42 protein-coding genes and 1 pseudogene (1 of these 43 only partly in view) are annotated in these 43,534 nt (G+C 36.7%); 24 read left to right on the plus strand and 19 right to left on the minus strand.

Going from position 1 to position 43,534, the window contains the following annotated elements; genetic code table 11:
• Positions 1–33, plus strand: the 3' portion of a protein-coding gene (locus QFZ72_RS28900) for a hypothetical protein (RefSeq protein WP_307440578.1). It extends 261 nt beyond the left edge of the window; 33 of the gene's 294 nt are visible here — the last part of the coding sequence; the start codon falls outside the window, past its left edge; the stop codon is at positions 31–33.
• 22 nt (positions 34–55) lie between these two features.
• On the opposite strand, the gene QFZ72_RS28905 is transcribed toward QFZ72_RS28900, so the two are convergent.
• The 7 genes from QFZ72_RS28905 to QFZ72_RS28935 all read right to left on the minus strand — a co-directional run bounded on the left by QFZ72_RS28905 (position 56) and on the right by QFZ72_RS28935 (position 5,028).
• Positions 56–211, minus strand: a complete 156-nt coding sequence (locus QFZ72_RS28905) for a hypothetical protein (protein ID WP_307440580.1) — start codon at positions 209–211, stop codon at positions 56–58.
• Between the two features lie 713 nt (positions 212–924).
• Positions 925–1,188, minus strand: coding sequence for a hypothetical protein (locus tag QFZ72_RS28910; protein WP_307440582.1), 264 nt, complete (start codon positions 1,186–1,188; stop codon positions 925–927).
• Positions 1,189–1,348: 160 nt separating this feature from the next.
• Positions 1,349–2,761, minus strand: coding sequence for a PepSY-associated TM helix domain-containing protein (locus tag QFZ72_RS28915; RefSeq protein ID WP_373464740.1), 1,413 nt, complete (start codon positions 2,759–2,761; stop codon positions 1,349–1,351).
• 14 nt (positions 2,762–2,775) lie between these two features.
• Positions 2,776–3,351 (minus strand): DeoR family transcriptional regulator, encoded by a 576-nt coding sequence (locus tag QFZ72_RS28920; RefSeq protein WP_307440584.1) that lies wholly within the window; start codon positions 3,349–3,351, stop codon positions 2,776–2,778.
• Positions 3,352–3,765: 414 nt separating this feature from the next.
• The gene (locus tag QFZ72_RS28925; RefSeq protein WP_307440586.1) at positions 3,766–4,080 is read right to left on the minus strand and encodes an IclR family transcriptional regulator domain-containing protein; all 315 of its coding nucleotides are present in this window, start codon (positions 4,078–4,080) and stop codon (positions 3,766–3,768) included.
• Positions 4,081–4,124: 44 nt separating this feature from the next.
• The gene (locus QFZ72_RS28930; RefSeq protein WP_307440588.1) at positions 4,125–4,304 is read right to left on the minus strand and encodes a helix-turn-helix domain-containing protein; all 180 of its coding nucleotides are present in this window, start codon (positions 4,302–4,304) and stop codon (positions 4,125–4,127) included.
• Between the two features lie 355 nt (positions 4,305–4,659).
• Positions 4,660–5,028 carry a winged helix-turn-helix transcriptional regulator gene (locus tag QFZ72_RS28935; RefSeq protein WP_307440590.1) on the minus strand — a complete coding sequence of 123 codons (369 nt, stop codon included), beginning with the start codon at positions 5,026–5,028 and terminating at the stop codon, positions 4,660–4,662.
• Between the two features lie 200 nt (positions 5,029–5,228).
• Here QFZ72_RS28935 and zwf point away from each other — a divergent pair, with 200 nt between their 5' ends.
• The 3 genes from zwf to gndA all read left to right on the plus strand — a co-directional run bounded on the left by zwf (position 5,229) and on the right by gndA (position 9,718).
• Complete coding sequence (zwf, locus tag QFZ72_RS28940; RefSeq protein WP_307440675.1) at positions 5,229–6,692, plus strand: glucose-6-phosphate dehydrogenase; 1,464 nt, start codon at positions 5,229–5,231, stop codon at positions 6,690–6,692.
• Positions 6,693–6,847: 155 nt separating this feature from the next.
• On the plus strand, positions 6,848–8,185 hold the full coding sequence (locus tag QFZ72_RS28945) for a glucose-6-phosphate isomerase (protein WP_307440592.1): 1,338 nt from the start codon (positions 6,848–6,850) through the stop codon (positions 8,183–8,185).
• Between the two features lie 117 nt (positions 8,186–8,302).
• Positions 8,303–9,718, plus strand: a complete 1,416-nt coding sequence (gene gndA / locus QFZ72_RS28950) for an NADP-dependent phosphogluconate dehydrogenase (protein WP_307440594.1) — start codon at positions 8,303–8,305, stop codon at positions 9,716–9,718.
• A 330-nt stretch (positions 9,719–10,048) separates the two neighbouring features.
• On the opposite strand, the gene QFZ72_RS28955 is transcribed toward gndA, so the two are convergent.
• The 4 genes from QFZ72_RS28955 to hxlR (QFZ72_RS28970) all read right to left on the minus strand — a co-directional run bounded on the left by QFZ72_RS28955 (position 10,049) and on the right by hxlR (QFZ72_RS28970) (position 13,186).
• Positions 10,049–10,291 carry an IDEAL domain-containing protein gene (locus QFZ72_RS28955; RefSeq protein ID WP_307440595.1) on the minus strand — a complete coding sequence of 81 codons (243 nt, stop codon included), beginning with the start codon at positions 10,289–10,291 and terminating at the stop codon, positions 10,049–10,051.
• Between the two features lie 828 nt (positions 10,292–11,119).
• Positions 11,120–11,677: a 6-phospho-3-hexuloisomerase gene (gene hxlB / locus QFZ72_RS28960; RefSeq protein WP_307440677.1), complete on the minus strand. Its 558-nt coding sequence runs from the start codon at positions 11,675–11,677 to the stop codon at positions 11,120–11,122.
• A gap of 17 nt (positions 11,678–11,694) precedes the next feature.
• A complete protein-coding gene (gene hxlA, locus QFZ72_RS28965) occupies positions 11,695–12,336 on the minus strand; it encodes a 3-hexulose-6-phosphate synthase (RefSeq protein ID WP_307440597.1) in 642 nt (213 codons plus the stop codon).
• Between the two features lie 484 nt (positions 12,337–12,820).
• Complete coding sequence (gene hxlR, locus QFZ72_RS28970; protein ID WP_191567196.1) at positions 12,821–13,186, minus strand: transcriptional activator HxlR; 366 nt, start codon at positions 13,184–13,186, stop codon at positions 12,821–12,823.
• Positions 13,187–13,593: 407 nt separating this feature from the next.
• On the opposite strand from hxlR (QFZ72_RS28970), the gene gnd reads away from it, so the two are divergent.
• Positions 13,594–14,505, plus strand: coding sequence for a phosphogluconate dehydrogenase (NAD(+)-dependent, decarboxylating) (gene gnd, locus QFZ72_RS28975; RefSeq protein WP_307440603.1), 912 nt, complete (start codon positions 13,594–13,596; stop codon positions 14,503–14,505).
• A 134-nt stretch (positions 14,506–14,639) separates the two neighbouring features.
• Complete coding sequence (locus QFZ72_RS28980; RefSeq protein WP_307440605.1) at positions 14,640–14,798, plus strand: hypothetical protein; 159 nt, start codon at positions 14,640–14,642, stop codon at positions 14,796–14,798.
• Positions 14,799–15,178: 380 nt separating this feature from the next.
• Here QFZ72_RS28980 and QFZ72_RS28985 read toward each other — a convergent pair whose 3' ends face one another.
• The 5 genes from QFZ72_RS28985 to hxlR (QFZ72_RS29005) form a co-directional block, all read right to left on the minus strand.
• On the minus strand, positions 15,179–15,937 hold the full coding sequence (locus tag QFZ72_RS28985) for an inositol monophosphatase family protein (RefSeq protein WP_191567199.1): 759 nt from the start codon (positions 15,935–15,937) through the stop codon (positions 15,179–15,181).
• Positions 15,938–16,343: 406 nt separating this feature from the next.
• On the minus strand, positions 16,344–17,171 hold the full coding sequence (locus tag QFZ72_RS28990) for a Cof-type HAD-IIB family hydrolase (protein WP_307440608.1): 828 nt from the start codon (positions 17,169–17,171) through the stop codon (positions 16,344–16,346).
• Between the two features lie 241 nt (positions 17,172–17,412).
• Complete coding sequence (locus tag QFZ72_RS28995; RefSeq protein ID WP_307440610.1) at positions 17,413–17,574, minus strand: GapA-binding peptide SR1P; 162 nt, start codon at positions 17,572–17,574, stop codon at positions 17,413–17,415.
• Positions 17,544–18,587, minus strand: coding sequence for a type I glyceraldehyde-3-phosphate dehydrogenase (gene gap / locus QFZ72_RS29000; protein ID WP_307440612.1), 1,044 nt, complete (start codon positions 18,585–18,587; stop codon positions 17,544–17,546). Before gap ends, QFZ72_RS28995 begins: the two co-directional genes overlap by 31 nt.
• Before the next feature lie 458 nt (positions 18,588–19,045).
• Positions 19,046–19,408, minus strand: coding sequence for a transcriptional activator HxlR (hxlR, locus tag QFZ72_RS29005; RefSeq protein WP_070874588.1), 363 nt, complete (start codon positions 19,406–19,408; stop codon positions 19,046–19,048).
• 284 nt (positions 19,409–19,692) lie between these two features.
• Here hxlR (QFZ72_RS29005) and glpX point away from each other — a divergent pair, with 284 nt between their 5' ends.
• The 14 genes and pseudogenes from glpX (at position 19,693) to QFZ72_RS29075 (ending at position 34,068) form a co-directional block, all read left to right on the plus strand.
• Positions 19,693–20,673, plus strand: a complete 981-nt coding sequence (gene glpX, locus QFZ72_RS29010) for a class II fructose-bisphosphatase (RefSeq protein ID WP_307440614.1) — start codon at positions 19,693–19,695, stop codon at positions 20,671–20,673.
• Positions 20,674–20,777: 104 nt separating this feature from the next.
• The gene (fba, locus tag QFZ72_RS29015) at positions 20,778–21,671 is read left to right on the plus strand and encodes a class II fructose-1,6-bisphosphate aldolase (RefSeq protein ID WP_307440615.1); all 894 of its coding nucleotides are present in this window, start codon (positions 20,778–20,780) and stop codon (positions 21,669–21,671) included.
• Between the two features lie 23 nt (positions 21,672–21,694).
• Positions 21,695–23,698 carry a transketolase gene (tkt, locus tag QFZ72_RS29020; protein WP_307440617.1) on the plus strand — a complete coding sequence of 668 codons (2,004 nt, stop codon included), beginning with the start codon at positions 21,695–21,697 and terminating at the stop codon, positions 23,696–23,698.
• 703 nt (positions 23,699–24,401) lie between these two features.
• A complete protein-coding gene (locus tag QFZ72_RS29025; RefSeq protein ID WP_307440619.1) occupies positions 24,402–24,629 on the plus strand; it encodes an aspartyl-phosphate phosphatase Spo0E family protein in 228 nt (75 codons plus the stop codon).
• 223 nt (positions 24,630–24,852) lie between these two features.
• A complete protein-coding gene (gene pfkA, locus QFZ72_RS29030; protein ID WP_307440621.1) occupies positions 24,853–25,824 on the plus strand; it encodes a 6-phosphofructokinase in 972 nt (323 codons plus the stop codon).
• A gap of 14 nt (positions 25,825–25,838) precedes the next feature.
• Positions 25,839–27,263 (plus strand): annotated as a pseudogene (gene pyk / locus QFZ72_RS29035) (pyruvate kinase); the annotation flags it as partial.
• A gap of 17 nt (positions 27,264–27,280) precedes the next feature.
• Positions 27,281–27,727, plus strand: a complete 447-nt coding sequence (rpiB, locus tag QFZ72_RS29040) for a ribose 5-phosphate isomerase B (RefSeq protein ID WP_307440623.1) — start codon at positions 27,281–27,283, stop codon at positions 27,725–27,727.
• Between the two features lie 379 nt (positions 27,728–28,106).
• Complete coding sequence (locus QFZ72_RS29045) at positions 28,107–28,262, plus strand: hypothetical protein (protein ID WP_307440624.1); 156 nt, start codon at positions 28,107–28,109, stop codon at positions 28,260–28,262.
• Positions 28,263–28,371: 109 nt separating this feature from the next.
• The gene (gene rpe, locus QFZ72_RS29050; RefSeq protein ID WP_307440626.1) at positions 28,372–29,034 is read left to right on the plus strand and encodes a ribulose-phosphate 3-epimerase; all 663 of its coding nucleotides are present in this window, start codon (positions 28,372–28,374) and stop codon (positions 29,032–29,034) included.
• Positions 29,035–29,215: 181 nt separating this feature from the next.
• Positions 29,216–30,571 carry a glutamyl-tRNA reductase gene (hemA, locus tag QFZ72_RS29055; protein ID WP_307440627.1) on the plus strand — a complete coding sequence of 452 codons (1,356 nt, stop codon included), beginning with the start codon at positions 29,216–29,218 and terminating at the stop codon, positions 30,569–30,571.
• A 74-nt stretch (positions 30,572–30,645) separates the two neighbouring features.
• A complete protein-coding gene (locus QFZ72_RS29060) occupies positions 30,646–31,116 on the plus strand; it encodes an IDEAL domain-containing protein (RefSeq protein ID WP_307440629.1) in 471 nt (156 codons plus the stop codon).
• Positions 31,117–31,278: 162 nt separating this feature from the next.
• A complete protein-coding gene (katA, locus tag QFZ72_RS29065; protein ID WP_307440631.1) occupies positions 31,279–32,736 on the plus strand; it encodes a catalase KatA in 1,458 nt (485 codons plus the stop codon).
• Between the two features lie 164 nt (positions 32,737–32,900).
• The gene (locus QFZ72_RS29070) at positions 32,901–33,365 is read left to right on the plus strand and encodes a Fur family transcriptional regulator (protein ID WP_307440632.1); all 465 of its coding nucleotides are present in this window, start codon (positions 32,901–32,903) and stop codon (positions 33,363–33,365) included.
• A gap of 562 nt (positions 33,366–33,927) precedes the next feature.
• The gene (locus QFZ72_RS29075) at positions 33,928–34,068 is read left to right on the plus strand and encodes an FbpB family small basic protein (RefSeq protein WP_307440634.1); all 141 of its coding nucleotides are present in this window, start codon (positions 33,928–33,930) and stop codon (positions 34,066–34,068) included.
• A gap of 834 nt (positions 34,069–34,902) precedes the next feature.
• On the opposite strand, the gene gbsB is transcribed toward QFZ72_RS29075, so the two are convergent.
• Both gbsB and betB read right to left on the minus strand, forming a co-directional pair.
• The gene (gene gbsB / locus QFZ72_RS29080; RefSeq protein WP_373464742.1) at positions 34,903–36,141 is read right to left on the minus strand and encodes a choline dehydrogenase; all 1,239 of its coding nucleotides are present in this window, start codon (positions 36,139–36,141) and stop codon (positions 34,903–34,905) included.
• 52 nt (positions 36,142–36,193) lie between these two features.
• The gene (gene betB / locus QFZ72_RS29085; RefSeq protein ID WP_307440681.1) at positions 36,194–37,690 is read right to left on the minus strand and encodes a betaine-aldehyde dehydrogenase; all 1,497 of its coding nucleotides are present in this window, start codon (positions 37,688–37,690) and stop codon (positions 36,194–36,196) included.
• 197 nt (positions 37,691–37,887) lie between these two features.
• Between betB and cudC the strand changes: the two genes are divergently transcribed.
• From cudC to QFZ72_RS29105, 4 genes are all read left to right on the plus strand, one after another.
• Entirely contained in the window at positions 37,888–38,463 is a 576-nt protein-coding gene (gene cudC / locus QFZ72_RS29090) for a choline uptake/conversion transcriptional regulator CudC (RefSeq protein ID WP_307440636.1), read from the plus strand.
• A gap of 596 nt (positions 38,464–39,059) precedes the next feature.
• Positions 39,060–40,757 (plus strand): high affinity choline transporter 1, encoded by a 1,698-nt coding sequence (locus QFZ72_RS29095; RefSeq protein WP_373464743.1) that lies wholly within the window; start codon positions 39,060–39,062, stop codon positions 40,755–40,757.
• A gap of 62 nt (positions 40,758–40,819) precedes the next feature.
• Entirely contained in the window at positions 40,820–41,278 is a 459-nt protein-coding gene (locus QFZ72_RS29100) for a helical membrane plugin domain-containing protein (RefSeq protein WP_307440637.1), read from the plus strand.
• A 39-nt stretch (positions 41,279–41,317) separates the two neighbouring features.
• Entirely contained in the window at positions 41,318–42,496 is a 1,179-nt protein-coding gene (locus QFZ72_RS29105; protein WP_307440638.1) for an NAD(P)/FAD-dependent oxidoreductase, read from the plus strand.
• A gap of 352 nt (positions 42,497–42,848) precedes the next feature.
• Here QFZ72_RS29105 and QFZ72_RS29110 read toward each other — a convergent pair.
• The coding region (locus QFZ72_RS29110; RefSeq protein ID WP_307440640.1) for an Rpn family recombination-promoting nuclease/putative transposase at positions 42,849–43,534 on the minus strand (686 nt) is incomplete at its 5' end.

A 43,534-nucleotide genomic window follows, 5' to 3' on the forward strand; every position in this document is an offset into this window, starting at 1 on the left:
AATGTAGGAGGAAAACAGCAAGTCGTTTACTGAGCCATCAATCCAGGTGGCTTTTTTATTTTGCTTTTTTCTTAGGGGGAATGGCAAACTTCAATCCTTGCTGGATCCATTTCGTTTCTTTTTCATGGCAGCTCTTGCATAGGCCATTGCGTTTTTTGTGCTGAGCAATATCTCTCACTCGGATATATTTATCACATTTTCTGCATTCCATGATTATCATTCTCCTTGATTCCTAGTGTCTTGCTAACACTATTGACCAAATGAGATTGGTTTATACATAGAAAATGTTTTAAATGTCTAGAAGGATCTGATTTTCATTGAAAGACATTGTGAACATAAAAAAATCCTTCTTAAGAAGGACTTAGACTTGTAAACAATTTATTTAATTTAAGGGGGTATTAGCAGTATACCCATTTTAATAATTTTATATACATATAGGTTAATATCTTTCAATAGTGTATTGAATACCAAATAGGGGGAGGGGAGGAGCAAGTCGTTTACTAAGTATCAGTCCAGATGGCTTTTTTATATTTCTTTTCTCTTTGGATCTATTGTCATGGCAGTTCTTGCACAGGTCGTTGCGTTTTTTAGTACTGAGATTTATCTCTCACTCTAATATTCTTATACCATTTTCTGCATTCCATTATTATTAATCTCCTTGATTCTATATGTGTTGATCACTATTGACCAAAAGAATTTTCTTATACATATAAATCGATTTTAAGAGCCTAAAAGATCTCATTTTAATTGAAAGGTTTTATAATAAAAAAGTCCTTAATTAGAAGGACTTTAACTTACAACAATTTATTTTCTATAATAGGGGATATCAGTAGAGACACGACGATACCAAGGTAGTTGTAATTTAAGATTCTTCATATTTCATTAGCCATTCCTGTTTTTTTCTCGATTGAAGGCTAATCTCAGCTATACAATTTTAGAAGCATGTATATTGTTTGGTTCAAGCCCATTACATGCGATTTTCATTTTTGAAAGTGTACCTTTCAATGTCTGTTCTTGATTACATTGTCCATTTAAGTACATTTCTGAAAAGTCTAATACTGCTCTTGCCAACAACTCAACTACATTTTTTGGGGTATAAGAATCTGGCATGTATTTATCATGCAAAACGATACGTACGATTTCTTCTGAAAGCTGTTTAATCTTCATAACCCTTTCGATATCCTGCATTTTAGACCCCTCCATGTAGAAATTTATATAGTGTTTCTGCAAAAGTTTTCCTGAGTCCTTTGTATTTTTTAAAATAATACAAAAGATAAATGCAACTCCTATTTTTTGCTTTAATCTTCACTATTTGATGGATTAATTTTCACAATATAAATTCCCATCATCAACTTAGCCAAGTCTTTAATGGATTAATTTTCGCGATGACAAAACGATCGAATAGGAACACAATAATAATAGATATACCCACTAATGGCATGATGACCCCCATCGCGAGCATGATAATGAATACGGTTCTTGTCATTTTTTTATCTTTTGGATTGGCCGGAGATCCTAGCCTTCCTTCAGGTTTTCGTTTACGCCACATGATAAAGGAACTGACAACTAAGCCGATTAGCCCTATACAAACAATAAGTCCGATAATTTGATTAGCCAATCCGAACAATCGTCCTTCATGTAGTGCAATACCCATAGTAATAGCTTTTGCCATGATGCCATAGTCATTAAAACGAACGTCACTTAAAACGGAGCCAGTATATTGGTCTACATGTAATGTAGCATTATCCCCTGGTTTTGTAGGGGAAGTGGCAATGGTATATACACCCATTTTACCTTGTGGTATGGAAATCGTATAAGGTTTCATTATCTCCTTGTTTTGGGCAATATAGGTAACATCTTCAAGTGATATAGGTACATATCCACTTGTTGTCGAAGAACCTGGAACCGGTAAATTCTCTGTTGCCCAAGGAACATCTTCTGCCACATCTTTTGTTTTAACTGTTGACTCTGGTTTTTCACCCCCACTATTAGCAAAAGGTGGGTACCCAGTATTAGTTGAGGTTGCAAGACGATTTATTTGTTCACCCATCACCCCAGACCAAGGAAGTCCGGTTACAATTAAAATCAAAATAAACACTGATAGCCAAAACGCTGGTACAGCATGCATATCTCGCCAAAAAATTCTCCCTTTCGTTTTAAACCTTGGCAAAATGGTTCCCCATACGGACGCCTTATTTCGTGGCCACCAAATATATAACCCTGTGATGAGCAAAATGACAGCCCAACATGCAGCTAGTTCAACAATTCGATTTGCAACAGTACCGCCAACAATTAATTCACTATGAAGCTTTTTAAAGATCTCTGTAAATTTTTCCTCATTTTTCAATAAACCAGTAATTTCGCCGTTATAAGGATTAATGAAAACAGAAGACATTTGACCATTTTCTATAACACTAAATTCAGTTGTTCGCGAGGCATCGTCATAATATTTAATAGCAGTAATTGTTCCATCAGGATAGGCTTCCTTCACTTTAGATACTTGTGCAGATGAAGATAAGGTTGAGGAACCATCGTTTTGAACATAATACAGTTTTTGATAGAGAATAGACTCAATTTGAGGTTTGAATAAGTATACTGACCCACTAAATGCAAGAATAATAAGAAATGGTGAAAATAGGAGACCAGCATAAAAGTGCCATCTCCAAACGACTTGATAAAGATAGGATTGCTTTTGATTAGTTTGTTTTTCAGAATTTTTTACCTGATTATTTATCATTTGATCTATTTTCAAAGCTTTCATTTGATTTGCTCCTTCTATCCTTTAGAAATGCAACACGTTTTTCCATTCATTTCTTCATTAATTTCTTTAATTGCTTCTTCAAAATTATAGATACTGCCTCCAAATCCTAGTTGAAATTGTTTTGCTTGTTTAAAAGAGCCAAATACGATGACCTGTGGGTGACAGTAATTAAGATTAAGATCTGCATTCAACAGAAATGTCGCTATCTTAGCACTTATCGTTGTATCCTTTAAAAAGTCATAACAAATGATTTGAGAAACTTCTTTTTCCATAACTTGATATCGAAGGAGACCACAATGAGCGCAACAAGTATGTTCGACTTGTTGATTTAATTTGATGAGTTGAACGGAGAATCTCGTGTTTGAATTTTTATTGCAATAAGAACAAATGTAAGGAGAAACATCGGGTTTAGGAATAAGAGTTATTCCATTCGATGTTTTTAGCACCTTCTGCTGCCCAATTAGTGGTTTTAAGTCACGGTAGACAGTCATTTCAGACACACTGAGTCTTTGACTGATTACAGAAACTTTCAAACTCGCTTCTTCTTCTAACCATGTTAAAATTTGTTGCTGTCGTTCAACCGGTAACACATTTGACCCCTCCAATCGATATGGTTATCGATAAAAATCGTACCTTAAGATAACGTGATACATCCTTAAACTAAATGAAGCACGCATTCAGCATACCTTCAATTAAATTCATAATAACCGAATATATTATTTAAACATTGTAAAAAACGGTAAAAAATGTTGAACTTTAACACATTAATAATCAATCCATACGTTGATGAAAAAAGGTGAGGTATTGTGGGGTGAAGGAAACATTTCAGAATTTTATTGAGGTTGAAAAAGATTGATAACGTGTTTAAATACGAGGAGGAATAAAATAATATAACAATTAGAAAATGACGTAAAAAAAGACCAGCAGCTGCCAGTCTAAAGGAATCATTCTAATTGTATTCTATGTGGGCAAAATCTCACTCTAAGTAATTATTAAATAAAAACCTATCTTGGTTTCATCCATCCTAGTTCTTCCGAAATTTCTTCAGCTGCTCTTTTTGTTTCACTTACAATATATTTTGCCACATGGTCCTTAAATCTTGTTATCGGGCCACCCACGCTTATAGAAGCAACCACCTTATTTTCCCAGGAAAAAATCGGAGCTGCAACGCTAAATGTTCCTTTTGTTGTTTCCCCTTTAGAAATAGCAATCCCCAACTCCTTAATGATTTTTAACTCATCTTCTAATTTCTCTAAGTCATTAATTTCGCCTTTTGCAATAAGATCGCGAATAATTTGATACTTTGCTTCTCTATTCAAATTAGCTAAAAGCACCTTTTTAGACTTTAATGCAGTTAGAGCTCTCAATAAGGGATATTTTTCGTTTCATTGTTTTTAAATACAAAGCCATATTCCGCAAGACTTGAAAGTAATCTATGCACCGTTTGAATAGGTATGTCAAGCTCGCGGCTAACTTCAGTTGCACTCCACTCCTCCTTAGCCTCATTCGGTATAATGGCAGTGAGCAGCGTAATAGTAATCAATACTATAGCGATTTAACTTAGATTTGTTGAGACCGACCATCCCAAAAAAAGGTCCAATTAAGGTCTTTAAGTAAGATTTAAAAGATACCTTTGTAATCATAATATATAACTTTTATATGGAGTCATTAACAAGATGTAAAAAACCATGTGCAGAAACCTTTATTAAAGTATCTGCACATGGTTTTTTTATATGGATTCGTTTGTGTATATTGTTTTTCTATCATAGGTCTCCTGATGAGCAATCTCTATTTTCGATTTCACTCACCCTCAAAAATATCCTATCTTTTGATTGAAATAGCTACCTAAAGAATTAATGAAGATCTTTCTTCAAAGTCTTATACGAAAAAGGCTTTTTCTACTCGATAGACTCGTTAATTTCTCCTTCGTTTTTCATAGCTGTAGCTTTCATATAATTTTTACCCCACTCATACATAGACTCTAGTATGGGCATCAGACTTTTTCCCTGTTCTGTCAGTGAATATTCCACTTTGGGCGGAACAACGGGGTAGACTTCACGATGAACAATGAGGTCTTCTTCCAATTCTCGCAATTGATTAACTAACATTCTTTGTGTGATGCCAGGCATAAGAGACTTTAATTCGTTAAATCGCTTTGTTCCCTCTTTGCCCAGATGCCATAAAATAAGCATCTTCCATTTACCACCAATAACAGAAAGTGTTAATTCTTTTTCACAGTTAAACGGCTTATCACAAAGATGTCCCATTTATTTCACCTCCATTTCCAGCATACTGGTATACAATTTGTCACTATATGACCACGAAGTGCGTACTTACGGATAAATATTATACACGTTATACTATATTCTGTATAGGTGATACGATCATAGGAGGGGATCAAGTGAATGGTTTAACTGTTCCACGTGACATTAATTTAGGCGAGGATGCTATCGATGTCTTAAATTCGTTGGAAGTCGATTCCGTAACTTTTGTCCTATTCGGAGCAACAGGGGATTTAGCCAAGAGGAAAATTTTCCCTGCTTTATATAATTTATTTTTAGATAAAAAAATGCCTAACTCGTTTTCAGTTATTGGTTTAGGCAGAACAAAATGGTCTGATGAAACATTTCAAAAACACGTGAAAGAATCATTGCCAATTTTTTCTAGACGTTTGACAAATGACGCTTCCCAATTGGAAGAGTTTCTTCATGCATTTCGCTATAGTCCTTTGGATGTTACGAATAGTGAGGGGTATAAAAAGTTATTAAACATGATTCAAAAAAGAGAAGAAGAGCTAAGTATTCCTGAAAACCGCCTGTTTTATTTATCTGTATCACCAGAATTTGTTGATGTCATTACAACAGGCATCCAAGAAAGTGGATTAGGTTCAACAAAAGGATGGAAACGTCTCATTATCGAAAAGCCATTTGGGCACGATCTGAAGTCAGCCCAAAAACTAAATGAATTGCTAAGCAAAGATTTTAAAGAAGAAGAAATTTACCGTATTGATCATTACCTCGGAAAGCCGATGGTACAAAACCTTGAAGCTTTAGAATTTGCGAATCCTATGTTACGAGCTCTATGGAACAACCAGTTTATTGCAAATGTACAAATTACGGCAAGTGAAACGGTCGGGGTTGAAGACAGAGCGAGTTATTATGACCAAGCAGGGGCAATTCGTGATATGGTCCAAAATCATATGCTGCAAATGCTTATGATGACCGCTATGCATCTTCCAACACAAATAAGTGCTAAAGAAGTCCGTCAAGAGAAGAGAAATGTTATGGAATTTCTAAGACCATTAAAGAAAGAAGATGTAGCTTCACACGTGGTTCGCGGTCAATATGGGCCGGGGGAAATTAATGGTGAACCTGTTATTGGATATAAAGAGGAACCTGGAATTAATGCTTCTTCAGTAAATGATACATTTGTTGCTGCCCGTTTATGGATTGATGATACATTTTGGAATGGGGTACCTTTCTATATCCGTACTGGAAAAAGAATGCGGGAAAAATCCACACGGATTGTAATTGAGTTCAAAGATCCTTTAAAAAATTTGCACATAAACCAAAATGATAAACCTGCCCCAAATCTTTTAATCATTGAAGTCAGTCCGAACGAAGGGGTTTCATTACAATTAAATAGAAAAAATCCATTAAACAATGGTAAAATCGAGCCCGTTTTGGTTAATTTTTCAGCTAGTGCAAAAGAAGTACCAGAAGCATATGAGCTCTTACTATTCGATGCTTTGCGAGGTGATCAAACCTTCTTTGCCCATTGGAAAGAAGTTGAATTATCTTGGAAGTGGGTACAGCCTATTTTGGAAGCATTTGAGGATAATGTCCTTCCCCTTCATCCTTATCCTTCCGGTTCAATGGGGCCAGATGCTTCTCATCAATTATTGGAAGAAGACGGATTTAAGTGGTTATAGGTATTCATGCTTGGAAATAGCGACTCCTTAATGAAAACATATTTTATCAGGTCCCTAATGAAAAGAATAAGTAAATCATAAGCATTAAAAATGAAGAATCTCCATGAAATGCCTTTAATTTTTGTGCATTTTCAAATGGGAAGGGGAAGTATTGTTTGGCTATTTCTTTTGACTATTCTAATGCCTTATCATTTATGAAAAAAAGAGAAGTAGATCATCTAAGTGAATTTGTAAAAATAGCTCATGATCGGCTTCATGAAAAGAAAGGCCTCGGATCCGATTTTCTCGGTTGGGTGGATTGGCAGATTCACTATGATAAAGACGAATTTGGGCGAATCAAACAAGTTGCTGAGAGAATCCGTGATAATTCAGATGCTCTTATTGTCATTGGCATCGGTGGGTCTTATTTAGGCGCAAAAGCGGCAATTGACGCATTGGCCCACAGTTTTCATAACCAGATGAACAATAAAACACAAGTTTATTTCGCAGGTCAGAATATCAGTTCTACTTATATTGCTCATTTATTAGAGCAATTAGAGGATAAAGATATCTCTGTTAATGTTATCTCTAAATCGGGAACAACGACGGAACCAGCCATTGCTTTTCGTTTTCTTCGTGACTATATGGTGAAAAAGTATGGAAAAGAGGAGGCAAGAAAACGGATTTATGCTACCACTGACCAAGCTAAGGGCGCATTAAAAAAGATTGCTGACAAAGAAGGATATGAATCCTTTGTGATTCCGGATGACGTAGGCGGAAGATATTCTGTGCTGACATCAGTCGGTCTCTTACCTATTGCTGTAGCTGGACTGAATATCGATCGAATGATGGAAGGTGCAGCAGAGGCCTATCATAAATATAACAATCCAGATCTTTTATCTAATGAGTGCTATCAGTATGCTGCTGTACGGAATATCCTTTACGGCAAGGGGAATGTTATCGAACTGCTTGTTAACTATGAACCTTCTCTCCATTATGTCTCTGAATGGTGGAAAAAGTTATTTGGAGAAAGTGAAGGAAAAGATCAGAAAGGACTTTTTCCTGCATCAATAGATTATACAACTGGTTTGCATTCCATGGGTCAATATGTACAGGAAGGCCGACGAAATCTGATAGAAACTGTTTTACATGTAAAGAAACCTCGTGTTGAGCTGACAATTCAAGAAGATCCAGAAAATATCGATGGATTAAACTTCTTGGCCGGAAAGACGGTTAATGAAGTCAACATAAAAGCTTTTCAGGGTACAGTATTGGCCCATTTAGACGGAGGAGTACCTAACTTGATTGTAGAACTGGATGAAATGAATGAATACAGCTTTGGTGAAATGATTTACTTTTTCGAGAAGGCCTGTGCTATTAGCGGACACTTGATAGGTGTAAATCCGTTTGATCAGCCGGGAGTTGAAGCTTACAAGAAGAATATGTTTGCTTTACTTGGCAAACCAGGCTTTGAAAAAGAGAAGAAAGAACTGGAGCTGCGTTTATCCAAATAAATAAGTAACATCAATAAGGTTTATATTTATCATATAACTCTAAATGAAAATTAAAGTTTGTTTTCAAAGATGCATTACTGATTATTAAAATTAAAATGAAGAAGGGACGAATTGACCATGGGAAAACAACAAATCGGAGTGATCGGTTTAGCCGTAATGGGTAAAAATCTCGCATTAAATATTGAAAGCAGAGGTTATTCTGTTTCTGTATTCAACCGTTCATATGAAAAAACAGAAGAATTTTTAAAGAACGAAGCAGAGGGGAAAAATTTTGTTGGTGCGAATAGCATCGAAGAATTTGTTCAATCATTAGAAAAACCACGAAAAATTTTATTAATGGTTAAAGCAGGCGTACCAACAGATGCAACGATTGATTCGTTAAAACCTTACCTTGAAAAGGGCGACATCCTCATCGATGGAGGAAATACATTTTTCCAAGATACAATTAGACGTAATAAAGAATTAGAAGTAACAGGTATCCACTTTATTGGTACAGGTGTTTCAGGTGGGGAAGAAGGAGCATTGAAAGGTCCATCTATTATGCCTGGTGGCCAAAAAGAAGCGTATGAACTTGTAGAGCCAATTTTGAAAGCGATTTCAGCAAAAGTTGAAGGAGACTCTTGTTGTACATATATTGGTCCCAATGGTGCCGGCCATTACGTAAAAATGGTCCATAACGGTATCGAATACGGCGATATGCAGTTAATTTCAGAAGCTTATTTCATTATGAAACATGTGCTTGGCTTAAGTGCCCAAGAACTTCATGAAGTATTTGCAGAATGGAACAAAGGGGAATTAGATAGTTATCTAATTGAGATTACAGCAGACATCTTTACAAAGGTGGATAAAGAAACAGGTAAACCACTTGTTGATTTGATTTTAGATACAGCAGGACAAAAAGGTACAGGTAAATGGACTAGTCAAAGTGCGTTAGATTTAGGAGTATCACTTCCAATTGTCACAGAATCTGTGTTTGCTCGCTTTATTTCCGCTTTGAAAGAAGAACGAGTTAAGGCAAGTAAGCTTTTAAAAGGACCTGCAGAGAAGGTGTTTGAAGGTAATAAAGAAGAATTAATTGAAGCAGTACGCAAAGCTTTATATATGAGTAAAATTTGTTCGTACGCACAAGGCTTTGCCCAAATGCGTTCGGCGTCTGAAGAGTATGACTGGAATCTTAGATATGGCGATATTGCAATGATTTTCCGTGGCGGTTGTATCATTCGTGCACAATTCTTACAAAAAATTAAAGATGCTTATGACCGTGATCCTAACTTGCCAAACTTATTATTAGATTCGTACTTTAAAGAAATAGTAGAAAGCTATCAATCTGCATTACGTCAAGTACTCTCTGTGGCAATTGAACGAGGCATTGCGGTACCATCATTCTCCAGCGCATTATCTTATTATGACAGTTATCGTACAGAAACGTTACCGGCAAATCTGTTACAAGCACAACGTGATTACTTTGGTGCACACACATACCAACGTATAGATAAAGATGGCATTTTCCATACAGAGTGGCTTCGAAAGTAGTTAAAATAATATTGGAGGTACCAAAACCTCTTTATATAGATGTAACAAAAGTTTTTGTTAGTTGAATATTTTTTCGTAAAAAGGAGAAGCCTTCGATTATTAGAAGTTTCTCCTTTTTATTTGATAGATTCTATCAAACCATTTAATCATTAAACCAAGGATTGTTCAATTGTAGGGGTAAAAACAAAAATCAAAGTATGTTCCCCATAAACTCCTAATCTATTAATGCTAAATCGAAGAAAAAAAATGATTCTTAATTAGAAATTTATGAACTATGAATGCAGTCTTATCAAATAGGGCTTCATTAGCTCTTATAACTTCAATTTTCGATTATGGTGTTTCTTTTTCCGCAAAATCATCCATATGTTCTATGCTTTTTATAAGAATCTTTAATTCCTCTGTTAATCGCAGAAACTCTTCCTTGTTGCGATCTCGTAATGTCTGATCGACTTCTTTTTGGATTTGCCACATTCGAAATTCACGAAGGGCTGTGTCTAATACCATTTCAGCAAAAAGCGAATCATTATGGTTTACTTCCTGATCTTCTGATGCATGAAACACATTCTTTTCCATAAGAAATCAACTCCTTGTACTTTTTGTCGGCTTTAGCATTTAATATTTATTAGAATAGGCAGTTCCTCCCTTTCCTGCCCAGAGGAGAGACTTCAGCCATTTGCAAAAGCTTTTGGGGGATGTCATCAGAAAAAATCATTATGTCCGTTTGATTATCTAAACATTCTGAATTAACTTCGGGAATTCCTTTAATTTTTATCCATTCCTCTAAATACCGCACGACTCGTACTGGTAGCTCTGACCCTTGTATATTATATGCTAAAGTACAAACCATTAATCTTATTTTCGTCTAAAATTAAAAGATCTATACATGATATATTCATATATATTAAATTTTGTATATGAATTGAAAGAATGAAGAAGTTCTAGAGTAAACAAATCTAAAATCTATGATCTTTGGAAATCAGGTGAGATATCATAGGTACCTCAAGAACTAGGTTATAAAACCATTTAATAAACCGGTAGGGGATAATGAAAAGAATTCTCAGAAAGAATCTATTTAATAGGAAGAAACTCGTCAAAATCTCTTAATTTCTTACGAGCAGCGAGTATTTCTTTGCAGGGTTGATTTATCTTATTTTTTGTTGCATTTTGATAGTTGATAAGCCAATATTTTACCTTATACAAAAAAGGGCAACTTCACCAAAAGGTGAAATCTGCCCAGAATGAGGTTGATTCATACATAAATTAGGATGGTATTAAATCTGTAATTTGACAGGTCTTTATAGGTTCTATGTTTCTGTCGAAGGAAGGATTTTTGTACCCGAATCACAATTAGTATGATTTATTTTTTGATAAATTACTAGTCATACATTTAAGTGCCTTGTCCTACTCTAGATTTGCATGTCTTCCATACATTTTTTGTCCGGCTAATTCCTTTTTATTCATGACTCTTAGTATGACAGAATCGAAGAATAAGAGGAGACTTTGCTCGAATAAGGACCCCATAGGCTGTATGGTTTTGTAGTCACTGTCTGCCCCTGCCTTAGGTTTGGCAGGTATTTTAATAGCCAAATCACTTATTTTCCCAATGGTCGAATCAGGGGAAATCGTGACAACTGCGACAGATGCATCTAAACTTTTAGCCTTCTCTGCCATTGACACCAAACTTTTTGTCTCCCCTGAACCGGAAGCAATTATTAAAATATCATCTTTTTCTAGACCAGGTGTTACCGTTTCTCCTACTACAAAGGCATCTAACCCCATGTGCATCATACGCATGACAAAGGACTTGGCCATAAATCCAGATCGACCGGCACCAGCCACAAGAATTTTCTTGGATTTAAGTATTTGATCCACCAATTTTTCAGCTTCATCTTCAGATATTAATTCAATTGTCCGATTTAACTCGTTTACAATTTCAGCTGCATATTGAGTAGTCTTCATCATTCACATTACCCTTCTTAAACAAAAGTCGCTTGTTTAATTAATTCTTGCATTTTAGCAGCTACAGCTTTTTTATCATCTTGGTTTGCAATACCTCCACCTACAATGACAAGGTCAGGGTTTGATTTAAGAACTTCTGGAAGTGTTTCTAATTTAATACCGCCTGCGATTGCAGTTTTTGCATTTTTTACAACACCTTTAATTGTTTCAAGGTCCTTAAATGAGTTTTGACCTTTTGCTTGTAGGTCGTAACCTGTGTGGACACAAATATAGTCTACACCCATTTCGTCAACTTCATAAGCACGTTTTGCGATATCCTTTACTGCGATTAAATCAATAAGGATTTTTTTACCTTGTTTTTTTGCTTCTGCAACTGCGCCTTTGATGGACTCATCTTCAGCTACAGCTAGAATAGTGACGATATCAGCACCATGTTCAGCGGCTTTTAAAACTTCGTAACCTGCTGCATCCATTGTTTTCATGTCAGCTAATACTTGTAATTGAGGGAATGCTTCTTTAATAGCTTTTACTGCTTGAAGACCTTCAATTTTAACAACCGGTGTACCAATTTCTACGATATCAATGTGGTCTTTAACTTCTTCCACCAACTTGATTGCTTCTTGAGTATTTACTAGGTCTAACGCTAATTGAAGTTCCATGAATACTTCACTCCTTGTTTTTTATTGGTTTTTTGTTTTTATTTATTGTTGCTACCTATATTGTAATCTCTAATTTTTTAAAAAAGAAGTACACACTTTTATATCATATAGTGTTTAAAAGTATACTAAAGGAAAAAGAAAGAAAGGAAGCTATGTTCCGTGGAAATTATGTAGAAGTTATGTTAAAGGGAAAAGATGTGACTCAAAAAGAAAATCGTGATACATTTATCGGCAATCATATAGTAAGTGGAAGCATGCAACTGATCTAATTCAATAGCGTTCTTTTCAACTGTCCTCCGATATGGGTAACAAGTTAAAACCACATGGAGGAACCCTTTATAAAGGTTCCTCCATGTGGTTTTTAGTGTCTAATTAATTAAAGTTATTTTCCTTAATATGCCTATAAAAAGATAAAAAGATAGCGTTCTCAAAAAATGATATAAAAGGATTGTTTCTAATCCTTAATGAAGAATACTTTTTTCTACTAGAGAGAATCTTCTTTTATTTCTTGTTGGTTATTTAAGACAGTCTCCATATATTCACTGCCCCAGTCATACATAGATTCGAGAATTGGCATCAGGCTTTCTCCTCTTTTGGTCAGAGAATATTCAACTTTGGGTGGAACAACAGGGTAGACTTCACGGTGGACAATGAGGTCTTCTTCCAGCTCTCGCAATTGACTTGCGAGCATTCTCTGCGTAATATCAGGAATCAGAGATTTTAGTTCGCCATATCGCTTGGTTCCTTCTTTGCCCAGATGCCACATAATAAGCATCTTCCATTTACCGCCAATAATAGAAAGTGTTAATTCTTTTTCGCAGTAAAACGTCTTGTCACGCAGATGTGCCATTTATTATCCCTCCATGTCAAATAATAGTGTACTTATTAATACTATATAATAAAAAAGTGCGTACTTACAAATATAAATTATAGATATTATACTTGTATCTACATAGATGATCATCACCCTAACTATTACCTTGTACATTGATAAGAATCTATACATCACATCAAGACTAAAGGGGGGATTTAATGACTATTCCACGTAATCATATTTTAAACAAGAATGCTTTCAAATGTCCTAAATCGTTGGAAGTGCATTCCGTGACCTTTGTCTTATTTAGAACAACAGGAAAGTTAGATAATAAGATAATTTTTCCCTGCTAAAAAATAAATACTGGCTAACAAAGGTTACCTATATGTAAAAAGAAAGACGAACAAATTAGGAGTACACTATTCTAACAGGAGGCAATCAAGATGAAAGTCGGATTAATCGGTTTAGGAAAAATGGGATTAAACTTAGGTCAAAACCTAATTGAACGAAACCACGATGTAGTAGCCTATGATTTGAATTCCTGTGCTGTAGAAGAAATGGAAAAACACGGAGCTAAGGGAACAACTAATATATTAGAACTCATTAAATCATTAGAACAACCTCGAATAATTTGGCTTATGGTTCCACATGGTGCAGTTGATTTTGTAATTGGTGAAGTGACACCGTTTTTAAATAGTGGCGATATTTTAATTGAAGCTGGCAATTCCCACTATAAGGACACCATTCGTCGCTATAACAGCCTAAAGAAATATGGTGTGAGCTTTATGGATGCCGGGACTTCTGGCGGGATGGAAGGTGCTCGTAACGGAGCTTGTTACATGGTTGGAGGAGACCTCGAAGCTTGGCGCATAGTGGAGCCCATTTTCAGAGACACAGCTGTAGAAAATGGATATTTATATGCAGGAAAATCAGGGAGTGGTCACTTCTTAAAAATGATCCACAATGGGATTGAATACGGAATGATGGCTGCCATTGGCGAAGGATTCGAACTATTAGAGAAAAGCGAATTCGAGTATGACTATGAGAAAGTAGCAAGGGTATGGAATAACGGTTCGGTTATTCGTTCATGGCTTATGGATTTAACAGAACGTGCATTTTCTAAAGATGCAAAATTAGAAGAAATCAAAGGGGTAATGAATTCTTCTGGTGAAGGAAAGTGGACGGTCGAAACGGCTTTCGATTTACAAACCGCCACTCCCGTCATCGCCATGTCCTTATTGATGCGCTATCGTTCATTAGAAAACGATACATTTACAGGGAAAGTGGTAGCCGCGCTACGCAACGAATTTGGAGGGCATGCTGTAGAAAAAAGCGAGAAAATCTTAAGCGTTTAAAGAAAAGCATTTCCATGAGACGCTCCTAATAAGGTTCACTTCTGTAAATCTAAAATGTAAACGGTTAAATACAAGGCTGATAGAAAAAAAAGAGGCTATGAAAAACTTAAATACACTTTGGAGGAGAGATTAATATGAAAACATTACAGATCAAACGATATTTTTTGAGTGAAAAAGAACGCGAAACTTATGAAAAGAATGTGCTGCAAAATATGCCAGAATTATCTGAAAGAGTACTACAGTGGGATGACAAGGAGTTATTGGAGAAAGTAGAAAGCCATTCTTATTCTTAAAAAAGAGACTATAGATGAAAAATCAGGAGGTATAGTTACCTTCTGATTTTTCAATAATAAAAACATTATTGGGGATACTTGAAATTTTTTTCCTAATTAGAAGTGTTATATTTTCAAGTAAAAGCCTAAATATAAAAAGAAATCAAAAAAACCTCCTTGTTGAAAAAAAGGGGGGCTCCATAACATTGTTCTTTACTTTTCTTTATTAAAACCAATGACTACTTTAACCCTTTCCTGAACCAATTACTTTCAATACAGTACTTTTAACCAATACCACCTGTTATAACTGCTTCTTTTCTCTTACTCTTATCTTTCATTTTTTGCATTCGGAAAATTATTATTTGCGATAAACTAAGGTTGCGCTCTATCTTTCGTTCCAATTATTTCTGCACTAGAACTAGATTCATTAATTCTTCTGCTACTTTATTGGTGGCAAAAATCGTGTATTTCCCGACCATCATTTGTATTCCACCAGCTTCGGAAATCAGTAACTGTCCTGCTGCGATGTCATAGCGATTAGGATTGAGATAGATAGCTGCATCCAATCGTCCTGCTGCGATATAAGCTAAGGTAACAGCAGCTGTACCCACAATACGAATCCTGAACACTTCATTCACGATGCTATCCAAAAGGATCATGCGCTCCCTATTGCTTTCCTTATCTCCATCCTTCGAAAAGTCCCCTATAGAAACAAAGGATTCAGAAAGCTCTGTTGCCCTAACTTTAATAGGTTTTCCGTCCTGAAAGGCACCTTCTCCTTTTGCCGCCCAAAACAATTCTCCTAAAGCTGGTAAAGAAATGGCAGCAACAATTAGATCACCTTGATAGGTAAGAGCGATAGAAACTCCATAAAGGGGAACTCCTACACTATAATTAACCGTCCCATCAATGGGATCAATCACCCATTCATAATCCCCCGATCCTTCAATAATCCCCACTTCTTCACTAAATATTCGATGATCAGGGTATTTTTCCTTGATTCGGTGAATGATGAAACTTTCCACTTTAACATCCATTTCAGTAACGAAATCTTTTTCAGATTTTAAAGTCTGTTGACCAGCTTGTCCTGCGTTTAAGAGAATAAATTTCCCTGCGTCTTTAGCTAGTTCTGTTGCAAAAGATAAATATTGCTTATACATGCTTTTTCCCCCCCTATTAAATATTGAAAATTAAGAATATTTTAGTGTTTATTAACGAACAAGGAACGAATTATAATGAATAAAGATCAGATTTTGATAAATCATAATTATATATATGGGAATTTTAGTTTTGAAGATAAGACATCTAACTTACGACATAAAAAAATGGTCAGGCCACTCAAAAAGATGGGCCTAAACAGAACTAACCTCCATTTTTTTATGAAGCTACAAGGCTTCTTTAGAAGCAGAATAAAGAATGAAAAATGCCGAATGGTAAAAGCCGTTAGAATGAAACCCCTTGAGGACCAAGGGGTTTTTGGATGGTAATGGGTATTAGTTATTTTAATTGGGTTTGTGTAAAGTATACAGAGGTGTAGATTTTCAACAGAACACACGTAGTTTAGTTTCAGATTACGGATTTGACTTTTTGTGTATTCATTAAATCCAAAAGATGGCGTACTGCGTGGGAGAATCCATCTTCATCATTTGTTTTTGTTATTAAATTAGCCTTTTGTTGAATATTTAAAGGGGCATTACCCATCGCAACGGAAGTGGTTGCTACCTCGAATTGGGCGAGATCATTGCCCCCATCTCCGATAGCAAAAATCTCTTCAAACGATAGATTCATCATCTGTTGATAACGCAATATAGCCTTTCCTTTATGTGTTTCATTTGAAGTGATTTCTACGTTATTAGGAAAAGAAGAAGCCGTCGAAACATCGAATTTACTCGTTAATGTCTTTTTTACTTCTTCAATTTTTTCTAGTTGATCATACTGTACCAAAGCAATTAGTTTATATATTTTAAGATTGTCTTGCTTTAGAATTTCATCGTAATTGAATGCTTGAAAAAGAATGTCTAGCTCTTCTTTGCTCTTACTATGTAATGGAGGCAAAGTGGAAGGGAAACCGCCATAATTTGTATATACGAGAATTCTAACTCCTAATTTTTGCAAAACAGAGAATATCTCTTTATATGTAGAAATTGATATAGTAACCTCGTACAACAGTTCTCCAGTTTTTGAGTATAAAACAGAACCATTTAAACAAAAAATCGGAATTTCCATGTTTTGTATAGCTTTGATTTTCACCACATCTGCATAAGCTCGACCTGTGTTTAAAATAATCGTATGTCCCTTTTCCTGCAATTCTTTTAAGGTTTTCAAATCTTCCTCGGATATTTCATGTCGAGAATTCAATAACGTACCATCTAAATCAATCGAAATACATTTCATCGTTTCAGCCCATTCCATAAATTTTAATTTATTACAATTATACTAATTGAATCCATCTATTTTAATATAGAATATTCATTTTTGGATAGGTAAAAAGGTTCTGCTTCAAATCATAATTTTAAAATTTAAAAAACAAAAAATACCGAACTTTCTAATTTTTCATCATGAAAATTCGGCATAAGGTTTTAAATTACGATTTAAAGGCATTTTTTATTAACCTTAGTTTTGCTTCTGTGCTTTTTTATTCTCCCTGATCATTTTGTAAATCTTGATTGAGGCATTGATCTTGCTTGCAGTTAGAATAATGAGTCATGACTTTCTCCGCATCTACAGTATCTATAAGCTTTCCACAATATATGCATACAACTGCACCTAATGCTTGAGAGCCACCGGAGTTTTCCATGTTTTCCCCATCCTTTCGTTTACTGCTTGAGCCAATTCAATTACCCTACAAGAATATGCCCATTCATTATCATACCAGGCCAATATTTTAATTTGATTTTCCACAGTCATAATTGAAAGTCCGTCTACAATTGCTGACTTTGCATTCCCTATAAAATCGGCTGATACTAATGGCTCTTCAGTATAACCAACATAGTGGGACAGTTTTCCATTTGCTGCTGTATAAAATACCGATTTCACTTCTTCGTGCGATACCTCACGGGCCACTTGAACAGTGAGATCAACCAAAGAAACATCCTGCGTAGGAACTCGAATAGATATTCCTTCAATATTAGAAGCGAGATGCGGAAGAACATCAACAAGTGCCTTACCCACCCCTGTTGTAGTTGGAATTATTGATTGAGTACAAGATCGGGCTCTTCTCAAATCTTTATGCGGGTTATCAATATGATTTTGGTCAGAAGTATAGGAGTGAACGGTTGTCATCCATCCTCTTTTAACTCGGAAAGCTTGGTCCAAGATACTTAAAAGTGGGGCAACACAGTTAGTCGTGCAGGAAGCTGCGGATAAAATAGTGTGCTTCGAAAGATCTAACAGATGATCATTCACTCCCATTACTACCGTAAAATCCATCTGTTTTCCAGGCGCAGTAATAATAACAGCCGATGCACCGGATGCTAAATGTTTTTGTGCACCCTGACGATCATTGAATTTCCCAGTAGCATCGATGACAATGTCAATATTCATTTGTCCCCATGGGATGTTTTTAGGTTCACGTTCAGAAACAATCTGTATGAGGTTTCCATTAATTAATAGATTTCCGTCTTGTATTGAAATATCCGCATCCCAGGTTCCATGTACCGTATCGTATTTTAATAAATGAGCTACAGTTTCTACAGGGTAAATGGAATTAATCGCAGCTAACTTCAGCTGATTAGAATTACTAGAAAAGAGATTCCTAATCAACAACCGACCGATTCTTCCAGTCCCACTAATGCTAATTCTTCTTATCATTGTGTTGCCTCCTTTCTTATCATCACTCTAAATAGATTTCACCTAATTCCTTACTGATCATCCATATTAATATTATTAGACACGTAAAAAACTTTAACAAGTACACACTTTTATGTTATATAGTGTCAAATAGTATACCGTTATGCGTACCTAATGCCATGCCTTTTAAATAAATGACTTGAAACTTCTTTAGTTTGACAATACGTTTCTTCTCGAAGTTTCCAAGGTAAGGAATTTTAAACACTAGAATTACAATATAAAAAACCCCATGTTGTAATCCTTGATTGCTTCATGGGGTTTTTCACTGTCCAATTATATAGTTTTAGTTGTTAATTCTTCCATCTCTCTGAAGTGCATGTCCTCTAAACAGTTTTAAACACTCATAATCTTCGTGAAAGCAATACTACCAAAAACAATGGGGCCAAAGGAAAATCGTTTTCAATCCCTTATGCGTTTTTCTACTCGATAGACTCGGCTCCCTCTATTTTGATTTCAAGTCTTTCTCCATAGTTTTTCCCCCATTGATACATAGATTCGAGAATAGGGATCAGGGATTTTCCTTCTTCGGTCAGTGAGTATTCTACTTTTGGTGGTACAACAGGATAGACTTCACGGTGAATAATGAGGTCTTCTTCCAGTTCTCGCAATTGGTTCACAAGCATTCTTTGGGTGATATCCGGCATAAGAGACTTCAGTTCGTTAAACCGTTTTGTTCCTTCTTTGCCTAGATGCCATAAAATAAGCATCTTCCATTTACCGCCAATAACGGATAGTGTCAATTCTTTTTCGCAGTTTAACGTCCTATTACCAGTGTGCCTCATTGCTTCGCCCTCCGTGTCTGTTAGATTAATAGTATACTTTGTAATACTATATGTTCGTAAAGTGCTTACTTACGAAACAATATGATACGCATTATACTAAAACAAATATTAAAAATATTTCGACTTGTTTTAAAAGTCTGCAGTATACTTTTCGATACTATATGCTAGTAAAGTGCGTACTTATATTTAAATATTATACACGCTATACTTACTTCTGTACAGGTGATAACGATTACAAAAGATAATATGGCTTGTATAAATATTAAGAACATGGAGGTGACCAAATGAGTGAGTTGAAAACCAATGTCCTTAGTAAAGAGCGTGTTCAGGTGTTAGCTATGGATTTTCTCTCTGTAGCACAGCAAGCAGCTATTGCTTCCTATCCGTGGGTAGGAAAAGGAAATAAAAATGAAGCTGATGGGGCTGGAACGAAAGCAATGCGCGATCGAATGAACCTCATTGATATGACTGGCGTGATTGTTATTGGGGAAGGGGAACTGGACGAAGCTCCCATGCTCTACATTGATGAGGTACTAGGAACTGGAAATGGACCCCAAGTAGATATTGCGGTTGATCCTGTTGAAGGAACTACTTTAATGTCAAAAGGACAGGATGATTCAATAACAGTAATTGCGGTGTCGTCCAGAGGAAGTTTACTGCATGCACCGGATATGTACATGAAAAAAATAGCTGTAGGTCCGAAAGCAAAAGGACATATCAATATAGACGCATCTTTAACAGAAAATATGATATCCGTTGCTAAAGCTTTAGGGAAAGACGTAAAAGAATTAACGGTCATGATACAGGATCGACCACGTCATGATCATTTGATCAAACAAGTATTCGATGCGGGGGCTAAAGTCAAGTTATTTTCTGATGGTGACGTTACAGGGGCAATAGCTACTGCGCTCGAAGAAAATGATATTGATATATTAGTAGGAACTGGCGGTGCTCCAGAGGGAGTAATTGCAGCGACTGCACTGAAGTGTTTGGGAGGAGATTTCCAAGGGAAACTAGCCCCTCAAAACCAAGAAGAATATGACCGCTGTATTAATATGGGATTGCCAGATCCTGAAATAGTTTTAACAATAGATGACATTGTAAAATCAGATGATTGCTTTTTTGTTGCAACAGGAATTACGGATGGAATGCTTATGAAGGGTATTCGAAAAACAGAAGATGGGTCAATACTAACTCATTCTTTCCTTACAGTTGGAGGAATGGATGAAAAAATCCAATTCATAGAATCATATCATCGATTTTGAACATAACAAATGATGTTAAATGTCAATTGCTAGTCTAATTAGATAGTTAATAGAAGCCCTCTATAAGGGCATTTATATAAAAAAGGAATAAGGAGATGGAAAATATGCCATTAGTTTCAATGAAAGAGATGTTAATTCAAGCAAAAGAAAATAAGTATGCTGTAGGACAGTTCAACATCAATAATCTTGAGTTTACTCAGGCGATTTTACAAGCAGCACAAGAAGAGAATTCTCCTGTAATTCTCGGGGTATCAGAAGGTGCTGCACGTTACATGGGTGGATTTAAGTTGATTGTCACAATGGTCAAAGAATTAATGGATGAATATAAAGTAACGGTACCAGTTGCTATTCATCTTGATCATGGTTCCAGCCTCGAGAAATGTGTACAAGCCATCCATGCTGGATTTACATCCGTTATGATTGATGGTTCCCATCATCCACTTGAAGAAAATATTGAATTAACAAAACGAGTGGTTGAAGTGGCGCATGCTGTTGGTGTATCTGTTGAAGCGGAGCTTGGTCGTATTGGCGGGCAAGAAGATGGCATTATCGTTGATGTCGAATCTGCATATTATGCGATTCCCTCTGAATGTGATCAATTAGTTCGTGAAACAGGAGTAGACTGCTTTGCACCTGCATTAGGTTCTGTTCACGGTCCGTACAAAGGTGAACCAAATCTTGGATTTGATCGAATGAAGGAAGTTATGGAATTAACTGGTGTTCCTCTCGTTCTTCACGGTGGTACAGGTATCCCAACGAAAGATATTCAAAAAGCCATTATGTTTGGTTCGGCGAAAATTAATGTCAATACAGAAAGCCAAATTTCTGCTTCCAAAGCTGTTCGCGAAGTATTAGCAGCGAAGCCAAATGAATACGATCCTCGTAAATTCCTGGCACCAGCTCGTGAAGCAATTAAAGCTACAGTCAAAGGTAAAATGCGTGAATTTGGTTCTTCAGGCAGAGCTCAGGTAGAGCAAAAGGAAAAGAGCTTAGCTTAATTTAAGAAGAAAGGGGAAAAGTCATGATTGAAGAAAAAGTAAAGGTTGATCAACTAGCCATTAATACGATTAGAACCCTATCAATCGATGCGATTGAAAAGGTTAATTCTGGTCATCCAGGTATGCCAATGGGTGCTGCTCCAATGGCATACATACTCTGGTCTAAGTTTATGAACTATAATCCAAGCAATCCGGATTGGTTTAACCGTGACCGTTTCACATTATCTGCAGGTCATGGATCCATGCTTTTATACAGCTTATTGCATTTAACTGGTTATGACCTATCATTGGATGACTTAAAAAACTTCCGGCAATGGGGAAGCAAAACACCTGGTCATCCTGAATTCGGCCATACCCCTGGAGTCGATGCTACAACAGGTCCGTTAGGACAAGGTATTTCAATGGCAGTTGGAATGGCAATGGCCGAAAGGCACTTAGCGTCTACTTACAATCGTGATAATTTAAATGTAATTGATCACTACACATACAGTATTTGTGGCGATGGAGATTTAATGGAAGGTGTATCTTCAGAGGCAGCTTCACTTGCAGGCCATCTTAAACTTGGTCGTTTGATTGTTTTATATGATTCAAACGATATTTCACTTGACGGTGATCTTCATATGTCATTTAGTGAAAGTGCTGCTGATCGTTTTAAAGCATATGGGTGGCAAGTAATTCGTGTAGAAGACGGCAATGATCTTAATGCAATCGCAGAAGCTTTAGCAGAAGCAAAGGCAAACGAAGAACAGCCTACATTAATTGAAGTCAAGACAACAATTGGTTATGGTTCACCGAATAAAGGCGGTAAATCTGCATCGCACGGTGCGCCACTTGGAAAAGAAGAAATAAAACTTGTAAAAGAACATTACAACTGGAACTACGAAGAAGACTTTTATATTCCAAAAGAAGTCAAAGCACATTTTTCAGAACTAAAAGAAGCATCTGAACAGAAGGAACGGTTTTGGAATACGTTGTTCGCACAATATGAGAAAACATATCCAGCGCTCGCAAAGGAATTAAAGCAAGCAATTAATGGTGAGCTTCCAGAAGGCTGGGATGCAGATGTTCCTCAATATCGTTTGGGTGAAGATAAACTTGCAACCCGTTCTTCCAGCGGTGAAGTATTAAATGCTCTTGCGAAAAACGTTCCACAGTTATTTGGCGGTTCAGCTGATTTATCCTCTTCAAATAAAACGCTGCTAAAAGGTGAAGGAGACTTTAGTGCTTCAGATTATAGCGGACGTAACATTTGGTTTGGGGTTCGTGAATTTGGAATGGGTGCTGCTGTAAACGGTATGGCTTTACACGGCGGGGTGAAAGTATTTGGAGCAACGTTCTTTGTATTCTCTGATTATCTACGTCCGGCTATTCGTCTCTCAGCATTAATGAAGCTACCAGTCATTTATGTCTTTACACATGATAGCGTTGCCGTGGGTGAGGATGGACCAACACATGAGCCAATTGAACAATTGGCCTCATTACGTGCAATGCCTGGTCTCTCTACAATTCGGCCGGCTGAAGGCAACGAAACAGCTGCAGCTTGGAAGTTGGCATTAGAGAGTAAAAACGAACCAACCGCTCTTATCCTTACGCGTCAAGATTTACCAACACTTGTAGATTCTGAAAAAGGGTATGAGGGTGTTAAAAAAGGTGCATATGTGATCTCTGAAGCAAAAGATAATGTTGCTGGTTTGTTATTAGCATCTGGTTCTGAAGTTGCCCTAGCTGTTGATGCCCAAAAGGCACTTGAAAAGGAAGGTATTTATGTTTCGGTTGTTAGTATGCCGAGCTGGGATCGTTTTGAAAAACAAAATGATGCATATAAAGAAAGTGTAATTCCTAAATACGTGAAAGCACGTCTTGGTATTGAGATGGGGGCTTCCTTAGGTTGGAGTAAATATGTTGGTGATAATGGTGACGTCCTCGCCATTGATCAATTTGGGGCCTCAGCACCAGGAGAGAAAATCATTGAAGAATACGGTTTTACGGTTGAAAATGTTATTTCTCATTTTAAAAAGCTTCTCTAAAATGTTAACTTTGTTTAATTAGAAATGAACTAGGTACTTTTAATATCTAAACTATCTAATAATCAAGGGGATACAAAAAGAGAAACACTTGTATTCCCTGATATTATAGAATGAAAAGGATAGATTTTAGTCTTAAACATTTAATAGAATCAAAGATTCCTTTATTCATTTAAAATACAGGGGTTAAGAAACAATCCTAACGGTTTTTTATGGATAGACACCTTTTGATAATGGGCAGACTACACCAGTTGGTGAACCTGCCCTTTTTTGAACAAATGAATCACACCTGCATCACTTAATTAGAAGTATGATATTCAAATGCTTAGTCATCTAAATAATGTAACTCCCCTCCTCATCATAATAATCTCGTTTGTTAATTGTCTTGCAAATGACTTAACTGTCAGGGGAACAACAAAAAAGCATTTATAAGTGTAATTAGCAATCAATCTTTTACTGACAATCTAAATTCTTATATTCAATTTTATATTAAATAAAATAGAGATTGTCTTAAAAGTCTTACGCAGCCTTTGATGCGCATTTTTGTAACGAAAAATGATTCATTACTTGTAATTTTGTGATGTTATATACAAAAGTTACTAAAACGTAATGTACTATAGCTCGTTTTTCAGCAAGACATCTAACAAAAGTTATTAAAGAAGCAGCACATTCAAATCGACTTAGCCATTATGATGGGGAGGAAAAGATGATGATTGAAATGTTGAAATCGGAATTACTTGTGAATATAGACGCTAAGCGTAAAGAAATGATCGAAATTGCTATTGTCGGTGATTATACGGATGAAAAAACCGTAACATGTAGCCAAGAATTGGACCAGCTTTTATATAAATACCAGCAAATTTTGTTTGAAGAGAAAAGGAATACGGGTTTTCACTTTCTTAAATTAATGAAATCTATTAAAAGAGTTTCATAATTTATTATTTATATAAGTGGTAGGCAAATAAAAATACAACATACATTTGTTTCGTCATTTATTTAATCGAGACTTTGGTGAGATCCTCTTATATTTTATGTTTAGACTCTTTAATCTACAAAGGGATATATTGATGAATTTTATTATGTAATATCAGGGTTATGATTACAGATTCACATAGTGACTTGTATATAAGACGTGAAAAATGTGGAGGAAAACATAAATGAATAAGATTGCAGTATTAACTAGCGGCGGGGATGCACCAGGAATGAATACCGCTATTCGTGCGGTCGTTCGAAGAGGAATTTTTAAGGGACTGGATGTTGTTGGTGTACAAAATGGTTACAAAGGTTTAATGAATGGGGAATTTGTTTCGATGGACCTTGGAAGTGTTGGTGACATTATTCACCGGGGTGGCACTATCCTACAAAGCACACGCTGTCAAGAGTTTAAGGAAGCTGAAGGACAGCAACAGGCTTTAGCACAACTAGAAAAGGAGGGCATTGATGGTTTAATCGTCATTGGCGGAAATGGCACTTTTGAAGGTGCCAGAAAATTAACCGCCAAAGGATTTCCAACTATTGGTATCCCTGGAACCATTGACAATGACATTGCAGGGACGGAATATACGATTGGATTTGATACTGCCGTGAACACAGCTGTGGAAGCAATTGATAAAATTCGTGATACGGCAGCCTCTCATGAGCGTACCTATGTCGTTGAGGTAATGGGCCGCGATGCAGGTGACATTGCTCTATGGGCAGGAATGTGTGCGGGGGCAGAATCGATTATTATCCCGGAAGCTGACCATGATGTGGATGATGTAATTGACCGTATCAAGCAAGGATATAAGCGTGGAAAAACGCACAGCATTATTGTGGTCGCTGAAGGAGCATTTAATGGTGTAGGTAAAGGGATAGAAATCGGTAGAGTGATTAGAGAAAGAACAGGATTTGACACAAAGGTGACTATTCTTGGGCATCTTCAACGTGGGGGATCTCCTAGTGCTTATGACCGGATGATGAGCAGTCAGATGGGAGCAAAAGCCGTCGATTTGCTGGTTGAATCCGAGAAAGGCGTGATGGTGGGTTTGAAAAATGGCAAACTGATTCATTCACCTTTTGAGGAAGCAGCAAAAGAGAAGCATAGTGTTGATTTGTCCATCTATCATTTAGCAAGAAGTCTTTCTATCTAAAAGGGATGATCCTAATGAGAAATACAAAAATTGTTTGTACCATTGGTCCAGCTAGTGAAGAACCTGAAATATTAAAGAAGTTAATCTTGGCTGGCATGAATGTAGCTCGTCTAAATTTTTCCCATGGGTCGAATGAAGAACACGCATCGCGTATCGAAACAATACGCACTTGTGCCAAAGAGTTAAGACGACATATATCGATTATGCTGGATACAAAAGGTCCCGAAATCCGCACAGGAGTTCTAGAAAACGGCCAGATCACCCTTAGAAAAGATGATTCGTTTATTTTGACGACAGAAAAGATAATTGGAAATCAGGAAAAAGTAAGCATTACTTACGACAGGCTTCCAGAGGACATCTATGTTGGAGCAATAATCTTAATTGATGACGGGCTAATTGAGCTACATGTTGAATCAATCAACGAAAGAGATATTTATTGCCGAGTGATAGATGGAGGTGTTCTTAAAGACCGAAAAGGAATAAATTTACCGAAAATATCCACTAATCTCCCTGCTATAACAGAAAAGGACATCGCTGATATTGCTTTCGGCATCCGTATGAACGTTGATTTTATCGCTGCTTCTTTCGTCCGCAAGATAGAAGACGTTCTTCAAATCAGAAAAATCATCCAAGAGTACGAGTCCAATATTTCAATTATTGCGAAAATTGAAAATCGAGAAGGTGTCAATAATGCCAATGATATCTTGAATGTGGCTGACGGCTTGATGGTAGCTCGGGGGGACTTAGGAGTAGAAATTCCTGCCGAGGATGTTCCGCTTGTTCAAAAAAAGTTAATAGCAGCTTGCAATGCAGCAGGCAAGCCGGTGATTACGGCAACCCAAATGCTTGATTCCATGCAGAACAATCCCAGACCGACTAGAGCAGAGGCTAGTGATGTGGCTAATGCTATCTTTGACGGGACCGATGCCATTATGCTTTCTGTTGAAACGGCTGCCGGTACATATCCAGTCGAATCTGTTGAAATGATGAATAGAATCGCAATGAAAGTAGAGTCTTCCCTGATGTATAAAGAGCAGGTGTACCATACACCCAGCAGACAAATGACCATTACTGCTGCAATGGGGCAGGCTGTAACCAAAACGGCACACACCTTGAATGCAACGGCCATTTTAACACCAACTGAGAGTGGTTATACAGCGCGCACCGTATCAAAATATCGTCCATCCTGTCCTATCATTGCTGTTACCCCGAGAGAGGATACTCTTAAACGTTTGGCATTGGTATGGGGAGTACATCCCATTTTATTTGATGGTGCTGATAATACCGATGAAATGATGGGAAAGTCGATTCAAGCTGCCTTGAAGAAAAAAGCCATTAAGCAAGGAGACTTAATCGTGATTACAGCAGGTGTACCTGTTCGCGAAACGGGAACAACAAACATGATGAAGGTTCATATGGTACAGGATGTAATCATTAAAAGATAGGAGGAGGAAAAATGAAAGTAGCAATCGCATCTGATCATGGTGGGGTGAATATTCGGAAAGAAATAATCTCACTGATGGAAGAGCTGAATATTGAGTATATAGACTTAGGGTGTGAATGCAGCACCTCCGTCGACTATCCAGATTACGCGATTCCAGTGGCGGAGAAGGTAGCAAGCGGTGAGGTAGAACGTGGTATTCTAATTTGTGGGACAGGCATTGGAATGAGTATTGCGGCAAACAAAGTAAATGGAATACGCTGTGCGCTTGTGCATGATTTGTATAGTGCTAGGGTAACCAGGGAGCATAACGATTCTAATATATTAGCGATGGGAGAACGTGTCATCGGTCCGGGCTTAGCCCGAGAAATTGCGAAAACATGGTTAACAACCTCCTTTGAAGCTGGCAGGCACAAAAATCGTGTCAATAAAATAGCATCTTATGAAGCAATGCATATGTAAAATAGACTTTGGTATTTTATTAAAAATAGGGTCTCATAGATTAATAGAATCTGGCGCATTGTAATCAATAAATTTTTATAAATATCACAAATTTATAAAATTGGACTAAAAATTTGACATAATTATCGAATATTATCAAAAAAGATTATAATTTTGAATAATCTAATTCTATTTACCTGTAATTCAAGCGAAATTTTGTCTGATAATTCCGATTTTTACAATGATTCCAAAAATAGATTTAGTATAATTAAAATCAAATCAATGGTTCTATAATGTTCCAATAAGAATTTTTCACTTCATTGGTGCATGAACCTTGGATAAATAATATTGAATTAATAATAGTTGTAAGCGGTTACACACATTAAAAGGAGGATATATAATGAGCACACAAGAACAGGTTTTACAAAAAGTTGGTCACCCTCTTGAGCCCCTAACAGCAGATGAGATTTTAAAAGCGATGGGCAAGATATCGCATCAACAAAGATGCTCCAGAAGAAAGATTTGCCAACGAATCAGAAGAATATATAGTAATTGAAGAATTAGCAGCAACTGAAGAATTAACAGTAGCAGCATCTAAAATAGAATAGTGCTCTCTATCAAGGTGAGAGTACATTTCTAATAAAAAGAAAGCAGAGGTATAAATTATGATTAAAATTGCACCTTCAATACTTTCAGCTAACTTTGCAAGGCTAGAAGATGAAATAAAAGATGTCGAACGGGGCGGGGCCGATTATATACATGTTGATGTCATGGACGGTCATTTTGTACCAAACATAACGATTGGTCCGTTAATTGTCGAGGCAATTAGACCCGTAACAAACTTACCTTTAGATGTACACTTAATGATAGAAAACCCAGATCAATACATTGGGGCGTTCGCAAAAGCTGGCGCTGATATAATAACGGTTCATGTTGAAGCTTGCACACATTTGCATAGAACGATTCAACAAATTAAAGCCGAAGGGGTGAAAGCAGGGGTTGTATTAAATCCTCACACTCCGGTTTCAATGATCGAGCATGTGATAGAAGATGTTGACCTTGTTTTGTTTATGACAGTTAATCCTGGATTTGGAGGACAATCTTTCATACATTCTGTCCTACCCAAAATTAGCCAGGTTGCTAGCATGATAGAAGAGAGGAACTTGCAAGTTGAAATTGAAGTTGACGGTGGAGTGAACTCAGAAACTTCGAAACTTTGTATCGAAGCAGGAGCAAATGTCCTTGTCGCAGGTTCAGCCATTTATAATCAAAAGGATCGAGCTCTAGCAATTGCAAATATTAGAAATGAAAATCATGTAGTTAAATAGACTTTAAAATCGAACGGGCCAAATGATTAAATAATTCTCTGAATAATTGCAGGGCCCATCCCTGATCGATGGAGTAACCAACGTTTTATGATGGGTCCGATTCTTTCTTTAATCCCAATCGCATTTGTAGACTGTTAAGCTAAAAATCAAAAATAATGTGGTGGTAGAAATGTATATCCTAATGATTGGTATAAATTACAAAACAGCTTCTGTTGGGACCCGAGAACGTTTTGCTTTTCAAGAAGAGACAAAAGAAAAAGCCATTCGGACCTTAAAAAACACGAAAAGCATTTCAGAAGGCGTCATTCTAGGAACATGCAACCGTACCGAAATCTATGCCGTAGTTGACCAATTGAATACAGGAAGGCATTACTTAAAAAGCTTTCTTGCCGATTGGTTTGGAATAGATAAACATGAGTTTGCTGACTATCTTTACATTAAAGAAAACGATGAAGCTGTTGAACATTTATTTCGAGTAGCTTGTGGACTTGATTCCATGGTTTTAGGAGAGACACAAATATTAGGACAAGTGAAAAATTCCTTTTTTCAAAGCCAGAAACTTAAGAGTACAGGCACCATTTTTAATATGCTGTTTAAACAGGCAATAACACTGGCAAAGCATGTACAATCGAGTACCGATATAGGGAAAAATGCTGTTTCTGTTAGTTATGCCGCCATTGAATTAGGAAAGAAAATCTTTGGAGATTTTCGGAACAAAAAGGTGGTTATTGTTGGCGCTGGAAAGATGGGAGAATTGACAGCAAAACATCTCCATGAACAAGGTGTTAACACCTTCTTTGTGGTGAACAGAACATATGAACGGGCGAAAAGTGTAGCTGACCACTTTAATGGCAAAGCGATACCAAATCAAAATCTGTCAGGTGCTTTGATTGAAGCCGATATCGTCATTACTTCAATTAGTACAGACAGTTATGTACTGACAAAACAACAGATTCAATCAGTTTCTCAGAAAAGAAACAACCGCCCTTTATTCATGGTCGATATCGCTGTACCTAGAAACCTCGATCCAGACATTAATGATTTGAACAATGTTTTCTTATATAACATCGATGATTTAGAAGGCATTGTGGAAGCTAATCTTGAAAAACGAGCTCAAGAAGCAGAAAAAATTAAGTTAATGATCGAGCAAGAACTAATTTCTTTTAATTCGTGGATAAGCACATTAGATGTTGTTCCGCTTATGGCTGCATTGCGGGAAAAATCATTAGCCATTCAACAAGAGGCTGTTCGTAATATTGAGAATAAGTTACCAGGTTTAACGGAAAGAGAACTGAAAATTATTCGAAAATACTCAAAAAGCATTGTAAACCAGATGTTACATGATCCTTTGCTTGGTATCAAAGAAATGGCTGCTAATCAAACCAAAAAGGAAGTTTTAGACCTTGTAATCCAATTATTTTCTTTAGAAGAAGAAATAGACAAACAAAGTCAAATAAAAGAACACAATTCAGACTCAGAGTTACTCAAAGTGTTGAATCCTTCTCCTACCTTCAGGAATATTCCTGTTCACACATAAATTAACGGAGCGAAAAACGTGTTTGTATTAGCGCAGAAGTTGATCATATAAAAAGGTAACAGGGGTGATCTGTCATGGAAAATAAAAAACCGTATAAATCAACATCATATAGTGAGATCATGAAATCCCTTAACACAAAAAAGAAAGTGGAAGAAGAGTCTTCAAATCTTGAAACAAATGCGGTCATTAAAAATAAAAAACCGTATAAATCAACATCATATAGCGAGATTATGAAATCTCTTCATTCAGAAAAGAAAGTGAAAGATGAGCCTTCGAATCTTGAAACGAATGCGGTCATTAAAAATAAAAAACCGTATAAATCAACATCATATAGTGAGATCATGAAATCCCTTAATTCTCAAAAAAAGACGAACGATGAATATTCAATTCTTGATACGTATATAGAAATGATCTTTGATGAAGCAATGTATACCCATCAACTAAAGCTGCTTGAAGAAAAGATTGATGAGGCAATTGATTCAAATGATAAGCCTTTATTTCTTGAATTATCGACTCAATATGCAAAATTAAGACTCGTAATGTAAACAATCTCTATTGTTATAAGGCAAGAAAACTCGCAAAACATAACTCTAGTAAAAAAATATAATTTTTAGTTAATTAAATTTATTATTAAAAGATATTGATTATTTAATAATAAATGATATCATTATATATAGGTAATATAAAAACTTCAAGAGGTGAATCAAGTGAGTACAAATAATAATAATCTTACGACTAGTTGGGGTGCTCCGGTTGGAGACAATCAAAACTCTTTGACAGCCGGTTCTCGTGGACCAACATTAATTCAAGATGTCCATCTATTAGAAAAATTAGCCCATTTCAACAGAGAGCGTGTTCCTGAACGTGTTGTTCATGCAAAAGGGGCAGGGGCACATGGATATTTTGAAGTAACAAATGATCTAACAAAATATACTAAAGCTAACTTCTTATCAGAAGTAGGAAAACGTACTCCGTTATTTATTCGCTTCTCTACGGTAGCTGGGGAAAATGGTTCTGCAGATACTGTGCGTGATCCACGTGGTTTCGCTGTGAAATTTTATACAGAAGAAGGGAATTACGATATTGTTGGGAACAATACACCAATTTTCTTTATTCGTGATGCGATTAAATTCCCTGATTTCATTCATACACAAAAACGCCATCCGCAAACACACTTGAAAAATCCTAATGCAATATGGGATTTCTGGTCTTTATCCCCTGAATCTTTACACCAAGTAACTTATCTAATGGGTGACCGTGGTATCCCTGCGACTTTACGTCACATGCATGGATTTGGAAGTCATACATTCAAATGGACGAACGATGAAGGTGATGGCGTTTGGATTAAATATCACTTTAAAACAGAGCAAGGTGTTAAAAACTTATCAGAAGAAGTTGCAGCACGTATTGCGGGTGAAAATCCTGATTATCATACAGAGGATTTATTTAATGCGATTGAAAGAGGCGACTTCCCGGCATGGAAACTGTATGTACAAATCATGCCGTTAGAAGATGCAAATACTTACCGTTTTGATCCATTCGATGTTACAAAAACATGGTCTCAAAATGATTATCCATTACTTGAAGTAGGTCGAATGGTGTTAGATAGAAATCCAGAGAACTATTTTGCTGAAGTAGAACAAGCAACGTTCTCTCCTGGAACATTAGTACCTGGTATCGATGTTTCTCCAGATAAAATGCTTCAAGGCCGTTTATTTGCCTATCATGATGCACATCGTTATCGTGTGGGTGCCAACCATCAGGCATTGCCAATCAACCGTGCTCGCAATGAAGTGAAAAACTATCAACGCGATGGCCAAATGCGTTTTGACAACAACGGCGGTGGTTCTGTTTACTACGAACCAAATAGCTTCGGAGGCCCGAAAGAATCATCAAATGCGAAGCAAGCAGCTCTCGCTGTATCTGGTGTAGCTGAAAGCGTGGCTTATGACCATAATGACCACTATACTCAACCTGGTGACTTATATCGTTTGATGAGTGAAGAAGAGCGTACACGTTTAGTCCAAACAATTGTTGGTGCGATGAAACCTGTTGAAAGAGATGAAATTAAACTTCGTCAAATCGGCCACTTCCAAAAAGCAGATTCAGAATTAGGAACACGTATCGCCGAGGGTCTTGGTTTATCAGTATCACAAGAAGTTTAAGAGACTTTGATGAATATGGTTACAAGTTTAATAAAATGAGTTTTAAAGTGTAATACATTCTCAAAGCTCAAATGCATTAAAAACTTCAATCCTAACGAAAAGATCATCATAATGATGGTCTTTTCTACTACCATACTTAAAATTTGACTAATGAGGTGTTGAATATGTATCAACATCGTGTGGAAAAGGGGTTTAAGCTTTTTAAAATAAATGGTTTAAAAATGACACCCCAACGTAAAGCCATCATGGAATATTTAGCAACTTCTGAATCTCATCCAACAGCTGAAGAAATTTTTAATGAATTAACAAGTAAGTTACCAAATATCTCAAATGCGACCGTTTATAATAATTTAAAATGCTTAAAAAAATTCGGCATTATAAATGAACTCACTTTTGGCCAGACCTCCAGCCGTTACGAATGGGCAACCTCCCTTCATTACCATGTTGTATGCATATCCTGCGGAAAATTACGTGATTTCAACTACCCTAGATTAACAGATGTAGAGGAATTTGCTGAAAAAAAATCGGGCTTTACTATAACCCGACATCACTTTGAGATTTATGGAACCTGTACAGACTGCAATCATAAAAATACCCCCCTTAAAAACAGTGAGAAAATATCGAAATAAGCTGCATATACTTAAATAACTCATGCAGACTATTTACACTTGAATTAAAAATAGAACTCTTTGCTGCTGTGCAAGTGAATGAAAAACCAGTTGATCTTATATTTACTGTTATATCAAGTTAGAGGACACGAGTGGATAATGTCATTATCTAGCTCCTCCTGGTTATTCCTCTTACATGATCAATCTGCCAACTTACAAAGTTATAACGTATACCCTTATATTGAAAATCCATCTATCTCTTTTCGGAGGTAGATTTTCTTTATTAGACGAGTTTCTTCCTATTAAATAGGAAAAAAGATTATGAACTCTATGTAAAAAGTAATCAATATTAGATTTGTTTTAATAAAAAATTGAGTCCTATGATACCATCTAATTTAAATCTCAGTTCATGGTCCCAATTGTTGTTTCAAAATCTCTTGAACAGAGATGCTCAATAATTCACAAAATTGTTGAATTATTGTCAGATAAACTTACAGAATTGTTGTATTATTTAGATAAGTTATATTTTAGCTGTAAATTCTATAAAACATTTTCAATCAAACAAAAGAAAGGAGTATTTATTTTGCGAAAATCTGCCAAGTTTAAAAAATCATTTAAAGAGTTAATGCAAGAGAATAGACAAGAATTACTTAATGATAAACAAGCATTAGAAAAAATTGAAAAACGTATAGAAAAACGCCATGAGTTAAAAAAACTAGCTTAACGGAGCTAGCTTTTCTTTGTATATTTATTAGAAAGAGTTCAGATTATATATAATAATCTGAGAGGACTTAACTTAAAAAAACCCCCTTGAGGGACAAAGAGTTAAAGAAGCCTAACGGTAAAAAGCTAAGTTTATAAAACAAAAAAAAAGGACATTTTTATTTGCCCTGTACCTCGTATCGGCCCCACCTACGCCAAATACTATGACGGCCACGCATGCCATCCAACCTACTATAAGTATAAATGAAAGCGTTTACATTTTCAATACCTAAAAGAGAACAAGTTATTCCACTCCCTCTTGATAAAAGTGGAAACACATTAATGAATATTTAATAGAGATAGAATTACTGCCATGTAACTGCACTTGAAATAGATGCTGTAAAATAAAAAACTGTTATCTAAAGAGATAGAAAATTCACTTGATGATTAAATTTATTTGGTTTATTTATCTATTAGGCAAGAAGGAACCCCAAAATTATTGAAAAATAATATGTAAAGAGCGATGAAAAATTAGGGTGAAAGGAATGTCAACAAATAAAACAACCGGTAAAAAGCAGAAGCTGTCTGGTCCTGAACAGGTAGTGGAATTTATGAACAACCTTGAACATCCCTAAGAAGTCAGAAACATCATTTTAAATACAAACAGCAGAATTACTGTTAAAGATGATGTAAAAGCTAAAGAAGAAAAACTTAGAGAAGTTATTGATGCTACGATTTAACAATTTGTAATGTAGCTTGAAGGACCTCAAATGCAAGGTCCCAACAATAATTTATGAACATAGCCATATAAAAAGAGGAATATGGCAAATGATAGCCATACTCCTCTTATTTTAATTTAACTGACTTCTACTGGAATCTTAGCAGTTTTTGTTTCTAAGGTAGGTGTTTCCAAGTTAAAGCAACGACGGTATATCCATTCGTATCCTTTTACATTAATATCGCGTGGATTACCGATTGTTTGCGGATCGTTAAATGCTTCCTTGGCTAAACGCTCAATCATTTCAGCAGATACACCCTGATCCGCAAGTGTTGGAATTTCAACATCTTCAACAAGTTGATATACTGATGTAACTGCTGCTTTTGCTGCTTCTTCCAGACTCATACCATGAATATTCACACCCATAGCTTGAGCAATACGTGCAAATTTTTCTGGCTCACCCATCCAGTTATACTCCATTACCGGTCCCAGCATGGCTGCGACACAAGGTCCGTGAGCAACAGGGAGAATCCCTCCAAGAGTTTGTGCCATGGCATGTGCAGCTCCGGCAGACTCACTGCCGTATGATAGGCCTGCTAGCATGGCTGCTTGTGCCATTCCATAACGAGCTTCAATGTCTTTGCCGTTTGAAACGGCCCTGCGTAAATATTTAGCTACATATTCGATTGCAAGCAATGCAACTGCATCAGTCATCGGTTGGGCATAGTGGCATGTATAACACTCAATTGCATGTGAAAGGGCATCAATCCCAGTGCCGGCTGTAATATGTGCTGGCATTGAGACATGAAGTTCAGGGTCAATGATTGTTAAATGTGCAGCGATTAATGGACCTCCCGTATTAAATTTAAATTCACGAACAGGATCAGTAATAACAGCCCACTGAGTTACCTCACTTCCTGTACCGGCTGTTGTTGGAATTGTTGTTAATGGAGGGATGCGTTTTTCAAGCGGTTTTTTACCTTCAGCTGCTTCATAATTTAATACAGGTTCGCCATGAACGACCTCCACGCCAATTGCTTTTGCTGTATCCATGGAACTCCCTCCACCGACAGCAACAAGTCCATTACAAGATGTTGATTTATAAATAGATGTTCCTTTTTCCACAACATGAATAGAAGGGTTCGGTTCAACTTGGTCAAAAATAACAACTTCTATTTGTGCTTCTTTTAAACTTTTAACAACTGGTTCAATTAATCCAACTTTTTTAACACCTGGATCAGTAACAAGCAAAACTTTGCTGACGCCAAGATTTTTAACCTCTTCACCTGTATGTTTGACTGCACCAATCCCATGTTTTAAAACGGTTGGAACTTCAAAGCTTTTTAATCTTCCCATTCTCTCAAATCTCATAAACATCTCAATCACTCCTTCATTTATTGTTAATTAAGTACAATAGTCAGCCATGTATTTAAACTAATTCGCTTTCTTTTGCATTTACTTCTTTAAACCAGAGCATAGGTTCAGGATTTGTATTCATGTATACATGTTTAATTTCTGTATATTCTTCAAGGCCAACATGGCTCAATTCGCGGCCTATACCGGATTGTTTATAGCCGCCCCAAGGCGCTTGCGGAAAGTATGGATGAAAATCGTTAATCCAAACAGTTCCCATACGCAGTTTTTTAACAATCCGTTCAGCACGATTCATATCACTTGTCCAAACTGCGCCTGCTAATCCATACAAACTATCATTAGCTAGTTGAACAGCTTCCTCTTCTGTTTCAAAAGTTTCAACTGTAATGACAGGGCCAAATGACTCTTCTTGCACGATTCGCATTTTCGTATGACAGTTTGTGAAAATCGTCGGTTCGATAAAATATCCCTTTTGTAAGCCGGGTGCAGTCGGACGTTTTCCTCCGATTGCTAGTGTAGCTCCTTCTTGGATTCCAAGTTGAATATATTGTTCTATTGATTCTAAATGCTCGGCTGAGATAACAGGGCCCATTTCGGTCTCTTCATCGAAACCGCTTCCAATATTAATTTTCTTTGTTCGTTCTACGATTGCTTCTATAAAACGGTCATGAATTTTCTTTTCAACTAACAAGCGGGCTCCAGCAGAACACACTTGTCCAGCATGAAAGAAAACAGCATTAAGTGCATAGTCAACAGCAGTATCAAAATCTGCATCAGCAAACACAATGTTTGGATTTTTTCCTCCAAGTTCCATCGAAATCTTTTTAAAGTTACCGCTGGCTGCTTTCATAATGTGTCGACCGGCTTCTCCTCCGCCTGTAAATGAAATAAGGTCTACGAGAGGATTTTCAGCCAATTCTGAACCGACTGTTGAGCCTGGTCCCAACACAAGATTCACAACACCTTTTGGAAAGCCTACTTCTTCAAAAATCTCACACATTTTAATCGATGTAAGAGGGGTAATTTCGGCTGGTTTTAACACAACTGTATTCCCAGCAGCCAATGCCGGAGCTAGTTTCCATGAAGCCTGAAGCAATGGGTAATTCCAAGGTGCAATCAATCCACAAACTCCAACAGGCTCACGTACAACACGACTGACCGAATTTGGATTAGGAGATTCGATCATCAGACCGCCGTCTTTATCAGCAAGCCCGGCATAATATTGAAACACACCTGCAATTCCATCCATATCAGCAAGACTTTCTGTCAACGTTTTACCTGTATTCAGTGACTCCAACTCTGCCAACTCTTCTTTATACTCTTTTATTTTTTGAGCAACTTGAAAAAGAAGATCACCTCTTTCCGCCGCCGTTAGGCTACCCCAATCTCCTTCGTCAAAAGCACTTCTTGCAGCTTGAATTGCTTCTTTAGTATCTTCCCGGCTCCCCCGCGGAACCGTATCAATAACTTCTTCATTAAAAGGATTAATAATCTCCTTTGTTTCACTACTTTTAGCCTCAACCCATCTACCATTGATGTACATTTGTTTCATTACCAAACCAGCACCTCCATAAATTGGTATTTGTTAAGAAAATTTTTAACATTTATAATATACTGAAAGTATAATACATGAAATATTTTCAGTCAATACCAAATATTCAGAATATTTTATTGACATTCATTCTTTCTCTGTTATATTAAATTTATATTTTATGTATTATTTTGATGGAAAAAAGGAGGTGATATAATATGGTGGAGAGGGCGTGTGTCTATATGGAAGAACAAAAGAATTACATGGAAATGCTTGAAGAAGCGGAATCAATCGTGATTGATGCTATAGCTGAAACGATGGACCTTTATGGGGTAACACCTTCCATTGGAAGGCTTTACGGAGTTCTATATTTTAGTGAAGAAGCGATGACATTGAATCAGATGGGCAGTAGTTTAGGAATGAGCAAACCCAGCATGAGTACTGGTATCCATTCTCTTATGGATATAGAGATGGTTCAAAAGGTTTGGCGAAAAGGGGAACGAAAAGATTTATATAAAGCGGAGAAAGATTTTTTTGTATCATTTTTCTCTTTTTTCTGTAAAAAATGGGATCGGGAACTCTCTATCAATATGCAAGCTATTGAAAAAGCAACTGAAAAATTAAATTCTATATTGGAAAATCCCAATGTCCCCAATGCTGTACAGCAAAAAGCAAGTAAAGATCTTCAACAACTTAAAGAATCAACTGAATATTATTTGTGGCTCAAAAAACTGGTCAAAGCATTTCGATCGAAAGAATTGTTTAAAATAATTGAAGAAAATGATTTTGATTAATTTTTTTCTACTTAAATAAGATGATTCAATAATAAGTTGTATTTAATCTTTGCCGATCACTAATTGTTACTAAACAGTTATGTTTGATCGGTAAGAAATATTGAAATCCAAAAGCCAACAACGAAAATGGATTCTATTTCTCCTTTGAATGTGAAGCTCAATAGCCTCACGTTCATTTAGAAGAAATTGATAGAGCAACTAAACAAAAACCTTTCTATTAGGCAATACCTTATCCCCATAGAATATACTCCAATAGACAAAAAAGCCTTAACAACTTAAAGAGGCAAACTATTTTTTCCAGCTTTTTTAAAAAATTCTCTATCTCAAAATCTCAATTTGGAGGTGAACTATTCAGGTATATTTATTGATACTATTAAAAAGCAATTACAAAAAAGGATAGACCTAAGTAACAATGGCAATGTACACATTCACTCCATTAATCAGATGATCCTCCTTGCAAAATTTATACTATTTTAATATACCAATACCTTTACTCAAATCTCACATTGTCTCCTACCCTTTCAAAAACATAGTGAAAAATAATAAAATGAAAGCGTTTACAAATTTTGACTTAAATTAATTTTAAGAAAGAAGGGATGAATTTGAATGGAAATCAGGCCAGACAAAACCAGGAGCAGATAACGATTGATCTTCCAGAAAGTCCAAAGAAACAATTTTGGACTCCTTTAAAAACAACGATTGCAGGTTTTATCGTATTTACCAGCTTTACAATAACTTATTCTCTAATCACCAAAAAAAGTATTTATTGGCCTGGTCTACTTATTATGCTGGCTCTATATTGCATTTTCTATTACATTGGAGCGAAAGCAGTCGAGAAAAAGCGAGGGAAAACAGATGATATGCTTGTTGCCGGAAGATCGATGCCGCTTTGGTTATCAATGTTTACGATGACAGCGACCTGGGTTGGAGGAGGTTACATTGCCGGAACAGCTGAAACAATTCATTCCTCTGGAATTGTTTGGACGCAAGGTCCGTGGGCATATGGGCTGAGCTTGATTTTTGGAGGGATTTTTTTCGCACGAAAAATGCGACGCATGGAATTTATGACCATGCTGGATCCTCTGGAGTCTCGTTTCGGATATAAGATGACTGGACTTCTCTATTTCCCATCTCTTCTTGGTGAATTGTTTTGGAGCGCTGCGATGTTAACGGCTCTTGGTACGACATTCAGCGTTATTCTCGGTTTAAGTTTCACTGTTTCAATTATTATTTCAGCAATCGTAGCCATTGCATATACCGTAGTCGGTGGTCTTTGGGCGATCGCTCACACAGATGTGCTACAGCTTTCTATTATGTTCTTCGGATTGATAATTGTCTTACCTTTTGCATTTTCCAATGTTGGAGGTTTTCAAGTGGCTTTTGATAATTACGCCGCCAACATGCAAGGAATGATGAGTCTTTTTCCTCCTATAACTGGATGGAATGATCCTAACTGGGGCAATTCTTTTTGGTATTGGTGGGATTACACACTTTTATTGGTGTTTGGAGGAATTCCCTGGCAAATTTATTTCCAGCGTGTTCTTTCTGCAAAAGACGAAAATGTGGCGATGTGGTTATCGATTTGGGCTGGAATTCTATGCTTCTTCTGTGCGATTCCACCTGCATTAATCGGAATTGCCGGTTTTAATGCTGATTGGGCATCACTCGGGACTGCTGCTCCAGAAAACTCTTCAATGATCCTAACCTATGTATTTAAATATATGACACCGAGCCTTGTTGGCGCCATTGCCCTTGGTGGATTGGCCGCAGCAGTTTTGTCAGCAGTTGCCGCATCACTCTTATCGGCATCAGGTATGGCGGCCTGGAATGTTTATCGCCCACTTGTAAAACCGAAAGCAAGCCCTCGACAACTGCAACAGATCATTAAACGCAGTATCATCTTAGTTGGTATTGGTGCAACATTGATCGCCTTAAACGCTAAAAGTGTTTATGCGTTATGGTACTTATCCAGTGACCTAGTCTACTGTATCTTGTTCCCGCAACTGACCTGTGCCCTTTACTACAAATGGGCAAACTGGTATGGAGCAATTTCGGGATTTGTTGTCGCCTTAATATTGCGGGTCGGTGGCGGAGAACCGTTACTGGGATTACCTGCTGTCATTCCGTACCCTTTGATTGAGGATGGGACAGTTTATTTCCCTTTCCGTACCACTGCCATGCTTGCGGGCCTAATTACGATTCTCATCGTTTCTTATTTAACACGGCATAAATGCCCGCCACTACCACTGAGAAACTTACACGAAAATAAGGAAGATCAAAACCCTGTTTTATAATATGCAGTTAGAAGAGATGGCGTTATGCCATCTCTTACTAAAAAAGTAAAGGAGTTCTATCTATGGCACAAGCAATTATTCAACAACCACCTACACAGAAAGCTTCTTCAAACGAAAATCAGTCCACATCTTCAGCAATAAGCCAAGAACAAATAGAAGTGCTTAATCAATTATTAAAACCGGAAGTACAGGAGTCTTTGACCGTCCTTGTGGAGAATCTGCCGAAATTAGCAGAAATGGTTCCATATCTGACCAAATCATATGATGTAGCACAATCTATTATGACAGATCGCGTGCTGATTAATGATTTGGTGGATGGTATGCAGGAATTCATAAAACCGCTGGAAGGAAAAATAAAGGAGTACGCATCAATAGCTATTGAAGCAAATGATCGGGCCCAGGCAAATCAGGAAACAACTATTGGTTTGTTTGGTTTATTGCGAATGCTAAAAGATCCTCAGATGCAAAAAGTATTCCGATTTGTACAGGCATACTTAGATTTAAAATCTGAGAAACAATAAATATTTCTGATGATATAAAGCAACGAATGGAGGAAGATTATGGCTAAAAATATTTTAATTTTGGGTGGGGGTTATGGGGGGTTGCTAAGTGCCTTGACAGCACGAAAACATTTAGGAACTGATGAGGTCTCCATTACGCTTGTCAACCGCTTTCCAACCCATCAAATTATTACGGAATTACACCGTCTGGCTGCAGGGAATTTGTCTGAAAAAGCAGTAGCATTGCCACTAGAAAAAATACTGCGCGGTAAAAACATTGACTTAATGATTGGTAGTGTTCAAGAGATATCCCCTGACGATCATCAAGTTTCTCTTACTGATGGAACGAAACTGACATATGACTTGCTAGTGATTGCGCTCGGCAGTGAAACAGCTTACTTTGGTATTCCGGGTCTTCAAGAGCACAGCTTTATTCTAAAGTCAGTAGAAGATGCCAATCGTTTACGTGACCATGTCGAATCCTGTATTCGCAATTATAGCAAAACCCAAGATAAGCAATATGCAACGATTGTGGTAGGAGGGGGCGGCCTCACTGGGATTGAATTGATTGGCGAGTTCGCTGATTTAATGCCACAATTATGCCGACAATACGGCGTACACACTCCAGATATTTCCTTGCTTTGTGTCGAGGCAGCACCGACTATTTTGCCAGGATTCCCCCCTGAATTAGTGGAACGTGCACAATCTAGTCTATCGGCACGCGGTGTAGAGTTTGTAACCGGGACGCCGGTTACAAAGATGGAACAGTTCGCTGTAGAACTGAAAAATGGAAGAACGATTGAAACGAAAACGATGGTCTGGACAGGCGGCGTTCAAGGTAATTCTGTGGTTGCTAATTCGGGAATAGAAGTGAATCGCGGGCGGGCGCTCGTGAGCGAATTTCTTCAGTCTACATCTCATAAAGACGTGTTTCTTTCCGGTGACAGTGCCGTAGTTATGGGACCAGAGGGACGTCCGTATCCACCAACAGCGCAATTAGCTTGGCAAATGGGGGAGACAGTCGGCTATAATTTGTTCGCTTACCTTACAGGCGGTGCGATGGAAGAGTTTAGACCTGTCTTTTCTGGAACATTGGGCAGCCTTGGTCGTAAAGACGCAATCGGCACGATTGGGGAAAATAAAACCCAATTAAGAGGCCTGCCAGCATCATTAATGAAGGAATCTAGTAACATTCGTTATCTGTCCCACATTAATGGTTTATTCAGTTTAGCGTATTAATTAGGACAAAAGAAAAATATGATGTGTGTATTAATATATATATCAACATTGTTGTTAATGCTTATTTAAATATTAAATATGTTAATTTTTTAATCAGATAATACACATATTCGTTAATAACCTGAATTTTCAATCAGAAAATTACTAACAGGTTATGGAATTAAATGTTTATTTCTATGCTATTTGAACATATAAATGAAATACCAAATTTCTAAAGCATCTGCTATGTCAGATGCTCCTTTTTTGATGAGATTCATCTATCTGGCAAGGAAGAAAAATTTTTATTTAAAGAGTTGCCTGACAAAAAATAACGTAAAATAAAAAAGCGCCTTAATGGCGCTCAATTCATTTACTATCGGACTTCTGTTTCAATTTCCTTAACTTTTTGTACGGATAATCCTGTATGGTTTGCAACATCTTGAACGGACATACTCGGTATTTTAAGTAAGCTTTTTGCAATTTCAATTGCTTTTTCGTTCTTTGCTCCGTCAATTTGAGTTTTTTGATCAGCAATAAATTTTTCTCGAAGCTGATACATTCTAACGGTTTCCTCGTCAGCACTTAAACGGCGTAGTTTATCTTCTGCTTTTGCTACCAACTGATCCAAGATAAACACCTCCTCTAAATTTGGCTGCTTAACCGTATCTCCTCTTAGAAATAATAACCATCTATGCAAAGGATTATGCAGATCAGCCTCCAGTTCATTGAACTTTGGCATTTCAATAAAATGAATTTCCAGCAGATCAGTAAGAAGTTTTTTGGATTTATCCTCATAAATCTTATAGCTTGAATGATAAGATTCGATATCGGTCAAGTAATTAAACCCTAAAATATTTATAGTAATCGTTTTGTTTAGATCTGAATATTTTTCAGCTGCTTTAAAATTTTCAGTATATAATTTTGACCAATAAAAGAGGGTTCTTTCTTTCATGTTATACTCATTTGCTAGTTGAACCTCTATGTTGATTTTTTCTCCTGTATAGCATATAGCCTTAATATCAAGAATTCCCTGTTTATCATCAATTTTTTCTTTACTCA

The organism is Bacillus sp. V2I10, from assembly GCF_030817055.1.
Classification (GTDB): domain Bacteria; phylum Bacillota; class Bacilli; order Bacillales; family Bacillaceae; genus Bacillus_P.

Excerpts from the sequence above, each read along its gene's own strand:
- QFZ72_RS28905 (WP_307440580.1), bottom strand. The coding sequence starts at position 211 with ATGGAATGCAGAAAATGTGATAAATATATCCGAGTGAGAGATATTGCT.
- QFZ72_RS28910 (WP_307440582.1), bottom strand. The coding sequence starts at position 1,188 with ATGCAGGATATCGAAAGGGTTATGAAGATTAAACAGCTTTCAGAAGAA.
- QFZ72_RS28915 (WP_373464740.1), bottom strand. The coding sequence starts at position 2,761 with ATGAAAGCTTTGAAAATAGATCAAATGATAAATAATCAGGTAAAAAAT.
- QFZ72_RS28935 (WP_307440590.1), bottom strand. The coding sequence starts at position 5,028 with ATGGGACATCTTTGTGATAAGCCGTTTAACTGTGAAAAAGAATTAACA.
- gndA (WP_307440594.1), top strand. The coding sequence starts at position 8,303 with ATGGGAAAACAACAAATCGGAGTGATCGGTTTAGCCGTAATGGGTAAA.
- QFZ72_RS28955 (WP_307440595.1), bottom strand. The coding sequence starts at position 10,291 with ATGGAAAAGAATGTGTTTCATGCATCAGAAGATCAGGAAGTAAACCAT.
- hxlB (WP_307440677.1), bottom strand. The coding sequence starts at position 11,677 with ATGAAGACTACTCAATATGCAGCTGAAATTGTAAACGAGTTAAATCGG.
- hxlA (WP_307440597.1), bottom strand. The coding sequence starts at position 12,336 with ATGGAACTTCAATTAGCGTTAGACCTAGTAAATACTCAAGAAGCAATC.
- hxlR (WP_191567196.1), bottom strand. The coding sequence starts at position 13,186 with ATGGCACATCTGCGTGACAAGACGTTTTACTGCGAAAAAGAATTAACA.
- gnd (WP_307440603.1), top strand. The coding sequence starts at position 13,594 with ATGAAAGTCGGATTAATCGGTTTAGGAAAAATGGGATTAAACTTAGGT.
- QFZ72_RS28980 (WP_307440605.1), top strand. The coding sequence starts at position 14,640 with ATGAAAACATTACAGATCAAACGATATTTTTTGAGTGAAAAAGAACGC.
- QFZ72_RS28985 (WP_191567199.1), bottom strand. The coding sequence starts at position 15,937 with ATGTATAAGCAATATTTATCTTTTGCAACAGAACTAGCTAAAGACGCA.
- QFZ72_RS28990 (WP_307440608.1), bottom strand. The coding sequence starts at position 17,171 with ATGAAATGTATTTCGATTGATTTAGATGGTACGTTATTGAATTCTCGA.
- QFZ72_RS28995 (WP_307440610.1), bottom strand. The coding sequence starts at position 17,574 with ATGGAAAACTCCGGTGGCTCTCAAGCATTAGGTGCAGTTGTATGCATA.
- gap (WP_307440612.1), bottom strand. The coding sequence starts at position 18,587 with ATGATAAGAAGAATTAGCATTAGTGGGACTGGAAGAATCGGTCGGTTG.
- hxlR (WP_070874588.1), bottom strand. The coding sequence starts at position 19,408 with ATGAGGCACACTGGTAATAGGACGTTAAACTGCGAAAAAGAATTGACA.
- glpX (WP_307440614.1), top strand. The coding sequence starts at position 19,693 with ATGAGTGAGTTGAAAACCAATGTCCTTAGTAAAGAGCGTGTTCAGGTG.
- fba (WP_307440615.1), top strand. The coding sequence starts at position 20,778 with ATGCCATTAGTTTCAATGAAAGAGATGTTAATTCAAGCAAAAGAAAAT.
- tkt (WP_307440617.1), top strand. The coding sequence starts at position 21,695 with ATGATTGAAGAAAAAGTAAAGGTTGATCAACTAGCCATTAATACGATT.
- QFZ72_RS29025 (WP_307440619.1), top strand. The coding sequence starts at position 24,402 with ATGATGATTGAAATGTTGAAATCGGAATTACTTGTGAATATAGACGCT.
- pfkA (WP_307440621.1), top strand. The coding sequence starts at position 24,853 with ATGAATAAGATTGCAGTATTAACTAGCGGCGGGGATGCACCAGGAATG.
- rpiB (WP_307440623.1), top strand. The coding sequence starts at position 27,281 with ATGAAAGTAGCAATCGCATCTGATCATGGTGGGGTGAATATTCGGAAA.
- QFZ72_RS29045 (WP_307440624.1), top strand. The coding sequence starts at position 28,107 with ATGAGCACACAAGAACAGGTTTTACAAAAAGTTGGTCACCCTCTTGAG.
- rpe (WP_307440626.1), top strand. The coding sequence starts at position 28,372 with ATGATTAAAATTGCACCTTCAATACTTTCAGCTAACTTTGCAAGGCTA.
- hemA (WP_307440627.1), top strand. The coding sequence starts at position 29,216 with ATGATTGGTATAAATTACAAAACAGCTTCTGTTGGGACCCGAGAACGT.
- QFZ72_RS29060 (WP_307440629.1), top strand. The coding sequence starts at position 30,646 with ATGGAAAATAAAAAACCGTATAAATCAACATCATATAGTGAGATCATG.
- QFZ72_RS29070 (WP_307440632.1), top strand. The coding sequence starts at position 32,901 with ATGTATCAACATCGTGTGGAAAAGGGGTTTAAGCTTTTTAAAATAAAT.
- gbsB (WP_373464742.1), bottom strand. The coding sequence starts at position 36,141 with ATGTTTATGAGATTTGAGAGAATGGGAAGATTAAAAAGCTTTGAAGTT.
- betB (WP_307440681.1), bottom strand. The coding sequence starts at position 37,690 with ATGAAACAAATGTACATCAATGGTAGATGGGTTGAGGCTAAAAGTAGT.
- cudC (WP_307440636.1), top strand. The coding sequence starts at position 37,888 with ATGGTGGAGAGGGCGTGTGTCTATATGGAAGAACAAAAGAATTACATG.
- QFZ72_RS29095 (WP_373464743.1), top strand. The coding sequence starts at position 39,060 with ATGAATTTGAATGGAAATCAGGCCAGACAAAACCAGGAGCAGATAACG.
- QFZ72_RS29100 (WP_307440637.1), top strand. The coding sequence starts at position 40,820 with ATGGCACAAGCAATTATTCAACAACCACCTACACAGAAAGCTTCTTCA.
- QFZ72_RS29105 (WP_307440638.1), top strand. The coding sequence starts at position 41,318 with ATGGCTAAAAATATTTTAATTTTGGGTGGGGGTTATGGGGGGTTGCTA.